The 56,292-nt window shown below is 72.0% G+C and carries 54 protein-coding genes and 1 rRNA gene (1 of these 55 cut by a window edge); 31 read left to right on the top strand and 24 right to left on the bottom strand.

Features of this window, described 5'->3' with window-relative positions:
* Nucleotides 1-88 (top strand): 5S ribosomal RNA (gene rrf, locus ABH920_RS34685); the annotation flags it as partial.
* Between the two features lie 1,390 nt (nt 89-1,478).
* On the opposite strand, the gene ABH920_RS34680 is transcribed toward rrf, so the two are convergent.
* Nucleotides 1,479-1,955: a hypothetical protein gene (locus tag ABH920_RS34680; protein ID WP_370353474.1), complete on the bottom strand. Its 477-nt coding sequence runs from the start codon at nt 1,953-1,955 to the stop codon at nt 1,479-1,481.
* Between ABH920_RS34680 and ABH920_RS34675 the strand changes: the two genes are divergently transcribed.
* The gene (locus tag ABH920_RS34675) at nt 1,938-2,828 is read left to right on the top strand and encodes a hypothetical protein (protein ID WP_370353473.1); all 891 of its coding nucleotides are present in this window, start codon (nt 1,938-1,940) and stop codon (nt 2,826-2,828) included. The genes ABH920_RS34680 and ABH920_RS34675 overlap by 18 nt on opposite strands.
* 280 nt (nt 2,829-3,108) lie before the next feature.
* Entirely contained in the window at nt 3,109-4,641 is a 1,533-nt protein-coding gene (locus ABH920_RS34670) for an aldehyde dehydrogenase family protein (protein ID WP_370353472.1), read from the top strand.
* A 101-nt stretch (nt 4,642-4,742) separates the two neighbouring features.
* On the opposite strand, the gene ABH920_RS34665 is transcribed toward ABH920_RS34670, so the two are convergent.
* The 3 genes from ABH920_RS34665 to ABH920_RS34655 form a co-directional block, all read right to left on the bottom strand.
* Nucleotides 4,743-5,123, bottom strand: a complete 381-nt coding sequence (locus ABH920_RS34665; RefSeq protein WP_370353471.1) for an RNA-binding S4 domain-containing protein — start codon at nt 5,121-5,123, stop codon at nt 4,743-4,745.
* Nucleotides 5,124-5,147: 24 nt separating this feature from the next.
* Entirely contained in the window at nt 5,148-5,588 is a 441-nt protein-coding gene (locus tag ABH920_RS34660; RefSeq protein WP_370353470.1) for a VOC family protein, read from the bottom strand.
* Between the two features lie 81 nt (nt 5,589-5,669).
* Nucleotides 5,670-6,311: a pyridoxamine 5'-phosphate oxidase family protein gene (locus ABH920_RS34655; protein WP_370353480.1), complete on the bottom strand. Its 642-nt coding sequence runs from the start codon at nt 6,309-6,311 to the stop codon at nt 5,670-5,672.
* A 148-nt stretch (nt 6,312-6,459) separates the two neighbouring features.
* Here ABH920_RS34655 and ABH920_RS34650 point away from each other — a divergent pair, with 148 nt between their 5' ends.
* Nucleotides 6,460-7,104, top strand: a complete 645-nt coding sequence (locus ABH920_RS34650; RefSeq protein WP_370353469.1) for an HAD family hydrolase — start codon at nt 6,460-6,462, stop codon at nt 7,102-7,104.
* 37 nt (nt 7,105-7,141) lie between these two features.
* Here the strand turns inward: ABH920_RS34650 and ABH920_RS34645 are convergent, their stop codons facing one another.
* The 5 genes from ABH920_RS34645 to ABH920_RS34625 form a co-directional block, all read right to left on the bottom strand.
* Nucleotides 7,142-8,110, bottom strand: a complete 969-nt coding sequence (locus ABH920_RS34645) for an MBL fold metallo-hydrolase (RefSeq protein WP_370353468.1) — start codon at nt 8,108-8,110, stop codon at nt 7,142-7,144.
* Nucleotides 8,111-8,344: 234 nt separating this feature from the next.
* Nucleotides 8,345-9,364 (bottom strand): peptidoglycan-binding protein, encoded by a 1,020-nt coding sequence (locus ABH920_RS34640; RefSeq protein WP_370353467.1) that lies wholly within the window; start codon nt 9,362-9,364, stop codon nt 8,345-8,347.
* Nucleotides 9,365-9,552: 188 nt separating this feature from the next.
* Nucleotides 9,553-11,001 (bottom strand): SGNH/GDSL hydrolase family protein, encoded by a 1,449-nt coding sequence (locus tag ABH920_RS34635; RefSeq protein WP_370353466.1) that lies wholly within the window; start codon nt 10,999-11,001, stop codon nt 9,553-9,555.
* Between the two features lie 66 nt (nt 11,002-11,067).
* Entirely contained in the window at nt 11,068-12,006 is a 939-nt protein-coding gene (locus ABH920_RS34630; protein WP_370353465.1) for an NADP-dependent oxidoreductase, read from the bottom strand.
* Between the two features lie 36 nt (nt 12,007-12,042).
* Nucleotides 12,043-12,711, bottom strand: a complete 669-nt coding sequence (locus ABH920_RS34625; protein ID WP_370353464.1) for a TetR family transcriptional regulator — start codon at nt 12,709-12,711, stop codon at nt 12,043-12,045.
* Nucleotides 12,712-12,785: 74 nt separating this feature from the next.
* Between ABH920_RS34625 and ABH920_RS34620 the strand changes: the two genes are divergently transcribed.
* The 5 genes from ABH920_RS34620 (at nt 12,786) to ABH920_RS34600 (ending at nt 18,063) form a co-directional block, all read left to right on the top strand.
* Nucleotides 12,786-13,187 carry a PPOX class F420-dependent oxidoreductase gene (locus tag ABH920_RS34620; protein ID WP_370353463.1) on the top strand — a complete coding sequence of 134 codons (402 nt, stop codon included), beginning with the start codon at nt 12,786-12,788 and terminating at the stop codon, nt 13,185-13,187.
* An 89-nt stretch (nt 13,188-13,276) separates the two neighbouring features.
* Nucleotides 13,277-13,729: an SPW repeat protein gene (locus ABH920_RS34615; protein ID WP_370353462.1), complete on the top strand. Its 453-nt coding sequence runs from the start codon at nt 13,277-13,279 to the stop codon at nt 13,727-13,729.
* Between the two features lie 266 nt (nt 13,730-13,995).
* Nucleotides 13,996-16,410, top strand: coding sequence for a glycoside hydrolase family 3 N-terminal domain-containing protein (locus ABH920_RS34610; RefSeq protein ID WP_370353461.1), 2,415 nt, complete (start codon nt 13,996-13,998; stop codon nt 16,408-16,410).
* Nucleotides 16,411-16,527: 117 nt separating this feature from the next.
* On the top strand, nt 16,528-16,932 hold the full coding sequence (locus ABH920_RS34605) for a VOC family protein (protein WP_370353460.1): 405 nt from the start codon (nt 16,528-16,530) through the stop codon (nt 16,930-16,932).
* A gap of 99 nt (nt 16,933-17,031) precedes the next feature.
* Nucleotides 17,032-18,063 carry a LacI family DNA-binding transcriptional regulator gene (locus tag ABH920_RS34600; protein ID WP_370353459.1) on the top strand — a complete coding sequence of 344 codons (1,032 nt, stop codon included), beginning with the start codon at nt 17,032-17,034 and terminating at the stop codon, nt 18,061-18,063.
* 95 nt (nt 18,064-18,158) lie between these two features.
* On the opposite strand, the gene ABH920_RS34595 is transcribed toward ABH920_RS34600, so the two are convergent.
* Both ABH920_RS34595 and ABH920_RS34590 read right to left on the bottom strand, forming a co-directional pair.
* Entirely contained in the window at nt 18,159-19,445 is a 1,287-nt protein-coding gene (locus ABH920_RS34595; RefSeq protein ID WP_370353458.1) for a hypothetical protein, read from the bottom strand.
* 43 nt (nt 19,446-19,488) lie between these two features.
* Nucleotides 19,489-20,718, bottom strand: a complete 1,230-nt coding sequence (locus ABH920_RS34590) for a Gfo/Idh/MocA family protein (RefSeq protein WP_370353457.1) — start codon at nt 20,716-20,718, stop codon at nt 19,489-19,491.
* Between the two features lie 78 nt (nt 20,719-20,796).
* Here ABH920_RS34590 and ABH920_RS34585 point away from each other — a divergent pair, with 78 nt between their 5' ends.
* Nucleotides 20,797-21,720: a PmoA family protein gene (locus tag ABH920_RS34585; RefSeq protein WP_370353456.1), complete on the top strand. Its 924-nt coding sequence runs from the start codon at nt 20,797-20,799 to the stop codon at nt 21,718-21,720.
* A 546-nt stretch (nt 21,721-22,266) separates the two neighbouring features.
* Here the strand turns inward: ABH920_RS34585 and ABH920_RS34580 are convergent.
* A complete protein-coding gene (locus ABH920_RS34580; protein ID WP_370353455.1) occupies nt 22,267-23,601 on the bottom strand; it encodes a DUF1015 family protein in 1,335 nt (444 codons plus the stop codon).
* Nucleotides 23,602-23,721: 120 nt separating this feature from the next.
* Between ABH920_RS34580 and ABH920_RS34575 the strand changes: the two genes are divergently transcribed.
* Nucleotides 23,722-24,168: a tetratricopeptide repeat protein gene (locus ABH920_RS34575; RefSeq protein WP_194917315.1), complete on the top strand. Its 447-nt coding sequence runs from the start codon at nt 23,722-23,724 to the stop codon at nt 24,166-24,168.
* Nucleotides 24,169-24,195: 27 nt separating this feature from the next.
* The gene (locus ABH920_RS34570; protein WP_370353454.1) at nt 24,196-25,230 is read left to right on the top strand and encodes an HAD-IIA family hydrolase; all 1,035 of its coding nucleotides are present in this window, start codon (nt 24,196-24,198) and stop codon (nt 25,228-25,230) included.
* A 121-nt stretch (nt 25,231-25,351) separates the two neighbouring features.
* Here the strand turns inward: ABH920_RS34570 and ABH920_RS34565 are convergent, their stop codons facing one another.
* Together ABH920_RS34565 and ABH920_RS34560 are read right to left on the bottom strand one after the other, a co-directional pair.
* Nucleotides 25,352-26,221: a hypothetical protein gene (locus ABH920_RS34565; protein WP_370353453.1), complete on the bottom strand. Its 870-nt coding sequence runs from the start codon at nt 26,219-26,221 to the stop codon at nt 25,352-25,354.
* Nucleotides 26,222-26,265: 44 nt separating this feature from the next.
* Entirely contained in the window at nt 26,266-27,141 is an 876-nt protein-coding gene (locus ABH920_RS34560) for a MerR family transcriptional regulator (protein WP_370353452.1), read from the bottom strand.
* Nucleotides 27,142-27,278: 137 nt separating this feature from the next.
* On the opposite strand from ABH920_RS34560, the gene ABH920_RS34555 reads away from it, so the two are divergent.
* Nucleotides 27,279-27,443 (top strand): hypothetical protein, encoded by a 165-nt coding sequence (locus ABH920_RS34555; protein ID WP_370353451.1) that lies wholly within the window; start codon nt 27,279-27,281, stop codon nt 27,441-27,443.
* Nucleotides 27,444-27,472: 29 nt separating this feature from the next.
* Here the strand turns inward: ABH920_RS34555 and ABH920_RS34550 are convergent, their stop codons facing one another.
* Genes ABH920_RS34550 through ABH920_RS34535 form a run of 4 tightly spaced genes read right to left on the bottom strand, consistent with a single transcriptional unit; the run spans nt 27,473 to nt 30,984 of the window.
* A complete protein-coding gene (locus tag ABH920_RS34550; protein WP_370353450.1) occupies nt 27,473-28,612 on the bottom strand; it encodes a CaiB/BaiF CoA transferase family protein in 1,140 nt (379 codons plus the stop codon).
* A gap of 54 nt (nt 28,613-28,666) precedes the next feature.
* Nucleotides 28,667-29,281 carry a TetR/AcrR family transcriptional regulator gene (locus tag ABH920_RS34545; protein WP_370353449.1) on the bottom strand — a complete coding sequence of 205 codons (615 nt, stop codon included), beginning with the start codon at nt 29,279-29,281 and terminating at the stop codon, nt 28,667-28,669.
* 40 nt (nt 29,282-29,321) lie between these two features.
* Entirely contained in the window at nt 29,322-29,651 is a 330-nt protein-coding gene (locus ABH920_RS34540) for an alkyl sulfatase C-terminal domain-containing protein (RefSeq protein WP_370353448.1), read from the bottom strand.
* A 10-nt stretch (nt 29,652-29,661) separates the two neighbouring features.
* Nucleotides 29,662-30,984, bottom strand: a complete 1,323-nt coding sequence (locus ABH920_RS34535) for a glycosyltransferase 87 family protein (RefSeq protein ID WP_370353447.1) — start codon at nt 30,982-30,984, stop codon at nt 29,662-29,664.
* Between the two features lie 434 nt (nt 30,985-31,418).
* Here ABH920_RS34535 and ABH920_RS34530 point away from each other — a divergent pair, with 434 nt between their 5' ends.
* From ABH920_RS34530 to recN, 4 genes are all read left to right on the top strand, one after another.
* The gene (locus ABH920_RS34530) at nt 31,419-31,715 is read left to right on the top strand and encodes a hypothetical protein (protein WP_370353446.1); all 297 of its coding nucleotides are present in this window, start codon (nt 31,419-31,421) and stop codon (nt 31,713-31,715) included.
* On the top strand, nt 31,712-32,617 hold the full coding sequence (locus ABH920_RS34525; RefSeq protein WP_370353445.1) for a TlyA family RNA methyltransferase: 906 nt from the start codon (nt 31,712-31,714) through the stop codon (nt 32,615-32,617). The genes ABH920_RS34530 and ABH920_RS34525 overlap by 4 nt, the downstream gene beginning before the upstream one ends.
* Nucleotides 32,617-33,522 (top strand): NAD kinase, encoded by a 906-nt coding sequence (locus ABH920_RS34520; protein ID WP_370353444.1) that lies wholly within the window; start codon nt 32,617-32,619, stop codon nt 33,520-33,522. Before ABH920_RS34525 ends, ABH920_RS34520 begins: the two co-directional genes overlap by 1 nt.
* Nucleotides 33,523-33,656: 134 nt before the next feature.
* Nucleotides 33,657-35,405 (top strand): DNA repair protein RecN, encoded by a 1,749-nt coding sequence (recN, locus tag ABH920_RS34515; RefSeq protein WP_370353443.1) that lies wholly within the window; start codon nt 33,657-33,659, stop codon nt 35,403-35,405.
* A 109-nt stretch (nt 35,406-35,514) separates the two neighbouring features.
* Here the strand turns inward: recN and ABH920_RS34510 are convergent, their stop codons facing one another.
* From ABH920_RS34510 to ABH920_RS34500, 3 genes are all read right to left on the bottom strand, one after another.
* Nucleotides 35,515-36,141 (bottom strand): response regulator, encoded by a 627-nt coding sequence (locus tag ABH920_RS34510; RefSeq protein WP_370353442.1) that lies wholly within the window; start codon nt 36,139-36,141, stop codon nt 35,515-35,517.
* Between the two features lie 35 nt (nt 36,142-36,176).
* The gene (locus ABH920_RS34505) at nt 36,177-37,565 is read right to left on the bottom strand and encodes a sensor histidine kinase (RefSeq protein ID WP_370353441.1); all 1,389 of its coding nucleotides are present in this window, start codon (nt 37,563-37,565) and stop codon (nt 36,177-36,179) included.
* A gap of 260 nt (nt 37,566-37,825) precedes the next feature.
* Complete coding sequence (locus ABH920_RS34500; RefSeq protein WP_370353440.1) at nt 37,826-38,299, bottom strand: hypothetical protein; 474 nt, start codon at nt 38,297-38,299, stop codon at nt 37,826-37,828.
* Nucleotides 38,300-38,457: 158 nt separating this feature from the next.
* On the opposite strand from ABH920_RS34500, the gene steA reads away from it, so the two are divergent.
* From steA to ABH920_RS34465, 7 genes are all read left to right on the top strand, one after another.
* Complete coding sequence (gene steA / locus ABH920_RS34495) at nt 38,458-39,654, top strand: putative cytokinetic ring protein SteA (RefSeq protein ID WP_370353439.1); 1,197 nt, start codon at nt 38,458-38,460, stop codon at nt 39,652-39,654.
* A gap of 230 nt (nt 39,655-39,884) precedes the next feature.
* Complete coding sequence (locus ABH920_RS34490; RefSeq protein WP_370353438.1) at nt 39,885-40,880, top strand: copper transporter; 996 nt, start codon at nt 39,885-39,887, stop codon at nt 40,878-40,880.
* Nucleotides 40,881-40,916: 36 nt separating this feature from the next.
* Complete coding sequence (locus ABH920_RS34485) at nt 40,917-42,083, top strand: hypothetical protein (protein WP_370353437.1); 1,167 nt, start codon at nt 40,917-40,919, stop codon at nt 42,081-42,083.
* The gene (locus tag ABH920_RS34480) at nt 42,076-43,965 is read left to right on the top strand and encodes a lipid II flippase MurJ (RefSeq protein WP_370353436.1); all 1,890 of its coding nucleotides are present in this window, start codon (nt 42,076-42,078) and stop codon (nt 43,963-43,965) included. Before ABH920_RS34485 ends, ABH920_RS34480 begins: the two co-directional genes overlap by 8 nt.
* Nucleotides 43,962-44,969 (top strand): glycosyltransferase family 4 protein, encoded by a 1,008-nt coding sequence (locus ABH920_RS34475; protein ID WP_370353435.1) that lies wholly within the window; start codon nt 43,962-43,964, stop codon nt 44,967-44,969. The genes ABH920_RS34480 and ABH920_RS34475 overlap by 4 nt, the downstream gene beginning before the upstream one ends.
* A 209-nt stretch (nt 44,970-45,178) precedes the next feature.
* Nucleotides 45,179-46,900, top strand: a complete 1,722-nt coding sequence (locus ABH920_RS34470; RefSeq protein WP_370353434.1) for a CTP synthase — start codon at nt 45,179-45,181, stop codon at nt 46,898-46,900.
* Between the two features lie 148 nt (nt 46,901-47,048).
* Nucleotides 47,049-47,669, top strand: coding sequence for an NUDIX domain-containing protein (locus ABH920_RS34465; protein ID WP_370353433.1), 621 nt, complete (start codon nt 47,049-47,051; stop codon nt 47,667-47,669).
* A 224-nt stretch (nt 47,670-47,893) separates the two neighbouring features.
* On the opposite strand, the gene ABH920_RS34460 is transcribed toward ABH920_RS34465, so the two are convergent.
* Complete coding sequence (locus ABH920_RS34460; RefSeq protein ID WP_370353432.1) at nt 47,894-48,847, bottom strand: aldo/keto reductase; 954 nt, start codon at nt 48,845-48,847, stop codon at nt 47,894-47,896.
* A 131-nt stretch (nt 48,848-48,978) separates the two neighbouring features.
* Here ABH920_RS34460 and ABH920_RS34455 point away from each other — a divergent pair, with 131 nt between their 5' ends.
* The 3 genes from ABH920_RS34455 (at nt 48,979) to ABH920_RS34445 (ending at nt 51,586) form a co-directional block, all read left to right on the top strand.
* The gene (locus ABH920_RS34455) at nt 48,979-49,896 is read left to right on the top strand and encodes a helix-turn-helix transcriptional regulator (protein ID WP_370353431.1); all 918 of its coding nucleotides are present in this window, start codon (nt 48,979-48,981) and stop codon (nt 49,894-49,896) included.
* Between the two features lie 62 nt (nt 49,897-49,958).
* Nucleotides 49,959-50,735, top strand: coding sequence for an HAD family hydrolase (locus ABH920_RS34450; RefSeq protein WP_370353430.1), 777 nt, complete (start codon nt 49,959-49,961; stop codon nt 50,733-50,735).
* Nucleotides 50,736-50,782: 47 nt separating this feature from the next.
* Nucleotides 50,783-51,586, top strand: a complete 804-nt coding sequence (locus ABH920_RS34445; RefSeq protein WP_370353429.1) for a metallophosphoesterase — start codon at nt 50,783-50,785, stop codon at nt 51,584-51,586.
* Between the two features lie 34 nt (nt 51,587-51,620).
* On the opposite strand, the gene ABH920_RS34440 is transcribed toward ABH920_RS34445, so the two are convergent.
* Both ABH920_RS34440 and ABH920_RS34435 read right to left on the bottom strand, forming a co-directional pair.
* Entirely contained in the window at nt 51,621-52,823 is a 1,203-nt protein-coding gene (locus ABH920_RS34440; protein WP_370353479.1) for a methyltransferase, read from the bottom strand.
* A gap of 5 nt (nt 52,824-52,828) precedes the next feature.
* Entirely contained in the window at nt 52,829-53,809 is a 981-nt protein-coding gene (locus ABH920_RS34435; RefSeq protein WP_370353428.1) for a magnesium and cobalt transport protein CorA, read from the bottom strand.
* Between the two features lie 181 nt (nt 53,810-53,990).
* On the opposite strand from ABH920_RS34435, the gene ABH920_RS34430 reads away from it, so the two are divergent.
* The 4 genes from ABH920_RS34430 to ABH920_RS34415 all read left to right on the top strand — a co-directional run.
* Nucleotides 53,991-54,701 carry a histidine phosphatase family protein gene (locus tag ABH920_RS34430; RefSeq protein WP_370353427.1) on the top strand — a complete coding sequence of 237 codons (711 nt, stop codon included), beginning with the start codon at nt 53,991-53,993 and terminating at the stop codon, nt 54,699-54,701.
* Between the two features lie 65 nt (nt 54,702-54,766).
* On the top strand, nt 54,767-55,333 hold the full coding sequence (locus tag ABH920_RS34425) for a DUF3090 domain-containing protein (RefSeq protein WP_194916913.1): 567 nt from the start codon (nt 54,767-54,769) through the stop codon (nt 55,331-55,333).
* On the top strand, nt 55,330-56,193 hold the full coding sequence (locus tag ABH920_RS34420) for an SCO1664 family protein (protein WP_370353425.1): 864 nt from the start codon (nt 55,330-55,332) through the stop codon (nt 56,191-56,193). The genes ABH920_RS34425 and ABH920_RS34420 overlap by 4 nt, the downstream gene beginning before the upstream one ends.
* An 89-nt stretch (nt 56,194-56,282) precedes the next feature.
* Nucleotides 56,283-56,292 carry the 5' portion of a GNAT family N-acetyltransferase gene (locus ABH920_RS34415; protein WP_370353424.1) on the top strand. Its footprint extends 947 nt past the window's final position, so 10 of the gene's 957 nt are visible here — the first part of the coding sequence; the start codon lies at nt 56,283-56,285; its stop codon lies off the right edge, out of view.

Genomic DNA, 56,292 nt, shown 5'->3' with positions numbered 1-56,292 from the left:
CGGTCCCATTCCGAACCCGGAAGCTAAGCCCGCCAGCGCCGATGGTACTGCCAGGGGGACCTGGTGGGAGAGTAGGACGCGGCCGAACTAAATTTCACGAAGCCCCCTCCGGGATCTCCTGGAGGGGGCTTCGTCGCGTTTGGCCCTTTCTCCCGCGGTGCGGGAGGATGGACCCCGACTCATAACAGGAACAGGAGCTGGATCCAATGTCACCATCTTCGGACCGTCGCCCGGGCCGCTCCGACCGGGACCGCGACCGAGGCCAGGGCCCCCGCGGCAGCGGCGAGAACCGCCGCCCCGCCGACGACCGCTCAGGCCGTCCCGGCGCCGGCGACCGAGGCGGCCGCTCCGGCTCGGGCTATGGTGACCGCCCCGGCACCGGCGACCGCGACGCTCGCGGCGGCTCCGGGGACCGCGACTCGCGCGGCGGCTCGGGCTACGGCAACCGCGACTCCCGCGGCGACCGTCCTGGTGGCCGCGACTCCGGCGGCCGAAGGAGCTACGGCGACCGCGATTCGCGGGGTGGTTCCGGCTCCGGGAACCGTGACTCGCGTGGTAGTGGTTCGGGGTACGGCGACCGTGATTCGCGGGGTGGCTCTGGCTACGGGAACCGCGACTCGCGCGGCAGTGGTTCGGGATACGGCGACCGCGATTCGCGCGGTGGATCCGGCGGGCGTGACGACCGCTCCGGTGGCCGCGACTCCGGTAGCCGTGGTGGCTACGGCGACCGCGACTCGCGCGGTGGGTCCAGCTACGGAGGTCGGGACTCGCGCGGCGGATCTGGCGACCGTGACTCGCGGGGCGGGTTCGGTTCGCGGGATGGTCGCGGCTCTGATTCTCGCGGCGGTTTCGGCTCGCGAGATGGCCGGGGATCCGACTCGCGCGGAGGCTCCAGCTACGGCGATCGGGATTCCCGAGGCGGTCGCGGTTCTGGTTATGGGGACAGGGATTCTCGCGGCGCCGGCGATCGCGACTCGCGGGGCGGCTCCGGGTACGGTGACCGGGATTCGCGCGGTGGCTTCGGTTCGCGGGACAACCGCGGCTCCGACTCGCGCGGCGGTTTCGGCTCGCGGGACAGTCGCGGTTCTGACTCCCGTGGCGGATTTGGCGATCGGGATTCGCGGGGCGGTTTCGGCTCGCGTGAGGGCCGCAGCTCTGACTCGCGCGACAGCCGCGGGTCGGACTCTCGCAGCGGTTCCGGCTATGGCGACCGGGATTCGCGCGGTGGCTTCGGTTCGCGGGACAACCGCGGCTCCGACTCGCGGGGTGGATTCGGTTCGCGGGATAGTCGCGGGTCTGACTCCCGGGGCGGATTCGGCTCGCGCGAAGGCCGCGGTTCTGACTCCCGCGGTGGCTTCGGTTCGCGGGACAGCCGCGGCTCCGACTCGCGTAGCGGTTCCGGCTATGGCGACCGCGATTCCCGAGGCGGCTTCGGCTCGCGGGACAGTCGCGGGTCTGACTCCCGCGGTGGTTTCGGCTCACGGGACAACCGCGGGTCCGACTCCCGTGGCGGCTATGGCGACCGTGATTCCCGAGGCGGCTCCGGCTCCGGCCCGCGGTCGTTCGGTGGCGATCGTGACTCGCGCGGCGGGTATGGCGATCGTGCCGGTTCGCGGGGTGGCTACTCCGCCGGCCGCGATGGCGAGCGCACCAGCTACGGCTCCCGGGATCGTGCCGACTCCCGCGACGACCGTCGGGACAGCGAGTTCGGTTCCCCGCGCGGGTTCGGCGACGACGCTGCCCGGGTCGGGTTCGGCGACGAGGATGCTCGTGGCGGTTTCGACGAGCGCGAGGGCGGTGTCAGCGTCGGGTTCGGCGGTGTCGTCGACCGGGACGCGCCCGAGGAGGACGTTCTGGAGATCGCGCCGGACGCCACCATCGACAAGCTCGACAAGGACATCCAGGACGAGCTCGCTCAGCTGCTCAGGTCCAAGGCCATGCTGGTCGCGGGGCACCTGGTGATGGCCGGGCAGAACCTCGACGAGGACCCCGAGCTCGCCTACCGGCACGCCCGGACCGCGATGAAGCTCGCGCCGCGCCTGGCCTCGACGCGGGAGGCCGCCGGGCTGGCCGCGTACCTGACGGGCCGGTATTCCGAGGCGCTGGCGGACCTGCGGACCGTGCGGCGGATCACCGGGACCAACGACCACTGGGCCGTCATGGCCGACTGTGAGCGGGGTCTGGGGCGTCCGGAGCGGGCTCTGGCGATGGCCGCCGCGCCGGAGGCCAAGACGCTCGACAAGGAGACGCAGATCGAGCTGCGGATGGTCGCGGCCGGTGCGCGGATCGACATGGAGCAGCCCGAGGCCGCCGTCGTGCAGCTGCAGGGTGCCGACCTGACGCCGGCCAAGATCCAGCCCTGGACCGCGCGGCTGCGCTACGCCTACGCCGAGGCGCTGCTCGCCGCCGAGCGCGAGGACGAGGCACGCGAGTGGTTCATGCGCGCCGCCGACGCCGACCCCGAGGGGCTCACCGACGCCGCCGAGCGGGTCGACGAGATGGACGGCATCGCCTTCGACGAGTTCGAGGACGAGCTCGATGGTGAAGCCGGCGTCGACGCTGGCGAAGATGACGAGGACGACGAGGCCGAGGCCGAAGCCGAACCCGAGGACATCGCGGACGATGCCGAGGACTTCGAAGACGACGAAGACGAAGAGTTCGACGACGAAGACGATGACGAAGACGAAGAGGACGAGGACGGTGAAGACGACGACGCCGACCACGAGGCCGACGCGAAGTCCGAACCCGCCGGCCCCCGCTCCGACTCCGACCTCGACGCCGACCACGACCTCGACGCGGACTCCGACTCCGACTCTGACAAGCGCTAAGCACTGACAACCCAGCGCTGACAACCCAGCACGACCCCGTACAACCAAGCACCACCCCGCACCACCACCGACCGGCGGCTACCCCTCAGGGGCAGCCGCCGGTCGCGCGTTTCCACCCCGCCTGATCCACCACACGTCCCAACTCCCTATTGCCCCGGGCCGCTTCGAGGTGAAGGATCGGAACCATCGACGTTACCCGGCGGTAGCGATCGACCGGACACCCTCCGGAACCATCCGTCCCCAACCCACCCTCACCTCCGCATGGAAGAGGCAGTCAGCCATGAGCGATCAGGGTTCAGCTAACGGCGCGGCTGTCGGCGTCCTGGAACCGGGCGCCCCCAGTTTCGTCTCCTACGACCCCGCCGACGGCGGTGAGGTCGCCACCTTCCCCGCCATGACCGCCGAGCAGGTGCGCGCGGTCGTGGCCGAGGCACGCCGGGCCGCCGCCTGGTGGTCCGCGCTGACCTGGGCCGAGCGCGAGCGGCGGCTGCGCAAGTGGGCCGGCGTCATCACCCGCGGGCTCGACGAGCTCGGCGAGCTCATGCACCGGGAGAACGGCAAGCCGCGCGGCGACGCCTTCCTGGAGGCCTTCCTCGCCATCGAGCACATCGGCTGGGCCGCCGGGCACGCGCGCAAGGTGCTGCACCCGCGCCGGGTCGGCACCGGCCTGCTGATGTCCAACCACGCCGCGACGCTGGAGTACCAGCCGCTGGGCGTGGTCGGCGTCATCGGCCCGTGGAACTACCCCGTGTTCACCCCGATGGGCTCGATCGCCTACGCGCTGGCCGCCGGCAACGCCGTGGTGTTCAAGCCTTCGGAGTACACCACCGCGATCGGCAAGTGGATCGTCGACGCGTTCGACAAGGCCAACCCGGACGCGCCGCACAAGGTGCTGCGGCTGATCACCGGGACCGGGCCGACCGGGGCCGCGTTGTGCGAGTCGGGCGTGGACAAGATCGCGTTCACCGGCAGCGCCCGGACCGGCCGCAAGGTGATGGCCGCGTGCGCGCCGTCGCTGACGCCGGTGCTGATGGAGTGCGGCGGCAAGGACGCGATGATCGTGGCCGCCGACGCGGACCTGTCCAAGGCCGCCGACGCCGCGCTGTGGGGCGCGATGTCCAACGCCGGGCAGACCTGCGTGGGCATCGAGCGGGTCTACGTCGTGGACTCGGTGAAGGACAAGTTCGTCGCCGAGCTGACCTCGCAGATCCAGAAGCTGGCGCTGACCCCCGGCGAGGGGCCGGACGCCGCCTACGGCCCGATGACCATGCCCTCGCAGATCGACGTGGTGCGCCGGCACATCGACGACGCCATCGCCAAGGGCGCCACGGTCCTGGTCGGCGGCAGCGGCGCGGTGCAGGCCCCGTACGTCGAGCCGACCGTGCTCCTGGACACGCCCGAGGACTCCAGCGCGGTGCGCGAGGAGACCTTCGGCCCGACCATCACGGTCAAGGGCGTGCGCGACGTCGAGGAGGCCGTCGAGCTCGCCAACGCCACCGACTACGGCCTCGGTGCCTCGGTCTTCGCCCGCCGGGGCGGCACGGCCATCGCCCGGCGCCTGCGCAGCGGCATGACCTCGGTCAACGCGGTCATCGCCTTCGCCGGGATCCCGGGCCTGCCGTTCGGCGGCGTCGGGGAGTCCGGCTTCGGCCGCATCCACGGCGCGGACGGGCTGCGCGAGTTCACCCGCCCGAAGGCGATCACGCGGCGCCGCTACTCGACGCCGTTCGAGCCCGCGACGTTCGCGCGCAACCCGAAGACCTTCGCGATCATGAAGAAGTACGCCGAGACGCGGTACGGCCGCAAGAAGTAGGCACGAGTGTGACGCCGCGGCGCCGGATACCCTGAGTCCGGTTCCGCGGCGTCCTGCTGTTGTGAGCGGCGGCCGGACGTGGCAGGACGCTGCAGGACTGCCTAGAAAGGCCGCCCGCGCAGCCGGTCCATGTCCCGCCGCTCGCGCTTCGTCGGCCGCCCGGCGCCGCGGTCGCGCACCGCGACCGCGACGAACAGCTCCCGGGGCGGGGGCGGCGGGCTGTTGTCGACGTAGCACTCGGCGGCGGCCGGGGCGCTGACCCGCTTCGTGATCAGCTTGCTCACCACCACGACCCGCTCGCGCTGGTCCTGCCGCACCCGCACCTCGTCGCCGACGCGCAGCAGGTGCGAGGGCTTCACGCTCTCGTTGTTCACCTTCACGTGCCCGCCGCGGCAGGCGTCGGCGGCCATCGACCGGGACTTGGTCAGCCGCACCGACCAGATCCAGCTGTCCACGCGGACGGCGGTGGCATCGGACGTCATGAACGCGACTTTAACGGCTGCCGCTCACGAGTGCAGACACAATTCATTGCCCTCGGGGTCGGCGATGGTGACCCAGCGCGACGGTCCCTGCTGGCCCCGGTGCAGCACCTTGGCTCCACGCGCGGCCAGCCGCGCCAGCTCGCTCTCCAGGTTCCCCTCGCCGACCTTGATGTCCAGGTGCACGCGGTTCTTCACGGTCTTGGGCTCGGGCACCACCTGGAACAGGATGCGCGAGCCGGGCCCGGCGTCCTTGCCGTCGGGGTGCACGATCGCCTGGCCGAGGGCCCAGACCAGGACGCCGTTGTGGGTCTTGGTGTCGGCCTCGGTGGCGTGGCCGGCGGCGACCATCGAGCGGATGAAGTCCTCGTTCGAGGGCTCCAGGTCCCACCCGATCGCCTCGGCCCACCAGTCGGCCAGAGCGTGCGGGTCGGCGGAGTCGACGACGACTTGATAGGTGAACGCCATGTTCCGACGTTACCGGCCGCCGCCGACAACCGCAGGGGCACCGACAACCGCAGGGGCTGCTCCGCGACTGGTCGTCCGCGCCTACTTCTTCGTGACGTAGATGCTCTTCTCGTAGCTCGCGCCGTAGTACTCGGTCAGCTCCTCCAGCGACTCGCGCGTCGGCTGCACCGACTTCACGATGACGGCGTGCGGCGGCAGCTGGTCCGGGTCCCACGTCGGCGGCTTCCACAGCGAGGAGCGCAGGAACGCCTTCGGGCAGTGGAAGAAGATCTGCTCGATCTCGACTTCCAGCGCCATGATCGGCCGGTGCCCCTTGACGATCATGTCGTCGAAGTACGGCGCGTCGCGCACCAGCCGCGCCCGGCCGTTGACCCGCAGCGTCTCGGTGCGGCCCGGCACCACGAAGATCATGCCGACGTGCGGGTTGCGCAGGATGTTGTGATACCCGTCGGCCCGCCGGTTGCCGGGGCGCTCGGGCACGGCCAGGCGGGTGTCGTCGAGGACCTTCACGAAGCCGGCCGGGTCGCCCTTCGGCGAGACGTCGCAGTTGCCCAGCTCGTCGCTGGTGGCCAGGAAGCACAGCGGCGAGGCGGCCAGCCAGCGGCGGTCGATCGGCTTGAGTCGGACGCGTTCCTTGGTGACGGCGCGCTCCATCGGCTCGCCGAGCAGGGCGCGGAGTTCGGCCTCGGAGGTGATGGCGGCCTCGGGCGGGGCCGGGGCGATGACGGGCTCGGTGCTCTCGGCGGTGCTGGTCTCGGCGGTGCTGGTCTCGACGACGGCTTCGGTCACTGCGGCAGCCCTTCCGGAGTGGTAGCGGCCCGCCAGCTCTGCGGTCCTTACCTCCAGAGTAGCGGTCGGTACGATCATCTCCATGGGCCTCTTGGCGTTGTTCGACCTGGACGACACACTCATCGAGCTGGCTCCGGCCTTCCGACGCTTCGCGCAGGACTTCGCACGCGGCTTCGCACTGTCGGCGGAGGCGGAGGAGTGGCTGGTCGAGGCGTGGGACCCGCGCCAGAAGAGGGACGCCTTCTTCGCGCGGGTGCGGGAACGCTACGGCCTCGCGGAGCCTGTGGAGGATCTGTGGCGGCTGTATCGCAGCCGTATGCCGGAGTACGTCGAGCTGCGTGACGAAGTCCGCGACGGCCTGGTCGCCATGCGGCGCGCCGGATGGCGGCTGGGCATCGTGACCAACGGCGAGGCGGACAACCAGCTGGGGAAGGTCGAGCGCACCGGGCTCGGCCGGCTCGTGGACTCGGTGGTGGTGTCCGGGGCGCTGGGAATCCGCAAGCCCGACGCGCAGATCTTCCGGATCGCCGCCGACAGCGCGGGACGCCCGCTGACCGACGGCGGCTGGATGGTCGGCGACGATGCGCACGCTGACATCGAAGGCGGGGCGGCGGTGGGGCTGCGGACGGTGTGGATCGGCGCGGACGGTGCAGCCGCACCTCGGGCGGCGACGGCGACGGTGAAGGATGTTGTCGAGGCTTTCCCGCTTCTGCTGACTTGTCGATAAACCGATTGGTGGATCTGACGACAGTCGCGGCCTCAGCTCACCCCGCGCTGGCCGCGTCCGCCATCGGGTGCTCCCACCCGTCGGTCTTGTTCAGGTACATGTTGATCCCGACGATGTTCGACGCGTACGAAGACAGCTCCTCGAACTTCGTCTGCGTCTCCTCGTTCGCCTGCTCCACCGGATAGCGCGCCGCGGTCTTCTCCCGCACCATCTCGATGGCGTGGTCCAGGTCCAGCCGGCTGGTCCGGGCGTCGCGCACCAGCTCCACCCACAGCCGCACCTCCTCCTCGGCGCGTGCGAGCGTGTCGGTGACGTCGCTGACCGGGCCGTAGTGGCTGAACAGCAGCCGTGTCGGCTGGAGCGTGCGGAACTTCTCCAGCGAGTTCAGCGCCAGCGGCAGGTCGAAGTCCGGCGGGGGTGTGCCGGGGCGGACGTCGCCGGGCTGGTCGGGGTCCTCGGCGGGGATGTAGAGGCCGGCCGCGTCGCCGACGTACAGGTCGCCGGTGACGTTGTCGATCAGGCCGACGTGGTGCCGCGCGTGTCCGGGGGTGTGGTGCGTCTCCAGGCGGCGGCCGCCGCCGAGGTCGATGAAGCCGATGTCCTCCACGGCCCGGACCCGCCGTGCCTCGGTCGGCAGCAGCGGCCCGAACACGTCGTCCATCAGCGAGCCGAACACGCGGCGGGCGCTGGACATCAGCCGCTCGGGATCCACCAGGTGCCGCGCGCCGGAGGCGTGCACGACGACCTCGGCGTTCGGGAACATCGCCGCCAGGTCCCCGACGCCGCCGGCGTGGTCCAGGTGGATGTGCGTGACCACGATCGTGCGCAGGTCCTCCGGTCCGACGCCGAGGGCCGCGAGCTCGTCGCGGACCACCGGTGCCGACTTCGCGGTGCCGGTCTCGATCAGCGCCGGGTGGTCGCCGAGGATGGCGTAGCCGGCGGTGATGCCGGTGTGGCCGGACATGAGGGTGTCGATGACGTACGTGTCAGAGCCCAGATATGTCATCGAACCGCCAGGTCGGAGAAGGTCTCATCGGGTTTACGCCATGAGAACTTACCAAGTTTCGCCCGGTTCGGCCCGGCGGGGCCGGTCCCGGGGGCGCGCCGAGGCCCCGGCTCGGAACGTCCGAGCCGGGGCCGGCGGATCAGTGGCCGATCGAGGGCGGTGGCAGCCGACCGGCGACTGCCGATGCGTCCCCGATCAGCCTCCGATCAGATGGTGCCGATCAGCAGGGTTCGATCAGTCCCCGACGAGCGTCTCCCACGTCTGCGGGCCGATCTGCCCGTCGACGCCCAGACCGTGCGCCGACTGGAACGCGCGGGCCGCGCTGTCGGTGGCCGGCCCGAACGAGCCGTCGACCGACAGGCCGTAGCCGTACTTGTTCAGCTCCAGCTGCGCGGCCTTGACCGCGTCGCCGGAGGAGCCGGACTGGACCTGGACGATCAGCGAGCCCCAGGTCTGCGGGCCGATCTGGCCGTCGACGCCCAGACCGTGCGAGGACTGGTAGGACCGCGTCGCGTTGTAGGTGTTCGTGCCGAACTGGCTGTCCGTCGCGATGGACGCCCCGTGGTCGTCCAGCAGGTACTGCGCGGCCTCGACGTTGGTGCCGGTGTTGCCCTCCACGAGGTTCGGCCACGGCGGGATGCCGCCACCGCCGCCGGGGGAGCCGGTCTCCTTGTTGTACCGGTACGGCTGGTACAGCGACGGCGAGGGGCCGCTGGTGTTCGGCCAGTAGGGGTAGGGGATCACCCCGTGGTGCACGCCCTGGTCGCCGGAGTCCTCCCAGGCGTTGTACTGCGTGTGGCCGCTGTCCGCCCACCCGTCGAAGATCAGCACGTGCCCGGCGTTGCCGCCGGTGCCCGGGCCGAGCACGCCGAGGATGTCGCCGGGCTGCAGGTCGGCCTTGCTGATCGAGTGCACGTACGACGGCAGGTCGATCGTGGACGGGCTGCTGGACAGGTGGAAGGCCATCGACACGTAGCCGGAGCAGTCGGTGCGGTAGGACACGTCGCCGCCGGGCCCGGCCTTGTACACGCCGGTGCTGTACGGGGTCCCGTTCCACGACGCGGCCCGGGACAGGATCTCCGAGGCCGAGATGCTGCCGTTGATCGAGGAGTTCGGTGTGACCGCCGCCGCCGACGACGCCGACGCCACGGCCCGGTGCGGCGCGGCGTTGGCGGCGATCGGGGCCACGGCGACCATCGCCATGGCACTGGTGACGACTGCGGCGGTCGCCGCAACCTTGGGGGTGAACCTCATAAATGTCCCCTTCTTGTCAAGATCCGGTGAACAGTGGCTCAGTTGTGCGCTCTGCGGACAACAGTGCACCGGCCGACGGGACGGTGGCAGAGGATTGATGGTTCACCAATTGGCAGCGCAAGAACTGGAAGGGAGACAAAGGCTCCCTTATCGCGAAGAAGAGGCAGCCTGCCGACCAAAAGCGGTGGCTACCGCGACGAAGAAGACGTAGCCGCCCCCGGGCTCCGAGCCACCGACAAAGCCTGCTGATCAGCCAGCGCGATCGCCAACTCCCCGGCCGCCGTCGGGTGCAGCGGCGCCTTGTCCTTCGGTCCCTGCACGAACGGCTCCGCGCTGCACAGCGCGTGGCCGGCGAACGACGGTTGCACCGAGGTGAACCCCGCCGCGTCCGCGCCCTGGCGCAGCGCCGTGTTCAGCTGGTCCAGGCGGTTCTGCAGGGTCTTGGCCTTGGCCGCGTCCACGCCCTCGGCGGCCAGGCAGGAGGTGTCCGGTCCGAACGGGTCGTAGTACTGGTTCACGATCACCGTCGGGTTGCCGGGCAGCGCCGCCAGCTGGGTCAGCAGGTCGCGGTAGTCCATCACGAAGGCGACCGTCTGCTGCTGGAAGTACGCGTCCGTGGCCCGGTCGTCGCAGCTCGGGCTGGCCGCGCAGAAGCGGGTCAGGTCGGCCCAGTGCAGGTCGTCGGCGCCGATGCTGACGATGATCACGTGGGCCTTCGGCGCGCGCTGGAGCTGCGCGATCTGCGGCGGGGCGCTGAGCGGCCCGGCCGGCTGCGGGCCGAGCAGGCCGGTGCGCACGGTCGCGCCGGAGCAGGCCAGGTTCAGCACGTTCCAGTCGTTCACCGCCGCCAGCTGCTCGGCGAACGCGTCGGCGCTGCGGCCGCAGGCCTTGTCCAGCGCGTCCGGCTGCGGCAGCGGCCGGTTGCCGATGCCGGCGGCCGTGGAGTCGCCGATCACCACGGCCTGCACCGCGCCCAGCGCCGGTCCGTCGGCCGGCGCCACCGGGTAGCCGGTCCCGCCGCTGCCGACGAGGTCGGACAGCGAGTGCACGTGCCGCAGCGCCGCCGGCGTGCCGGAGGCGAGCAGCCCGAAGCCCACGACGTTGACGGCGCTCATCGACGCCGCCCCGGCGAGCAGCACGACCGCCGTCCGGCGCATCGAGTAGCGGCGCAGGCCGGTCACCGCCGAGAGGACCACGACGACGATGCCCGCCGACACCGCGCCCTCCCACAGTCCGTACCGCAGCCAGCCCTCGGACAGCTGGCGGCCCAGCAGGCCCGCGCTGTTGTGGTCGCCGGAGCCCAGCAGCTGCTGCAGTTCGGCGTTCGCGGTGATGTGCGTGAGCCGCAGCCGCGGCCGCACCGGCCCCGGGAAGTCCGGCTGGGTGGAGATCGTCTGCCCGAACAGGTCCAACTCGGCCGGCCCGGACGGCCCGAAGTCCGGCGAGGCCGCGCCGACCTCGACCGTCTGTCCGGCCGCGGTCACCGCCTGCAGCGGCGTGATCCGCACCGCCAGCCACAGCGAAGCCAGCAACAGGAACACCCCCGCCACCGGAACCGCGGCTCGCACAGCCCATTTGCGCCACGACGGGGTCGTCGTGGTCGGGTCGGCGACGGGCGTTATCCGGACGGAGGACATAGCAGAGGCTTACCCGCCTATTCGTAGCCCTCACTGTGACGTTCCCGGCCGGGGGTCCCAGTGTGCTCAGGACATGAGGAACACCAGTTTCCCACGCACGTGGCCACCGTCCAGTTCCTTATACGCTTCGCGCGCCTGCTCCAGACCGAACGCGCGCTGCACGAACACCCGCAGTTTTCCGGCCTCCGCCAGCTCGACGAGCTCCCGCAACTGCCCGGCCGACCGACGCGTACTCATCCGCCGGATCCCGTACCGTTCGACGTCCGCCCCGGCGGCGACCGTGCCGATCCGGGTCACGTCCGTGACGAGTTCCACTGAGGCGGCCAAGGCGTCGTCGGTCCCGGCGGTGTCGAAAGCCGCGTCGACGCGTGCCCCCGCGACCCCCGCGAGCTCCACAGCCTCGCGCACCCGCTCGGCGAGCCCGGGTCCGTACCGCACCGGAACCGCGCCGATGTCGCGCAGGAACTGGTGATTACGCTCCGACGCCGTACCGACGACACGCGCGCCCTGAGCGACGGCGATCTGCACCGCCATGCTCCCGACGCCTCCGGCGGCCCCGTGAATCAGCACCGTGTCGCCCTCCTCGACGCCGAGGTCGTACAGACACGTCGCCGCCGTCTGCCCCGACGCGGACAGCGCGCCGGCCTCGCTCCACGCCAGGCCCGAGGGTTTGGTCACGAGCTGAGTCGCGTCGGCCAGCGCGTGATCGGCGTGCGCGCCGGGCGCTGCGGCCGGGCCCAGCACCTCCTGCCCGATCTGGAACTCGGCCACGCCCGGCCCCACCGCGTCGACGACACCGGCCAGCTCGTTGCCGAGCCGCTGCGGAAAACGAGCCGGCATGAAAGCGCGGAATCTGCCGCTGCGCAAAAGGGAATCGGCCGGCTGGAGCCCGGCGGCGCGCACCCGGACCCGTACCTGGCCCTCGGCCGGCGCCGGCGGCTCGGCCGCGACGAGGCGCAGGACCTCGGGGCCGCCGTACTCGGTGAAAACGATCGCGGAACTCATGGGTTCGGCCTTTCGCGAGGAGTCAAGAGTCAGGAGTCAGGAGTCGCGGGGAGTCAGGAGTTTGACGATCTCGGCGGCACACCGCTCGCGGTACTCCGCCGACAGCGGATCGAGGCCGGTGATGTCGCGCACGAAGTGGGGGAGGGCGATCGGCGCGAACGTCAGCGCGTAGCAGAGCAGCAGCGCGAACGCCGGGTCGAGGTCGGCGTCGACCTCGCCGTCGGCCTGGCGCGCCCGCATGCGCTCGACGGCTCCGCGCAGGCGCTCGGACTGCTCGTCCGGCGGGCTGTCCGCGGCATCGCCGAGCGCGCGCCAGACCACCAGCCGCGACCAGTCCGGCTGGTCGAGGGTCAGGTCGAGGTAGCCGCGCACGGACTCGGCCAGCGTCGCGGCCGGTCCGGCGGCACTCTGCGCGGCCGCCCAGCGGGCCCGGAGTTCGTCGAGCAGGCCCTGCTTGCCGCCGAAGTGGTAGGCGATGAGCTGCTGGTTCACCCCGGCCCGGGCGGCGATCTCGGCGGTCCGGGCGCCGGCGAAGCCCTTCGCGCCGAACTCGGCGACGGCGGCGTCCAGGATCTTCTCGCGGGTCTGGGCCGACGTGCCGCGTGCGGCTCGCGGCGGCGCGGCCCGGCGCGGTGACGGCGTTGCCGACGGTGACAGCGATGGTGGCGGCGACGGTTCAGGCGTGGGTTCGGCTGCGGTGGACATGCCGCCAGGCTATTATTCAATTGGATGAATGACAAACCGTCGACCGTCCGTCCCGAGCCCCGCGGAGCCGCATCATGATCTTCACCGAAGCCGAACTGGCCTACCTCGACCAGCAGCGCCTGGGCCGCCTGGCCACCCAGCACCCGGACGGGACGCTGCAGGTCAGCCCGGTCGGATTCGGCGTGAACACCGAGCTGGGCACCATCGACATCGGCGGCCGCGACCTCGCCGCGAGCCGCAAGTACCGCAACGTCGCGGCGAACGGCGCCGCCGCTTTCGTCGTCGACGACATCGCCTCCGTGCAGCCCTGGGTCGTGCGCTGCCTGGAGATCCGGGGCCGGGCCGAGGTGATCGAGAACCCGGCGGACTCCCACGCGAACGCCCCCGGCCCGATCATCCGGCTGCACCCCCAGCGGATCATCAGCTTCGGTGTCGACCCCGGCAATCCGGCCGCCGGCAAGCGGAATGTCGGCTGATCGCCGTACCCCCTTCAATAACGAGGGACAAAAGCGGATACTTGGTGGCGAAAGGCTCGATTCCAAGATCGGGAAGGGAAGTGAGAGCCATGTCCGAAACCGCACCACGGCATGCTTCGGACATCACCACGCACCCGGATTCCAAGGAGATGCGGGAGCGCTTCGCCAAGATCATCGACGGGCCCAGCGGTTCCACGCTGGACGGCCTGATCGTGCTGCTCGGGCTGTACATGGCCGTGTCGCCGTGGGCGGTCCACTTCCAGGCCGCCAACCCCGACGTGCGCGTGAACAACCTGGTGATCGGCCTGACGATGGCCGCGTTCGGCTTCGGCCTGGCCCTCCAGCCCGAGCGGCTGTACCGGCTCGGCTGGATCGGCGTGCCGGTCGGCATCTGGATGATCATCTCTCCGTGGGTCGTGACCGCCGGCCACAGCGCCCCGAAGGCCGTCATCTGGAACAACGTGGTCATCGGGGCCGTGGCGGTGCTGCTCGGCCTGGCCACTCAGGGCATGACGATGGCCTCCGCCAGATCCCGGCGCTGATCCGTCCGCCAACCCACCCGGCCGCCGTGGCGGCTCCCCGACTTTCGAGGGAGCGGCCACGGCGGCCGGTGTTTCGGTTGTGTCGCCGAGCCTTGACGCCCTTCCGTTCCCGCAGTTGACTGACTCCCCATCAGCAAGATTGTTTGCGGCCGCACCAAAACCCCACTCATCAAAGCTCGAAACAGCTGGGAGTGTCCTTGATGCGTGCTCGAACACCCTGGTCACGGCCGCTCAGGAGCCGTGAACGCGCGAGCTCGACGCGGCGCGTGGCGCAGATCGCGCTGGCCGCCGCCCTCACTCTGGCCACGGTCGACGCCGCCACCGGCGCCTCGGCCGACTCCGCGCAGCCCAAGTACCTGGACAAGACCGCGTCCGTCTCGGCGCGGGTCAACGACCTGCTCCGGCGCATGACGCTGCCGGAGAAGGCCGGCCAGATGGACCAGCAGCTCGTCGACAACGCCACCGCCGCCTCCGGCGGGGCCTGCGGGGCGGCCGGGTTCAACCTGCCGACCACCGCGTGCATGCAGTCGGCGATCCTGGACCAGAACGTCGGGTCGATCCTGGCCGGCGGGTCCGACAACCCCGCCGACACCACCGGCAGCGGCACCAGTGGGAACACCGCGCAGGACTGGGCCAACGACTACAACACCATCCAGCAGTACGCGATCGCCCACTCGCGGCTGCACATCCCGCTCAGCTTCGGCGTGGACGCCGTCCACGGCTTCGGCCACCCCTGGCAGGCGCCGCTGTTCCCGCAGTCCATCGGCATGGGCGCGACCTGGGATCCCTCGGCCGCGCAGGCCGGCGGCGCGATGACCGCCACGGCGCTGCGCTCCACCGGCTGGACGTGGGCCTTCGCCCCGGTGCAGGACCTGGCGCGGGACAACCGCTGGGGCCGCACCTACGAGACGTGGGCCGAGGAGCCGGCGCTGTCCGCGGCGATGGGCGCCGCAAACGTTACCGGCCTGCAGACCCCGGCACCGGCCGGCGGGCTCAACGTCAGCGCGACGGTCAAGCACTTCGCAGGGTACTCACAGTCGGTCAACGGCCATGACCGCAACGAGGCCCTGCTGCCGATGAGTTACCTGCAGAGCACGATCCTGCCGTCCTACGCCGGGGCGATCAACGCCGGCGCCGACTCCGTGATGGTCGACTCAGGGTCCATCAACGGTGTGCCGGCCACGTCCTCGCACTACCTGCTGACCGACATCCTGCGCGGCCAGATGGGCTTCAAGGGCGTCATCATCAGCGACTACCAGGACGTGCAGGCGCTGCAGACGACCTACCACATCGCCGCCAGCCTGCCGGACGCGGTCGCCGAGGCCGTCAACGCCGGCCTGGACATGAGCATGGAGGTCAACGGCCCGGACCAGTGGCAGGCCGCGATCATCGCCGACGTCGGCGACGGCAAGATCAAGATGTCCACGATCAACGACGCGGTGCGCCGCATCCTCACCATGAAGTTCCAGCTCGGTCTGTTCGACCAGCCCTGCGTGGCCGATCCGAGCAAGCCCTGCCTGAACGCCTCGGCCGCCGACGCCGTGGTCACCTCCGGCCGCGACCAGACGCTGAAGGCCGCGCAGGAGTCGGTCACGCTGCTGCGCAACCAGAACAACGTGCTGCCGCTGGCCGCCGGCAGCCGGGTGGTCGTCACCGGCCCGAGCGCCGACTCGATGACCAACCAGCTCGGCGGCTGGAGCGTGAGCTGGCAGGGCGTGGCCGGCGCCGGGCACGTGTGCTGCATGGGCGCCCCGGACCAGATCCCGCCGGGCACCACCGCGCTGACCGGCATCGTGGGCGCCGACGCGCAGGCCAAGTCCATCCCCGACCAGGCCGCCGCGGTCGCCGCGGCGCCGAACACCGACGCGTACGTCGCGGTGGTCGGCGAGAAGGCCTACGCCGAAGGGCTCGGCGACAACCCGGCCCCGGCCCTGCCGCCGGACCAGCAGGCGCTGATCTCGGCGCTGGAGGCGACCGGCAAGCCGGTGGTGGTCGTGGTCGAGGCGGGCCGTCCGGTGGGGCTGGGCTCGGCCGAGAAGGCGAACGCCGTGCTGATGGCCTACCAGGGCAGCACCGAGGCCGGGCAGGCCGTGGCCGACGTGCTGTTCGGCAAGGTCGACCCGAGCGGGCACCTGTCGATCAGCTGGCCCTCGGACGCCCCGGCGGTCGGCGGGGACTTCAACGGCGGCGCGCCGTCCCCGCTGGGCGACGAGCCCAAGTTCTTCGACCAGCTCCCGAGCACCGGCTCCGGCCCGGGCCACTCCTACAACCCGCTCTACCCCTTCGGATACGGGCTCTCCTACACGACCTTCAGCCACTCGGCGCTGTCGGTGACGCCGTACGCGTCATCGCACGGCAAGCTCACCGCGACGCTGACCGTCACCAACACCGGCACCCGGGACGGCACCGACATCGTGCCGCTGTACGTGGCGCAGCCGGTCAGCGCGGCCGCCGAGCCGCCGCAGCGGCTGGTCGGGTTCACCCGCGTGACGCTGGCCGCCGGGGCGTCGCAGACCGTGAAGATCACCTTCCCGGCCACCGCGCTGGCCCGCAGCCAGGGCGACATCGACGCCTCGGGGCCGCCGACCGTGGAGCCCGGCGGCTACGTGCTGCAGGTCGACAAGGAGGCGGACACCACGCCGTACGACGTGGATCTGTCGGCGCCGTTCACGCTCAGCTGAGCTGATCGATCCTGCGCTGATCCACCATGCGACCGGCGCGGGCGACCTCTACAGGGGTCGCTCGCGCCGGTCATGGCGTAGCTTGAGGCTGTGAAGCCGAACCGTTCGATCCCGTCCGTGACAGTCATCCCGGTGCTGGTCTATCCGGACGTGCGTGCCGCTGTGGAGTGGCTGACGGACGTCTTCGGGTTCGCCGAGCGCATCCGGATCGGTGACGACCACCGCTCGCAGATGCGCATCGGCGAGGACGGCGCCGTGATCGTCGCGGACGTCCGGGGGCAGCGCACGGCGCCGACGCACGGCGTCGAGACCCACTTGCTGAAGGTGCGGGTCGAGGACGTGCGCGCGCAGTACGAGCGGGTCACGGCCCACGGCGCGACCATCGTCGCCGATCTGGCCGAGCAGCCTTTCGGCGAGCTCCAGTTCACGGTCGACGACCTGGCCGGGCACCGCTGGGAGTTCTGCGAGAGCGTGCGCGATGTGCACCCCGGGGAGTGGGGCGGGACGGTCGTCGGGGACTGAGGTCCGGTGCCTGGTAGTGGCTGGTAGTAGTCGGTAGTAGCTGGTAGAGCGCTGCCGCGCCCGGTGTGAACGGTCACGTGCGCTAGCGTGAACGGTGACATGAAATCCACGGGACAGATCACCATGCGGCACGTGGCCGACCGGGCCGGCGTGTCCTACCAGACGGTCTCGCGGGTCATCAACGACGCCGCCGGCGTCGCTCCGGAGACCCGCGACCGGGTGCTGGCCGCCATGCGAGACCTCAACTACCGGCCCAGCGTCGCCGCGCGCTCGCTGGCCCGCGCCCGCACCGACACCATCGGCCTGGTGCTGCCGTTCCCGGTCGACGTGACCTTCGCGAACGCGCACTTCCTGCAGACCATCGGCGGGGTGGACCGGGTCGTCGCCGAGAACGACTACAGCCTGCTGGTCTCCAGCCCCAACGACGAGGACCCGGCGCTGTCGGCGCACCGCCGCATGGTGCGCCGGCGCGCCGTGGACGGCGTCATCGTCGAGGCCGGGATGGGCGACGAGGGCATCGAGCTGCTGGTCGAGGCCGGCTACCCGGTGGTCGCCATCGGGCACGTGGCCCTCGCCGTGCCCTCGGTCCAGCCCGACGACGAGAGCGGCGCGTACGGCGCGATGCAGCACCTGCTGGCCCTGGGCCACCGGCGCGTCGCCCTGATCGCCGGCGACGCGCCATCGAACCTGGCGCAGCAGGCCCGCTTGCGCGGCTGCCAGCGCGCCTGCGCCGACGCCGGCCTGCCGCTGGACGAGGACCTGGTGGCCACCGGCGAGTTCTCGCTGGAGTCCGGCCACGCCGCCGCCGCGCGGCTGTTCGACCGCGCCGAGCCGCCGACCGCCGTGCTGGCGTTCAACGACGCCATGGCCATCGGCGCGATGCGGCTGCTGCGCGAGCGCGGGATCGACGTGCCGCACGAGGTGTCGGTGGTCGGGTTCGACGACACGCCGACCGCCTCGCTCCTGACGCCCGCGCTGACCACGGTGCGGATCTTCAGCTCCGAGCTCGGCCAGCGCGCGGCCCGGACGCTGATCGGCATGCTGCGCGGGACGAAGGTGCCGCCGGTGCCGGCGTTGCTGCCCAGCCAGCTGGTGGTGCGGCAGTCGACGGCGCCGGCGCGGCGGGGGTAGGGCTCCGGGGTCGCCGGGGGTGCCGGGGGTGCCGGGGGTGCCGGGGGTGCCGGGACCACTCGGGAGCGCTGGCGAACCCGCCGCGTCCGGGCGTGTCAGCTCTCTGAAGCCTGCGCCATGGTTCCCGGGTCGGCCTTCGAGGCCTTCGAAGCCTTCGAGGCCTCCGTCCTCGCCTCCGCGGTGAGCTTCGTCATGCGTTCCATGACGTCCTCGTCGGGCCAGCCGCCGACGACGTAGCGCACCGGGTGGTAGCCCTCGGCCGGGGTCAGCCCGGCCTCTTGGACGACCACGGACCACGGCACCATCAGCATCTCCTCGTTCCGCCCCGGGAACATGACGAGGTCGGCCTCGGGAAGCAGCGAGGTGTCGTCGTCGGCCCAGGAGGCGCCGGTGACCTCCGCGCCCTCCGGGCTGCGGAAGCCCTTCAGCGCGGCGGGGAACGGGTCGCGGGAGCCCGCGACGCCGCGCAGGTACTCGGTCTGCGGGCCGTAGGCGTCCATCGCGAGCAGGATCTGCGCGTGCCGGACCGCGGCGTACGCGGGGTGGTCCTTCGGCGGGTCGTAGAGCACCACCTCGCCGTCGTCGTCCACCGTCATCGGCGCCGGGCTGATCGGGCGGGAGGCCTCGCGCCACTCGCGCTCGGCGACGTCGAAGGCCTCGGTCAGGGCGGCGGCGTCTTGGGTCTCGTAGGCCAGCAGCAGGGTGTTGTTGCTGACCGGGAAGGCCAGCGGCCGGGCGCCGGCGATGCGCTGGATGGTCGCCAGCCAGCCCTGGACCAGGGGCAGGGAGGTCAGGTAGGCGTCGCCGTTGTCGGTGAGGCGGATCGATTCCGCAGACGTCGTGCCGCTCGGGGTGGCGGCGCGCCGGCGGGCCTCGTCCAGCGAGGTGGTGACGGTGCGCGCCATGTTCCGGTGTGCGGCCGCGAACGCCTCGTCGGCGCTCACACCCCAGCGCTCCAGGTCGGCCTTCCCGGCGTACCGCATCGCCGAGGGCGTGTCGAGGACCAGCATCTCCGCCAGGTAGCGCACGGCCGGCCGGCTGACGATGTCGAACTTCGGGTCCGCCGGCACCGGACGCAGCACGGGCCGCAGATCGGCCTGCACCTCGGCCCAGTTCCGCGGGGTCGGCGGCAGCGCGGCGATGTCGGCCAGCCGGCCGATCGCCTCGCGGCGGGCCGCGGCCGACCGGCCGCGGGTCTCGCGGAAGACGGTCTCCAGGTTGATGACGGCCGGCTCAGTGCCCTGAGCCCCGTGGTAGACGACCTGGAACTTCTCCGGGTCGTACTCGGCGCTCGCCACGGCGTCCACTGCCCGCACCCGCGCCGCGACCTCTTTTCCGAACCGGTCGCGGGCGGACCCGAACAGTTTTTCGGCTATTCCCATGGCTTGGGACGGTAATAGAGGTCCCCGACCGCAAGGTGTCCGTTCAGTGATCGACAGGTGCCCACGGGGCACCGGCTTCGGAGAACAGTTTCTGATCCCGCGCGCAGGACTGGACGAGGTCGACGATGCCTTTTACTGTCGTCGCCCGGCCGACGGCGAAGTCCTGCACGTACACGTATTCGGCGGGGATCGCGCGGGGTTCGGGGGCGTCCCGGACCGCCTGCAACACGGACGTGAAGCCGATGGTGTCCTCCAGCGGGACCATCAGCGGGACCTCGTCGGGGCGCTCGCGGTGGTCCAGCAGGTTCGCCAGGAGGTCGGCTTCGGGGTAGGTCTCGCTCAGTTCCTCGACGCCGGACGCGTTCTGGTCGCCGGTTAGTTCGCCGGTTTGGTTGCCGGTCTGCTTGCCGGTCACTGTCAGCCGGCCGGCGGTGTAGGCGAACACCGCCTCGCCCTTGGTGCCCTGGACCCGGACCCACGGATCGATCTCGACGGGCTTCGGCGCGCAGACCGACACCGCGACCAGGATCGGCGGCGCGTCGGGCACCTCGATGCGGACCGCGGAGGTGTCGTCGGCCTCGACCCGGTTCGCGTGGCACAGCTCCAGGCTGATGCGGTCCGGGACCTGCGCCATCGCGTCTTTGCCGAGGACGGCCAGGGCGGTGACGATCGCGTGCGCGAACGGGTTCGTCAGCGCGCCGTCGAGCGCCGGGACCCCGTTCAGCCAGCGCTTGCCGGCCCAGGGCGCGCGGCGCCAGTACGTCTCCGGGCGGCACCAGGCTCCGGCCGCTCCGATGCCGGTGATCTCGCCGATCGCGCCGTCGGCGAGCAGGACGCGCAGGCGTGGCAGTGCGGCGGAGCCGAGGGACTGGAAGCCGACCTGGACCACGCGGCCGGTTTCGGCGGCGGTTTTGCGCAGCGCTTCCAGCTCGGCCAGGCCGGTGACCGGCGGCTTCTCCAGCAGCACGTCCGAGCCGGCGCGCAGGGCGGCTTCGGCGAGGGCGAAGTGGGTGGGGGTGGGGGTGGCGATGAGCGTTACGTCGGGTGGCGGGCCGGCGGCGAGGAGGTCGTCGAGGGAGTCGTAGCGGGCGATGGGGGCTCGGTTTTGTGCGCTTTCGGGCAGCGTGCCGGGCTCGGGCGGGCGCGGGTCGGCGACCGCCGTCAGCCGCAGCCGACCTGCTTGTTCGAGTGCTGCGATGCGGTTCAGGTGCCACCGGCCGTGCCCGTGGACGCCGACGAGCGCGACGGTCGGGGGTATCGGGGGTTGACGCACGTGACCACCTCCGTGAAGATCTGTCCCGGATCGTTCTCGTGAACGGTCACAGGAAGCCTAGCAAAGCGGGGAGGGCATGTGACCGCTTCGGATGCCGCGCTGAAAGCCACACCAGCCGTGAGCGTAAACGGCGATCTGGTCAGCGTGTGCGTGGGGGAGGTGGAAGTGCTCAGGGCCCGCTTCGCCGACGATGGGATACCGGTGCGGGAGTGTCGGGCGCCGTACTTGCACCCGCTGCGGACGTTGTCCGGAGGCGTCGTGACCGGCCATCGTCCGCACGACCACCGCTGGCACAAGGGGCTGGCCATGGCGGTCCCGAGCCTGGGCCGCGTCGGCGAGCCGGCGCCCGCCACGAACTTCTGGGGCGGCCCGAGCTACGTCCCCGGCCGCGGCTACGTCGACCTCGACGACGCCGGCCGCATCGACACCACGTCCTTCGACGTCCTCCCCGACGGCACGATCACCGCGGACCTGGCCTGGGTCGCCGCCGACGGCGTCCCGATGGTGGGGGAGCACCGCACGTTCGCCGTCCGCGACGTGGACCCCGATGCCGGATGCTGGACCCTGGAGTTCCGTAGCGAACTGCGAGTCCTGGGCCCGGACCCGGTGGAGTTCAAAAGCCCGACAGTCCTCGGCCGCGAGCAGGCAGGTTACTGCGGCTTCTTCTGGCGCGGCCCACGAGAGTTCACCGGCGGCCGCGTCCAGTCCTCAACCGCCGCACAAAGCGCGGAGGCACTGATGGGACGGCGCGCGGAGTGGCTGGCGTACACCGGCGAGTTCGACGACCGCGACGGCTTCGCGACGCTGGCGTTCATTGCCGAAGGCGAGAGCCCGGAGTGGTTCGTCCGCGACGACGAATACCCGGGCGTCAACCCGTCGCTCGCCTTCCGGCAGTCGCGCGTGCTGGCGCCTGGGGAGCGGCTGGAGCTGGGGTACCGGGTGGTGATCGCGGACGGGGCTTGGTCGCGGGAGCGAATCGCGCGGTACTTGGGGGCCGGGTGACGGGCGCGTTTTTGGGCGCTGCTGGCCTGTGTGCGGGTGCTGGTGGCGGGTGTGGTTTGTTTGTGGGTTGGCAGTCAAGGGCGTTGGGTGGCGCAGTTCGGTGGTGTGCCTGGCGTCGCGTTGGCGGCCGACGGTGGTGCTGGGCACGACCGCGCGCGGGTCCGAGTCACTGCGCACACGTCAGGTGGGCGGCAATCGTTGGGCGTGGTGGGTACCAACAGTTAAAAGCAGGCCTCCGGCGGCGCCTGCGCGGCGAGCGGCCTCGCTCCGGGGAGTGGGGGCCGCGTAGTCTGCCGGCGGTCGTTGCTTGTGGTCGCCTTGTCCCGGGTTCCCCGTCGCGTCGTCGCCTGACAGTGATGATGGTTCTCGGTGATGCTGTGGGGCGGGTTTGACTCACCGCCTGACTGACGCCTTTGGGTTGTCCTGGTTCCGATTTGTCGGCTTGTCTTGCGCCGTCACCAGGTGCACGGCCGGACGGGTGGGATGTGACTCGGACCGGTGCGCGGTTGTCCCACATCGTCAACCGCCAAAAGAAGTACCCGCATATCAGAACCGCTCGATCGGACCAGCCCCATCCTCCGCCAGCAGCCGCATCACCAACCCCGTCGCCGGCTTCGGTCCGAACGCTGTCGACTTCCGCGGCATCAGCACCCCGGCGCCGGCCAGCTGCCGTACCACGTCCTCGGTCGTGGGCCGCAGTAGGACCGCGGTGCCGCCGATGCGGGCGGCCTCGGCGACGGCGTGGAGCGGGTCGTGGTCGAAGCGGACTTCCTCGGGGGTGTCCGGGAGCTGCCATACCGCCTCGACCAGGACGTGGTGCAGGACTGTGGCGTCCAGGGCGCGCCAGGCCTCGGGGCGGTCGGTGGGGATGGTTTCGGCCAGGACTGCCGGGTCGGGGGCGGTGAGGAGGTAGTGCGTCGTGCCGTCGGACAGGACGAAGGCGTGTTCGCCGGTTGGGATCTCGTCCAGGGCGTGGTGCGGGTCGGGGGTCTGGCGGACCGCGAAGACCTTGCCTGCCTGGACGACGGCTGTCTCCAGCGGGACGTGTGGCAGGACGCGGTGGATCGCGTGCAGGCTCAGCGGGTAGCGCGTGGAGTCCACGAGCAGGGCCAGGCCGTAGTCGGCCGGGCCGCCGCGCTCGGCGCGCAGGCGGCGGTAGGCGGCGTGGCGGTGGTGGCCGTCGGCAATCAGGGCCCGGTGCCAGAGCAGATCGGCGGCGATGCGGCCGGTGGCGGCCGGGTCGGTGAGCGCCCAGAGCCGGTGTTGGGTGCCGTCCGGGGTGGTGGCCGAGGTCAGCGGTTCGGCCAGGTCGGCGACGCGGTCCAGCAGGTCCGAGACCGTGCGGTCGCCCTCGTACGTGAGCAGGATCGGCTCGATGTGCGCCTCGGTGGCGCGCATCTGGGCCAGCCGGTCGGTGACGACGGAGGTGGTCACGGCTTCGTGCGGGAGGATCGCGCGGCTCGCCGGGGACGGCTCGGCCGCCGAGCCGCCGTCCGCGCCGCCAGCGCCGTCCGCATCGTCCAACTTCACCAGCGCGATCAACCCGCGCTGCCGGACCCCGCGCCCGGTCTGCTCGTACACGTAGAACGCCGGTTCGGCGTCCTGCCGCAGCACCCCGTCGTCGATCCACTCCCGTAACGACGTCGCCGCACGGTGATAGCGCGCCGGCGCCCCGGGCCCGGCGTCCACTTCCTCCGGCGCGGCCAGGATCAGGCGCACGACGTTGTGTTCCTCAGTGTCGGCCAATCGCCTGGCCTCGTCCGGTCCGATCATGTCGTACGGTGGCGAAGTGACTGCCGACGGGTCCGAGACCCGATCCGGAGCGAACCGGAGTCCCCGAAAGGGGAGTACGCGCAACGCCTGCGGATCGGTGTTTGCCATGAGGGCATCTTAAGGAAAACAGGCAGTGGCATGACGTGGTGGGAGGGTGGAAAGGAAGAACGCAACAAGGTGTGACGGATGGGGAGCCGGTAGCGGGAGCCGAGTACGACGGAGGATCTGATGTCTGAGCGATATGGCGAGTACGACGCCGAAGACGGTGCAGGCGAGCCCACCGGAGAGGCCGCCGACTGGTACCGGCAGGGCGTTCAGCTGCTGGAGGCCGGCGACCCGGCAGCCGCCGCGCAGCTGCTCACCAAGGTCGCCCAGAAGACCCCCGACTCCGCGCCGGTGCTGGAGGCGCTGGCCCGGGCCCATTTCGACGGCGGACTCTACGAGCAGGCCGTGGAAAGCTTCGCGCAACTGGCACATGTGAGCCCGGACGACGATTACGCACAATTCGGCTGGGGCCTGGCCGCGGCGAAACTCGGCCAGATGGATGTCGCCGTCGAACACCTTTCCGCCGCCGCCGCGATGCGTCCGGAAATCCGTCATTATGCCAACGCTCTGCGTGCCGCCCGGTCCACTCTTCGGGAGCAGACCGGAAAGAAGGGGCTGGCCGACACCTGAGATCGGTGGATGTGATCAGATGGTGGTGTGACCGCTGAGACCATCGAGGGCGACGGCAAGACCGCGCCCCTGCCGTTCCTGACGTCCCAGAAGCCGCTCGCCGAGGCGTACGACACGGCCCTGCTGGACCTCGACGGCGTGGTGTACCGCGGCGCCGACGCGGTGCCGCACGCCGCCGAGGCGCTGCGGGCCGCGCAGAACCTCGGCATGCGCCGCGCCTACGTCACGAACAACGCCTCGCGCACGCCGGAGACCGTCGCCGAGCACCTGAACGAGCTCGGCGTCCCGGCCGTGCCGTCCGAGGTCGTGACCTCGGCGCAGGCCGCGGCCCGGATGGCGCACGCCTGTGTCGGCGACGGCGGCCGGGTCCTGGTGATCGGGGGCGAGGGGCTGATGGCCGCGGTGCGCGAGCTGAACCTGAAGCCGGTGGCCTCCGCCGACGACCTGCCGGACATCGTGGTGCAGGGCTACTCGCCGGACCTGGGCTGGAAGGACCTGGCCGAGGCCACCTACGCGGTGCGCCGCGGCCTGCCGTGGATCGCCACCAACACCGACACCACGGTCCCCACCTCCCGCGGCATCGCCCCCGGCAACGGCACGCTGGTCGCCGCGGTCCAGGCCGCCTCCGGCAAGATCCCGCAGGTCGCGGGCAAGCCGGAGCTGCCGCTGCACCGCGAGTCGATCCTGCGCTCGGGCGCCACCCGGCCGCTGATCGTCGGCGACCGGCTCGACACCGACATCGAGGGCGCGGTCCGCGGCGACACCGACAGCCTGCTGGTCTTCACCGGCGTGACCACGGCGCGCGACCTGCTCGCCGCCCCCGCCGACCGCCGCCCGAGCTACATCGCCGAGGACCTGCGCGGCCTGCTCACCTCGCACGTCGCGCCGACGCGCGACGGCGTGAACTTCGTCTCGGCGCGCTGGACCGCCGCGGTGGTGTCCGAGCAGGTGGTGCTGCACGGGCACGGCGACAAGATGGACGCGCTGCGGGTGATGTGCGCCGCGGTGTGGGAGTACGGCGGGAAGGTCGACGTGGAGGACGCGCTGGCGCAGCTGGCGTAGCTGGTGGAGGTAGGGCTCGGGCCCGGAAGGTGCTCGGGTCTGGAGGGCCCGGATCGGATCAGGCAGCCGCGCTGAACTAGGGATCGCGGATCAGGCAGCAGCGCTGAACCAGGGACCGCAGTCAGGCGGTAGTACCGAACCAGGGACCCCGGTCCAGTCGGTCCTGCACGGCCTCGCGCGCGCCGGGGTCGGCGATGCGGTCGGTGAGGTGCTGGGCGCGGGTTTTGAGGTCGGCGGCGTCCGGCGATCCGGTGGCGGCGGCGGTGCGGGCCAGGATCTCGGTGGCGAAGGCGCGGTCCCAGTCGGTGAAGTCCTCGGGGGATTCGGCGATCAGTTCCGCGTAGCGCGGGGCGTGGAGAGCGGCGATGTGGGGTCGTCCGATCGCGAGCGCGGTCTGGGCGATGGTGTATTCGCCGCGGCCGTGGTGCGCCGGTGTGCCGGCTTCCAGCCAGTGGTAGCACGCCGCGTAGGCCTGGTAGAGCGCGCGGTCCTGCTCCGGGCGCGGTGTGTCGGGAGTGAGGTCGAACAGTAGGTCCCCGAGCTCGTTGTTGAGTTCGACGGCGAACCAGCGGTGGAGATCACGCTCGCGCGGTTGCCGACTGCCGAACGCCGAGACCGCGTCCGGCCAGCGGGCGTAGCCGTGTTCGCGGGCGACGACGTGCTGCGCGTCGCGGATGGAGAACCGGTCGAGGTCTGTCACGCCGGCCTCGGCCGCGCGCTCGGCGGCGCCGGGCTCGCCGCGCCGGACGGCCAGGCGCAGGTCCTTGGCCTGGTTGCGCAGCTGAGCCAGGTCGGCCTCCGAGGGAGGAGCGGGCACGGTGTCGGTCTCGGCAACGGTGTCAGTCATGGCGGCGGCGTCGGTCTTAGCAACGGTGTCAGTCATGGCGGCAGTGTCGGTCTTGGCAACGGTGTCAGTCATGGCGGCGGCGTCGGTCATGGCGGCGGCGTCGGTCTTCGCAACGGTGTCGGTCTTAGCAACGGTGTCGGTCATGGCGGCAGCGTCGGTCTTAGCAACGGTGTCAGTCATGGCAGCCGTCACCAGAACCGAGGTTGCCCGGGAATGGCTTCCAGATCGCTCAGGACCAGCTCGCGCTCCTCGTCCTCGGCGATGTCCTCCGCGGCGGCCAGAGCCTGCTCGGTCCAGGCCCGGGCCTGCTCCTTGTCGCCGGCCACCGCGTGAGCACGGGCCAGCGACTCGTACGCGAACGCCAGGTCCCAGTCCGCGGTGCCGTGCTCCTGGCAGATCTCCAGGCCCCGCCTGGCGTGGTACAGAGCGGGCTCTGCCCGTCCGAGTACGGAGTAGACCCGTGACACCTGCCACTCGCCGCGGCTGCGGTTCACAGCAGTGCCGATCTGGCCCCAGTGGTAGCGCGAGGCGTGCGCCATGTGCAGCATCCGGTCGTCGTCCTCGACGCTGCGCTCCTCCTGCTCCAGCAGCCGCCACACCCCGTTGAAGAGGCCGGCGGCCAGGCGCCGCTCGTCGCCCGCCGGGCCGGAGGTGTCCTGCTTGTCGTTCTCGTTCTCGTTCTCGTTCTTGTTCTGATCGGTCATCGCCGTGGTGACTCCGTCCTCGATGAGATGGTCGGTGCGGTGCAGGTCGCCGCGGACCCGGTCCAGACGGGCCTGGAGCCGGCGCCGGTGCCGGTGCAGAACCTGCTGGATCGCGGCCTCGTCGTCCGGCCGGGCCAGGCACTCGCGCACCTGGTCCAGCGGCACGTCGACGGAGCGCAGGAGTCGTACCAGCCGCGCGGGCCCGACCTGCTCGGCGCTGTAGAGCCGGTAGCCGGTGCCGGCGTCGACCACGGCCGGCGCCAGCAGTCCGACCCGGTCGTAGTGCCTCAGGGCCTTCGCGGTCAGTCCGACGCGACGCGCCAGCTGCCCGACCGTGATCAGCTCGGGTTCATCCGCCATGCCCCGAACCTAGAACCTTGCCCCGGGGAAACCTCAAACGCGGCGCCGAGCGTGCCGAGGGTCCCGGTCCGCGGCCGCGTCCCCTACCTGGACCTCTCACGCTCGCCCCGCGACCGCCGGCGCCCGAGGCTGGCGGCATGAAGGATCTCGACTGGCGCCCGGCCATCCGCATCGTCCTCGTCGGCGACGGCGACTACCCCGTCAATTCCGTGGCTTTCGCCGCAGGTTGGGTCTTCGCCAAGAACGAGCACGGGACCGTGGCGTTCCCGGCCTCGCAGGTCGTGAAGGTCAGCCTGGGCTGACTGAGCCGTCAGCCGTCAGCCGTCACCCCTCAGCCCTCGGCCTGCACCACGACCCCCGCCGCCACCAGCGCCTCCACATCCCCGAACCCCCAAGCCGCCAGCGCCTCCCGCGTGTGCGCCCCGGCCCCGCACGGCGGCAGCCCCAGCTCCGCCGACGTCCGCGAGAACCGCGGCGCCGGCGCCGGCTGCGTCAGCCCGTCCCGCTCCACCAGCGTCCCGCGCGCCGCCAGGTGCGGGTGCGCCGCCGCCTCCTTCGCCGACAGCACCGGCGCCACGCACGCGTCGCTGCCGTCGAACACCTCGGTCCACTCCGCGCGCGTCCGCGTCCGGAACACCTCCGCGAGCAGCGCCCGCAGCTCCGGCCAGCGCTCGCGGTCGTTCTGCTCCGGGGCGCGCTCGGCGATCCCCAGCCGCCGCACCAGCTCGGCGAAGAACTGCGGTTCGATCGCGCCGACCGCCATGTACTCCCCGTCGGCCGTCTCGTACACGTCGTAGTACGGCGCCCCGGTGTCCAGCAGGTTCGTCCCGCGCCGGTCGCGCCACAGGCCCAGGCTGACGAAGCCGTGCAGGATCGCCGACAGGTGCGCGGTGCCGTCGACGATCGCCGCGTCCACGACCTGCCCGCGCCCCGAGCGCGCCGTCTCCCACAGTGCCGCCAGGATCCCGGTGACCAGGTACATCGACCCGCCGCCGAAGTCCCCGACCAGGTTCAGCGGGACCTGCGGCGGGCCGCCGGCCCGGCCGATGGCGTGCAGGGTGCCGGTGACCGCGATGTAGCCGATGTCGTGGCCCGCGGTCGGGGCCAGCGGCCCGTCCTGGCCCCAGCCGGTCATCCGGCCGTAGACCAGCTTCGGGTTGCGGGCCAGGCACGCCTCCGGCCCGATGCCCAGGCGCTCGGCCACGCCCGGCCGGTAGCCCTCGATCAGCACGTCCGCCTGCTCGGCCAGCCGCAGCACCACCTCGGCGCCCCCGGGGTGCTTCAGGTCCACCGCGACCGAGCGCCGGCCCCGGTTGAGCACGTCCCTGTCGCCGAGCGACAGCCCGCCGCCGCCGGGCCGGTCCACCCGGACCACCTCGGCGCCGAGGTCGGCGAGCAGCATCGCGGCGAACGGCCCGGGCCCGATGCCCGCGATCTCCACGACCTTCAGTCCCTGCAGCGGCCCTGTCATGCACCCTCCCGGAGTGTCGGCGGTACCGTTTCTGACGGTGTATCAGATGGGGCTTCAGGGCGCCTGTTCGAACAACGGCCGCAGCAGCGCCTTCGACCTCTGCCAGCGCTCATCGAGCCGCGCCGAGGGATGGGGATGCAGGAACGAGACCATCCGCAGCCCCCTGATCGCCTCCAGCGCGGTCAGCAGCCGCAGCTGGAAGTCCGGCAGCGCGGTCACCGCCGGTCCGAACAGCACCACCGAGACCTCCGCGAACCGCGCGGTCAGCGCCCGCTCGAACGCGGTCGTCGCCTCCCGCAGCTCCGGATCGGTCCGCGCGGCCACCCACAGCTCGATCGCGGCGTCGAACGTCGGGCCCTGATGGGCCTTCCACAGCAGCTCCAGCGCGTCCCCGACGGGGTCGGCGGAGCCCGCCAGCAGGTCCGGCCGGGCCAGCACGTCCGTGGCCTGCTGCTCGGCCAGATGCCGCACCGCCGCCACGACCAGCTCGTCCTTGGTCGCGAAGTGGTGCACCTGGGCCCCGCGCGAGACCCCGGCCAGCTCCGAGACCCGCGTGGTCGTGGTGCCGGCGTAGCCGTGCTTCACCAGGCACTCGACGGTCGCGTCGAGCAGCAGGCGGCGGGTCGCGGCGGAGCGTTCCTCCTGGGTGCGGCGTGCGGGTGCGGTCACGCGCACCAACTTACATGCAGCGCTGCCGGTTTGTTTACCGTCAGACCAGCTTCCGAAGCCGCAGCAGGTCCGAGAACGAAGCCTCCAGCTTCACCCGCCCCCGAGCCCACGCCGAAGCGAAGTTCAGATCCCCGGCGACCAGCGCGAGCAGATCGTCACTGTTGATCGTCAGCCGGATCTGCGCCCGGTCGCTCGGCTCGGTGGTGACGTCCTCCAACGTCCCCTCGCGCAGCGTCCCGTGAAAGGTCACGTCCAGATCCGGGACCCGCAGGCTCACGGTCCGTACGAGCTTCTTGTTCGACTCGTCCATCTCGCCGAGCTTCCCGGCGAATTCCTTCAGTGCTTCCCGGCATTCCTCGATGGTGGCCACGCGCGTGACCTTAACGCACCTCGGCCGGTGTACGCGTGCTGCTCGCGGCCGGCACGCGCGGCGCCGGGAGCGGCGCGGCCCGCCCGGCCGGCTTGTTCTTGCGCGAGACCGCCGCCCAGACCACGAACGACAGCGTGATGAGCAGGTACGCGTCGCCGATCACGTTCTCCCACCAGCCCCAGTGCATCTCCAGGCCGTTGTTGGTCGGGAACAGCAGCAGCGGGCCGATCAGGAACACCACGGTGAGCAGCGCCAGGCCGGCCATCTTCAGGCGGTCGCGGCCGCGCACGATCTGGATCGCGAACGGCAGCAGCATCGGCGCGATCCACACCCAGTGGTGCGACCAGGAGACCGGGGAGATGAGCAGCTGGCAGGCGGCGACCACGGCCAGCGCGCACACCGGGTCCTCGCGCCGGATCGCACGCCGGGCGCCCAGGTAGGCCAGGCCGATGACGACCATCGACAGCGCGAACCAGAGGTGCTCCTCGGTCTTCACCGACATCGCCATGCCGGGCAGGCCGCCGAGCCGGTGCAGGCCGCCGCGCAGCGACTGGTTGGCGGCGTATCCGAGGTCGCCGATGCGGGTCGGGTCGAAGACCGTCGCGGTCCAGTACGCCTTGCTGTCGCGGGGCGCCAGGATGAAGCTGAGCGACGTCGCTCCGACGAAGGACGCCGCCATGTTGGAGGCGGTCTTCCACTGCCGGCGCGCCACGAAGTAGAGCAGGAACACCGCCGGGGTCAGCTTGATCGCCGCGGCGATGCCGGCCAGCACGCCGCGCGGGATCCGGGTCTTGGGGCCCAGGGCGTCGGTGACGACCAGCCCCATCAGCAGCAGGTTGATCTGCCCGTGCAGGAACGTGCTGCTGATCGGCTCCATCACCAGGCTGGCCAGGGTCAGCGTGACCAGCACCCGGGGCGTGGGCTCGGGCAGGAAGCGGGCCCCGGCGCGGTTGTGCAGCACCAGGTAGATGGTCCAGGTCAGGGCACTGAACCCGATCGCCACCATGAGCACCGCGGCCAGGTAGTACCCGACGAAGCCCAGCACGCTGAACACCACGGCCGCGAACGGCGGGTAGGTGAACGGCAGGTCCGGGCCCTTGAGCGGATGCGGGAAGCGTGCCGTGTACAGCGGCAGGTCCTTCATGAAGGAGATCCCGCCGTCCCGGTAGACCTTCAGGTCTATCAGCGGGTTCCCGCCCTTGCCGGCTATCAGCCCGACTCCGAAGACCAGAACGGCCGCGGCCATCCACCAGGCGGCCGCCCGGCGGCGGCTCCACGGCTTGTAGGAGGTTGTCAAACGGTCGATCCAGGCACCGTCGTCCACCATCGCCATGCCAGCGCAGCTCCTCACGAATTCGACGCCGGCGACCGGCAGACCCACGTTTCCCATCCCGCCACGGCGATGGGAATCACCCCGACAGCCGCTGATGTTAGCGGATGTGGGCACCCTTTGAATGTCACTCGAAAGAGTCTTGAGTTAACGGCGGATGCCATTCAGGCGACGCTCTGACCAGGTTTTCATCGGTGCCTGAAGGAAATCTGATGCCGGAGCTGCGCATTATCGGACGGCAATTGCGAATTCGTGGCCGACCATCCGCGTCGGTCCGGTTCTGCTACAGCTTGTCGTAGTTCGTCGGCGGAGTCAACGCCGCGGCGCCCGCGGCCCCGACGCCCGGCCGCCCCAGAGCGGCCGCACCGGCGCCCACCGCTGTGCACGCGATAGCGTTCATAGTGAACAACCGGCAACCGAAGGCGAGCGGCGCGACCATGGACGAGTTCACGACGGACGGCCCCGAGGGCGGCGTCCTGGCCGGCCTGTTGGGCGACCCCCGGGAGGCGGCGCGCGCCGAGGAGCCCGTCGTCCCGTTCCATGAGACCTCCGAAACCGTCGACTTCCAAGTGGATTACGAGCACTCCGGCGACCGCCGCGTCGACGACGCCCTGGACCGTCTGGCCGGGCTGCCCGGCACGCCGCTGGCCGGCCACGCCGACGTGTACGACGCCGTCCACACCGAGCTGCGCGCGGTCCTGTCCGAGCAGCCCGCGGCCCAGGGCCCCCGGTGACCGCCCGGCGCCGCCTGGACGCCGAGCTGGTGCGCCGCAACCTCGCCCGCTCCCGCGAGCAGGCCCGGGAGCTGATCGAGGCCGGTCGGGTGAAGGTCGGCGGCCAGACCGCGGGCAAGCCCGCGACGCAGGTGGAGACCTCCGCGGCGATCGTGGTGGCCGAGGCCGGCACCGGCCCGGACTACGTCTCGCGCGGCGGGCACAAGCTGGCCGGCGCGCTGGCCGCGTTCGCCGCCGACGGCCTGAGCTTCGCCGGCCGCCGCGCGCTGGACGCCGGCGCCTCCACCGGCGGTTTCACCGACGTGCTGCTGCGCAACGGCGCCGCGCACGTGGTCGCCGTCGACGTCGGCTACGGCCAGCTCGCCTGGTCGCTGCGCACCGACGAGCGGGTCACCGTCCTGGACCGCACCAACGTGCGCGACCTGGCGCCGGAGATGATCGGCGGTCCGGTGGAACTCGTGGTGGGTGATCTGTCGTTCATCTCACTGCGGCTGGTGCTGCCGGCGCTGGCCGCCTGCGCGACCGAGGAGGCGGATCTGACCCTGATGGTCAAGCCGCAGTTCGAGGTCGGCCGGGAGCGGTTGGGCTCCGGCGGCGTGGTGCGCGACGTCGGCCTGCACGCCGAGGCGGTGCGGGACGTGGCCGCCGCGGCGGGCCGGGCCGGGCTCGGGGTGCGCGGCGTGGCCGCCAGCCCGCTGCCGGGACCGGCGGGCAACGTCGAGTACTTCCTGTGGCTGCGGGCCGACGCGCCGCCGCTGCGCGAGGAGGACCTGGCGCGCGCCATCAAGGAGGGCCCGGCCGGGGACGGCCGGTTCGACACGGACTCCGCGCCGGAGCCCGCTCCGGACGACATCAGTCGAGCGGGATCGATCGCGAACGAGGGGTCAGGGGAAGCGAGCTGATGGGACACGGCGAGCGCAACGTGCTGTTGGTCGTCCATACCGGCCGGCGGGTGGCGCTGGACGCCGCGCGCGACACGGTCGCGCGGCTGTCGGCCAGCGGGGTCGGGGTGCGCGTGCTGGCCGGGGAGGCCGGGGAGCTGGAGACCGACGCTCCGGTCTGCGCGGCCGGCACCGAGGCGCTGGAGGAGATCGAGCTGGTGGTGGTGCTCGGCGGCGACGGCACGATGCTGCGCGGCGCCGAGGTGGCGCGCTCGGCCGGGGTCCCGCTGCTGGGCGTCAACCTGGGCCGGGTCGGGTTCCTGGCCGAGGCCGAGTACGAGGACCTGGCCTTCGTCGTGGACCGCATCGTGGCCCGGGACTACACGGTCGAGGAGCGGATGACCCTCGACGTCGAGGTCAGCCTCGACGGGCGGGTCGTGGACCGTTCCTGGGCGCTGAACGAGGCCAGCGTGGAGAAGGCCTCGCGCGAGCGGATGCTGGAGGTGCTGGTCTCCATCGACCGCCGGCCGCTGTCGAAGTGGGGCTGCGACGGCGTCATCTTCGCCACCCCGACCGGTTCCACCGCCTACAACTTCTCCGCCGGGGGCCCGATCGTCTGGCCGGACCTGGATGCCCTGCTGCTGGTGCCGATCAGCGCGCACGCGCTGTTCGCGCGGCCGCTGGTGGTCTCCCCGCACTCGCTGCTGGCGCTGGAGCTCCAGCCCAACGGGGACGAGACCGGGAGCAAGGGCGCTGTGATGTGGTGCGACGGCCGCCGGGTGCTCGACCTGCCGGCCGGCGCGCGGGTCGAGGTGCGGCACGGCGCGCTGCCGGTGCGGTTCGCGCGGCTGCACAAGGCGCCGTTCACCGACCGGCTGGTCGCGAAGTTCGCGCTGCCGGTGGACGGCTGGCGCGCGGAGAAGTAGCGGCCGAGCTGAGGTCGTTCCTCACACTGACACCGTGTCAGGGCTGTGAACTTCGCCCCCTAAAGGGACGAATCCGGCGCGCAGGTACCGCTTCCGGCCCGCGAAGACCTAGTGTCGTACCTGTGCTGGAGCAGATGAGGATTCGCGGCCTCGGCGTCATCGAGGACGCGGTATTGGAGCTGTCGCCCGGATTCACGGCCGTCACCGGCGAGACCGGAGCCGGCAAGACGATGGTGGTCACCGGCCTCGGCCTGCTGTTCGGAGGCCGTTCGGACTCCGCCCTGGTCCGGCCCGGCGCCGAGCGGGCCTCGGTCGAGGGCCGCCTGGTCGTGGACCCCAAGGGCGCCGCCGGCCTGGCCGCCGCCGAAGCCGGCGCCGAGCTCGAGCCCGTCGGAAAGGACAAGGCAGAACTCATCATCGCCCGGTCGGTGTCCTCCGAGGGGCGCTCCCGGGCCAGCCTGGGCGGCGCCGCGGTCCCGATCGGCGTCCTCGGCGGCCTGGCCGACGACCTGGTGGCGATGCACGGCCAGTCCGCGCAGCAGTCCCTGTTGCAGCCGGCGCGCCAGCGCCAGGCCCTGGACCGCTACGCCGGCCCGGCCGTCGCCGAGCCCCTGGCCGAGTACAAGGCCTGCTTCGACCGCCTGAAGAAGATCGACTCCACCCTCGACGAGCTGACCACGCGGGCCCGCGAGCGGGCCCAGGAGGCCGACCTGCTGCGCTTCGGCCTGGCCGAGGTCGAGCGCCTGGAGCCGGTCGAGGGCGAGGACGCCGAACTCGACGCCGAGTCCGAGCGCCTCGGCCACGCCGACACGCTGCGCACCGCCTCCGGCGGCGCGCACATGGCGCTGGCCGGCAGCCCCGACGACCCGGCGTCGATCAACGCGCTGTCCCTGGTGTCGGAGGCGACCCGCGCGCTGGAGGCGGCCCGCGGCCACGACCCGGCGCTGGCCGAGCTCGCGCAGCGCCTGGACGAGGCGTCGTTCCTGCTGGCGGACGTCTCCACGGAGCTGGCGGCGTACGCCGACTCGATCGAGGCCGACCCGCGCCGCCTGGCCGACGTCCAGCAGCGCATCAGCGACCTCAACAGCCTGATGCGCAAGTACGGCCCGAAGCTCTCCGACGTCATCGCCTGGGCCTCCGACGGCGCGCTGCGCCTGTCCGAGCTTGAGGGCGACGACGACCGCATCGCCTCCCTGACCGAGGAGCGCACCGCGGCGCGCTCGGAGCTGGCCGGGCACGCCGCGCGGGTGTCGGCGGCGCGCTCGCAGGCCGCGGACAAGTTCGCGGCGGCGGTGACCACGGAGCTGGCCGAGCTGGCGATGCCGCACGCGCGCGTCGAGGTCCCGGTGGCCCAGAAGGACTCCGCCGACGGCCTGGAGCTGGAGCCGGGCGGCCGGACGGTGGCCTTCGGCCCCACCGGCGTCGACGACGTCGAGATCCGCCTGGCCCCGCACCCGGGCGCGCCGTTCCTGCCGATCGCCAAGGGCGCGTCCGGCGGCGAGCTGTCGCGCGTGATGCTGGCGGTCGAGGTGGTCTTCGCCGGCTCGGACCCGGTGCCGACGTTCGTCTTCGACGAGGTCGACGCGGGCGTCGGCGGCAAGGCCGCGGTCGAGGTGGGGCGGCGGCTGGCGCGGCTGGCGCGGTCCGCGCAGGTCGTGGTGGTGACGCACCTGCCGCAGGTGGCGGCGTTCGCCGACCGGCAGCTGGTGGTGAAGAAGGCCAACGACGGGCTGGTGACGCGCTCGGGCGTGGTGGTGCTCGACGACGCGGCGCGGCGGCGGGAGCTGGCGCGGATGCTCGCCGGGCTGGAGGAGTCGGAGCTCGGGCAGGCGCATGCCGACGAGTTGTTGCAGGCGGCTGCGGCGGATCGGCAGCGGGCTTAGGTTTTTGCTTTTTGCTGGGGCCGACCCTGGTTCGGGTCGGCTCTGGTTCGGCTTTGGTTCGGCTCCGGGTCGTCCTCGGCCGGCGGGACCCGGCGTGACCCGGCGCGACTCAGTCGAGCCCGTGCCGCAACGCGTACCGCACGGCCTGAGCCCGGTCGCGAACGCCGATCTTCGCGAACAGATTGTTGATGTGCGTCTTCACCGTCGCGGCGGAGACGAACAATTCCTCGGCGATCTCGGTGTTCGACTTCCCGCGCGCGATGAGCGTCAGCACCTCGGCCTCGCGCGGGGTCAGGTCGACCGAGGGCGGGACGTCGACGGCGGCGGCGAGCAGTATGGCGGTGACCCCGTCGTCCAGCACCGACTGTCCCGACGCGGCGGCTTCGATGGCCCGCGCGATCTCAGCGCGCCCGGACTCCTTGGTGAGGTAGCCGGTGGCGCCGGCTCGCAGAGCTTTGAGGATCGAGGCGTCATCGGCGTGCGTGGTGAGCACCACGACCCGCACATCCGGCGCACTCTCCCCGATCAGCCGAGTCGCCTCGACCCCGTCGACGCCGGGCATCCGCAGATCCATGAGCACGACATCCGGCCGCAGCGTCTCCGCCGCCGCCACCGCCGCCGCACCATCGGCGGCCTCCCCGACCACCTCGACGCCGGGGGTCACGGACAGGAGGGCGACCAGGCCGTCGCGTACTGCTGCTTGGTCATCGGCGACTACTACTCGGATTGCTGCCACGGCAGCATTCTCACAGTGTTCGGGGTGCTGCTGCTTCAGGCGGGGGTGCCACCGAACTCAACCGGCACCACCGCCGCCACCCGGAACCCCCCGCCCTCCGTGCCCCCCGCCTCCACCGACCCGCCGACCAGCCCGACCCGCTCCCGCAGCCCGACCAGTCCCCAGCCGCCGCCGGAGTCCGACAGCGGTGTTGAAGGTCTTGTCGAGGCCTCGTTCTCGACCGTCAGTGTGACCGTGTCCGCTCCCACCGCCAGCCGTACCGCGACCGCCGCGCCGGGTGCGTGCTTGCGCGCGTTCGTCAGTGCTTCCTGCGCCACGCGCTGGAGGGTCTGCGCCGTCTCCACGGCCAGCTCTGGCACCGGTCCGTCGACCACCTCGAACGTCGCCGGCCAGCCGGTGACCTCCGCGTAGTCCGCCGCCAGTACCGCCAGCGTCTCCTCCGGCGGCTTCACGTCCTCGCGCAGCGCCGCCACCGCGCGGCGGACCTCCGACAGGCCGTCGCGGGCCAGACGGCGGGCGCGGATCACCATCGTGTGGGCGCGCTCCAGGTCTGCGCCGTCGGTCATCAGGGCGTCGGCGGCTTCCAGTTGGATCGCCAGGCCCGACAGCGAGTGCGCCAGCACGTCGTGCACGTCCCGGGCGATCCGTCCGCGCTCGGCCAGTGCCGCCGCGTGCGCCTGCTCGGTGTTGGCTCGGCGCGTCATCACCAGCAGGTCCTGCGCACGTTCCAGCGCCAGGCGGCGGGAGCGGCGCGCGTCGCCGAACAGGTAGCCGCTGACCGTCACCGCGACGACCCAGGGGAACTGGCTTCCGTCGTTCGCGGCGACCGCGCTGACCGCGCCGACCACGACGGCCGCGATGCCGACGTACAGCGCGGTCGCCCGCGCTTCGGTCATGGCCTGCAGGTACATCACGCTCATGAAGACGTACGTCAGCCCCGACGGCTCGGCCAGCCCCGGACCGGCCAGCACCGCGCCGCACAGCGCTATCACCGCGACGGCCGGCACCAGCACCGGTATCCGCCGCACCGCCGAGACCGACCACACGACGCCGGCCAGCGCCGCCATCGCGCCGAAGACCCAGGCCGCCGGCCGGTGGCTGTGCGCGACGGTGAACGACACGCCGCCGATGGCCACCAGCCGCAGCACCACGGCGACCGCGGGCCAGCGCTCGGTCCACCGCCGCAGGTCGGGGAACTCCTCGGTGCCGCTGCTCATGATGAGGCCAGTGTGCCCGGCCGACGGGGCGCCAAGCACGTCGGCCACGTCGGCCGCGGCGAGGCGGCTCAGGGCCTCGCCCCAGCTCCGGACCTGGCCGGCGGCCCGGGCTGTGGCTTGGGCGGTGGCTCGGACGGCGCGGGCGGCGCGCGCGGAACGGGTGGCGCGGGTGGCCGGCCCGGCGCTCGTGCTCGTGCCTGTACTCACGCTGGTGCTAACTCCGGTACGAACTCCGGTGCTGGCCCCGGTGCTAACTCCGGTACGAACTCCGGTGCTGGCCCCGGTGCTAACTCCCGTACGAACTCCGGCGCTGGCCCCGGTGCTAACTCCCGTACGAACTCCGGTACTGGCCCCGGTGCTAACTCCCGTACGAACTCCGGTACTGGCCCCGGTGCTAACTCCCGTACGAACTCCGGTGCTGACCCCGGTACCAACTCCCGCACTAACTCCGGTACTCGCGTCGGCACTCACGACCGCGCCAGCACCGGGATCCCGCTGGCGTGCGCCCGCGGCACCACGATCAGCGACTCAGCGGCCAGCGACAGTCCGAACATGAGCATCGTCGAGGAGCTCATCGCCGACTTTCCGGCGCCTGCGCCGACCGCGGCCAGCTCCAGGCCGAAGCGCAGGGCGAAGGAGCCGAGCCAGAGCAGGATCGTGATCGGCCGGTAGCGGGCCCACAGCACGCCGTTGCGCTCGTACAGGTGGATCGAGCTGCCTCGGATCAGGCCGATCGCGACCGACACGCCCGCCTGGATTCCCAGCCACACCTGGTCGGTGTGCGTGAGGGTGCCGCTCTTCTGCAGGATGACGAGGCCGTAGACGGCCAGCACGCCCGGCATGACGATCGAGCGCCGGGTGTCGACCGGACGTCCGGTCAGGCGCTTGCCGATGACCAGCGCGGCGACCGCGACGATGAGGACGATCTGCAGGATGTTCATGTCTTCGACGGTAGGGATTCTGCGGTCTGCGCAGATCGGAGCCGGGGTGGAGACCGGGGTGGAGATTCAGCGCCTCTCCCTTCCCATCCGCCCCGCGTCCCGCACCGGCCAATCCCTTACCGCCGCCGCAGCCGGACGTGCGACGATGAGCGCCAGTGATGACGCACTCTCCGCACCGTCCCCGACGCCGAGCCCAGGCCCGCCAGCCAGATTTGCCGGGTCTTTCCGGCGTTGCCCGCGTGGACCGCCGCACCAAGGACCTGACCAAGCGCCTGCGGGCCGGCGAGATCGCTCTCATTGACCACGTCGACCTGGACGGCCCGGCCGCCGAGGCGCTGTTGGCCTGCAAGCCCGCGGCCGTGGTGAACGCTGCCAAGTCGTTGTCCGGCCGCTACCCGGCGATGGGCCTGGAGATCCTGCTCTTGGCCGGCATCCCGGTGGTCGACGAGGTCGGGTCGGCCGTGCTGGAGCGGATCTGCGAGGGCGACATGGTGCGCCTGGACGGCAACGTCATCCTGCGCGGCAGCACCCCGGTCGCGGTCGGCAAGGCCGTGGATCTGGACGAGGTCGTCGAGGCGCTGGCCGAGGCCCGCTCGACGGTCTCGGAGCAGATCGAGGCGTTCACCGCGAACACCATGGAGTACCTGCGCGCCGAGCGCGACCTGCTGTTCGACGGTGTCGGCGTCCCGGACATCACCACCGAGCTGGACGGCCGCCACGTCCTGATGGTGGTTCGCGGCACGCACCACAAGGACGACCTGGCGGTGCTGCGTCCCTACATCCGCGAGTACCGGCCGGTGTGCATAGGGGTCGACGGCGGCGCCGACGCGCTGCTGGAGGGCGGCCACAAGCCGGACATCATCGTCGGCGACATGGACTCGGTCTCCGACGAGGCGCTGGGCTGCGGCGCGGAGCTGATCGTGCACGCCTACCCGGACGGAACCGCCCCGGGCCTGGACCGCGTCACCAACCTGGGGCTGCCGTGCGTGCTGTTCCCGGCGGCCGGCACGAGCGAGGACGTGGCGATGCTGCTGGCCGACGACAAGGGCGCGACCCTGATCGTCGCCGTCGGCGGCCACACCAACCTGGTGGAGTTCCTGGAGAAGGGGCGCGGCGGGATGGCCTCGACGTTCCTGACCCGGCTGCGCGTGGGCGGCAAGCTGGTGGACGCCAAGGGCGTCTCGCGGCTGTACCGCAGCCGCATCTCCAACGCGTCCCTGGCCGCGCTGGTGCTCGCCGCGCTCACCACGATCATCGCCACGCTGCTGGTCTCGCCGGCCGGGAAGGGGTACCTGACCGTGCTGGGTTCGCTGTGGGACGACTTCGTGTTCTGGCTGCGGAGTTCGTTCTCGTAGGCCACCACGAGGTGAGCGCGTAGGCTTCACCTGACTTGCCTGACTTGACCTGTCGTTGAATCGAGACCGATTCGTCTGTGAGCTGGGAGACACGTGCGGCGACGACGGCCCGAAGGGCGCTCGTGGAGTGATCCACTGCCGATGGCGGCCCCCGCGCGCCCGGCAGGTATCGGGGCTGTTCTCAGTGGGGAACGAGGCGGTTCCCCCTTGCGGCTGCGGGGACTGTTCACTTGATCGACTTCCGCTACCACGTCGTCTCCATCGTCGCCGTCTTCCTCGCCCTCACCGTCGGCCTGGTCATCGGGTCCTCCTACCTGAGCAAGGTCGCCTACGACGAGCTGAACAACCAGCTCTCCTCCCTGCGCGGCCAGAACCAGGCGCTGCACAGCACCCAGAACGAGCTCGACAACCAGGTCCGCGACCGGGACAGCCTGATCGCCGCGCTGGGCCCGGACGCCGTCGCCGGCAAGCTCGCCGGCCACTCCGTCGCTGTGGTGATGCTCCCCGGTGCCGACGGCTCCAGCGGCGACGCTCTGGCCGCGCTGCTCGGGAAGGCCGGAGCGCAGGTCACCGGCGAGGTGACGCTGAAGTCCGCGCTGCTGGACCCGGGCCAGGCCACGAAGCTGGCCGCCACCGGCGCGAAGCTCCCGGCCGCCGAGCGCGGGGGAGAGCAGCTGCCGACCCCGTCGGCCTCCGCGACGTCCGGCACGCCGGCCCCGGTGGTCGCCATGGCCGACATCGCCGGCGCGGTGGTACACCGCATACCGGCGAACTCCTCCGGCATCGGCGAGCAGAAGATCACGGACCAGGCGTCCCAGGACGTGCTGACCGCCTACAGCGACGCGGGGTTCGTCGACGTGAAGGCGGCCAGCGCGACCTCGGCGGACCTGGTGGTGGTGCTGGCCCCGCCGGCCCCGTCCTCGGGCTCCGCGGGCAACGACGCCGCCGACGCGCTGTACCTCGGCTTCCTGAAGGACCTGACCGGCGGCGGCCGCTCGCTGGGCGCGGTCCTGGCCGGCCCGGCGTCCTCGGCGGCGAGCCCGGGGCTGCTGGCCGCGGCGCTGAAGGACGGCTGGGTGTCGAAGAACGTGTCGACCGCGGACACCGCCGACCAGCCCTCGGGCCGCATCATCACGGTGTTCGCCCTCGCCGAGGCCGCCGGCGGCAAGACCGGGCACTACGGACTCACCGGGACGGCCGACGGGCCGCTGCCGGACCTGCACTGAGGCCGGTGGCGGGCCGGTATGCGGAGGGGATTTCGGGTGAGTGGGAATCGGGCGGCAGGGGCATCGGACGGCGGGCCGGGGGACCGGCTGGCGAAGCTGATCAGCGGCGCGAACACGCCGACTGCGGCCGCGGACCGGTTGAGAGCGGCGATCACCGTCCTGGAACTCCGCCCTCGGCGAGGATCCTCCGACGCGAGTCGTTCGGCGATCGGCGCGAACACGCCGGCTGCGGCCGCGGACCGGTTGAGAGCGGCGATCACGGTCCTGGAACTCCGCCCTCGGCAAGGATCCTCCGACGCGAGTCGTTCGGCGATCCGCCTCCGCGCACGAGGTAGCGTCGAGCAGGTGGTTGGTGTCGGCGGTGTCGTGGCGGCCGCCGCGGTCGGCGGGGGCGTGGCGCGCGGTGCCTATCGCCTGCTGAACGCACGGCCTCCCGGTGGCCGGGAGCGCTGGGTCCGCAAGAACAACCGCGGCCGCGAAGTCACCCTGCTCGAAGGCCCCGCCGTCGCTCTCGGCATCGCCGCGGCGTCCCTCCTCGTCCCCGGTGTGCCCGCCTCGGTGCGGCTCGCCGGCTGCGGTGCGGCACTCGGTGCCGGCGCCGTCGGGCTCTACGACGACCTCAACGAACGCGGCGCGGCCAAGGGCTTCCGCGGCCATCTCAGCGCGCTGGCGCACGGCGAGGTCACCACCGGCGCCGTCAAGATCCTCGGCATCGGCGCCACCGGTCTGGCCGCCGGCGCCGTCGTCCGCCGCGATCCGCTCGACCGTGTGCTGGCCGGCCTCGTCGTCGCGGGGGCGGCCAACGTCGTGAACCTCTTCGACCTGCGCCCCGGACGCGCCACCAAAGCCGCGGTCATCGGCGCGGGCGGCGGCCTCCTGCGCGAGGTCTTCACAGGTAGATCGAGCTCTGGGCTCCTCACGGCGGCGGCACTCGGTGCCGCCGCAGCGCTTCTCCCTGAAGACCTCGGCGAGCAGGCCATGCTCGGCGACTGCGGGGCCAACGCACTCGGTGCCGCACTCGGTGTCGCGGCGGCCGCACGCGCCTCGCGTCCCGGCCTCGTCGTCCTGGCCGCCGGCCTCGTCGCGCTCACCGCGGCCAGCGAGAAGGTCAGCTTCACCAAGGTCATCGCCGCGACGCCGCCCCTGCGCGCGCTCGACGAGTGGGGCCGGATCCCGAAGCGGAGCGAGACCGCGGATGGCTGACGTCCAGATCGATCACGACCAGGCCGAGGTGGTCGCGCCGAAAGCCGCCGCCGAGTCCTCGGTGCCGCAGCAGCACGCGGACCCGAGCCCCGCGAGCCTTCAGAACCCCGCGAGCTCTCAGAACCCCGCGAGCTCTCGGAACGCCGCGAGCCCCCCGAGCCCTCAGAACACCCCGGATCCTCAAAGCCCCCCAAGCCCGCGCGCCGTCCGCCTCCCGCGCCGAGCGAACACCCTCCTCGGTGCCGCCGTCCTCATCGCCATAGCGACCGTCGCCTCCCGCGTCGTCGGCTTCGGCCGCTGGCTCGTCTTCTCCCACACCGTCGGCGCCGGCTCCCTGGCCGACGCCTACAACTCCGCGAACCAGCTCCCCAACATCGTCTTCGAGATCACCGCCGGCGGCGCCCTGGCCGGCGTCGCCGTCCCGCTCCTGGCCGGCCCGCTCACCGGCGGCGACGGCCCGGCCGACCGGGCCCGCGCCTCCCGCATCGTCTCGGCCCTGCTGACCTGGACGCTGGCCATCCTCATCCCGCTGTCGGCGACCGGCGTCGCGCTGGCCGGTCCGATGGGCCACATCCTCGGCAGCGGCCACGGCCCCTACTACACGGACCAGATCAGCCGCTTCCTGATCTTCTTCCTCCCGCAGATCCCGCTCTACGGCGCCGCGGTCGTCCTCGGCGCGACCCTGCAGGCCGACCGCCGCTTCCTGGCCCCGGCCCTGGCCCCGCTGCTGTCCAGCCTGGTCGTCATCGCCTCCTACACGGTCTTCGCCTTCCTGGACCGCGGACGCGGCGCGCACCTGCGCGACCTGCGCCGCCTCCCCGAGCTCGTCCTGGCGCTCGGCACGTCCGCGGGCGTCCTGATCCTGGTCCTGTCGCTGCTGCCAGCCGTGCGCCGCGCGAAGTTGAACCTGCGCCCGACGTTCCGCTTCCCCGAAGGCGTCGCCCGCAAGGCCCGCTCCCTGGGCGTCGCCGGCGTCGCGACCCTGATCGCGCAGCAGCTCGCGGTCCTGACCATCGTCCTGCTCTCCAACGCCGGCCACGCCTCCACCGGCACCCTCACCGTCTTCAACCTGGTCTGGGCCGTCTACTCGCTCCCGTACGCGGTCCTCGCGGTCCCGGTCGCGACCAGCGCCTTCACGGACCTGTCCGCCAAGTGGGCGGCCGGGGACCGCCGCGGCTACGCGCACGGCGTCGCCGCCACCACCCAGGCCGTCGTGATCTTCTCCGCGGCCGGCGCCTCGGTCCTGGCCGCCGCCGCGTGGCCCACGGCCCGGCTGTTCCTCACCGCGCGCCACGGCACCGGCGGCAGCGTCACCGTCGAGATGATGGGCCAGGGCCTGACCGCCTTCGCCCCCGGCCTGATCGGCTACGGCCTGCTGGCCCACCTCAGCCGCGCGCTCTACGCCTGCGGCCGGGGCCGCGCCGCCGCCACCGCGGTCTGCGCCGGCTGGTTCACCGTGCTGGCCGCCGACCTGACGCTGGTCGAACTGATGCCCGGCGAGGACGCGGTCATCGCGCTGGGCCTGGGCAACATCCTGGGCATGACCGTGGCCGGCGCCGCGCTGCTCGCCGCCGTCCGCCGCGGCGTCGGGCGCGACGCGCTGGCCGGCGTCGGGCGTGCCGGGCTGGTCGCGGCGTTGGCCGCGGCCGTCGCCGCACCGATCGGGATGCTGCTCGCCGCGCTGCCCGGCGCCACCGGCCCGCTGCGGGCGATGCTGATCGGCGCGACGACCGCGCTGCTGACCATCGCGCTGTTCGTCGGCGTCGCCGTCGTCGCGGCCAAGCGGCTGCTGCCCGACACCGAGTGCGGCAAGTGGCTGCGCGCACCCATCGAGTACGGGTACCGATACCGGAACCGGCGCGGCCGGAGGTCCCCGCAATGAGCACGCACGCCCTGCGGATCCTGCTGGTCCGCCCCGAGAGCACCGGCGGCATCGGCGTCCACGTCGACAGCCTCACCCGGGCCCTGCGCGAGGTCGGCCACGACGTCCGCACCCTGGTCGCCACCGGCACCGGCGCGATACCCGCGATCCGGCACGCGGCCCGCCAGGCGCAGGCCGACGTGGTCCACGCGCACGGCCTGCGCGCCGGCGCCGCGGCGTGTCTGGCGACCCGCAAGCGCACCGTGGTGACCCTGCACAACGCGCCTTCCAACCGCGCCGGGGAGATGCTGCTGCGGCTGATCGCGCAACGCGCCGACGCCGTCCTGGCCGCCTCGCACGACCTGGTCGCCACCGCGACCAGGGACGGCGCGAAGAACGCCTCCTTCGGCCCGGTCGTGGCCCCCGCCCTGCCCGCGCCGACGCTGCCCACGCCGGAGGTGCGCGGCGCGCTCCGCCGCGAACTCGGCCTGGCCGCCGACGACGAGCGCCGCCTGGTCCTGGCCGTCGGCCGGCTGGCCCCGCAGAAGGACTATGACACCCTTCTCAAAGCATTGATAATAATCCGGGAGCGATTCGGCGCCGCGGGCGTACCGCCGGTCGCCATCGCGGGCGAGGGGCGGCAGCGCTCCGTGCTCCAGTCCATCATCGACGCGCACGAGCTCCCGGTCGCGCTGCTCGGCCACCGCGCCGATATCGCCGATTTGTTGCGGGCCGCCGACATGTTCGTGATGTGCAGCACCTGGGAGGCCCGGCCGCTGGCGTTGCAGGAGGCGCTGCGGGCCGGCGTGCCGAGGGTGATCGCGACCGACGTCGGCGGCGTCGCGGAGGTCACCGCGGGTTTTCTGCCGCTGATCCGGCCCGGGGACCCCGAGGCGCTGTCCCGGGCCCTCCTGGACACCTCCGCGTCCCCGGCGCCGCCCAAGCCCGACTGGGACGCGCTGTGGCCGAGCCCTGAGGAAGAACTGTCCGCGGTGCTCGCCGCGTATGCGGCAAACCGATCATGAACGGGATGTTGCCGACACCTGTCCGACATGATCGACCCGTGAGCCCCGGGCCCCGCAACTGCTGATATCCTGGTCTCCCGTGGATGACAGGTGCAGGCTACGCCGCCCCGACACGGACGACGCCCCCTCCGGCACCGCATCGCCCACCGCTCTCCTCATCGAGCAGCGCCCTCTTTAAGTTTTCACCAGCGATCCGCGGGAGCCCCCCTTTGGCACATCAGACGAAACACCTGTTCGTAACCGGGGGCGTCGCCTCCTCCCTCGGCAAGGGCCTGACCGCCTCCTCGCTGGGCGCCCTGCTCAAGGCCCGGGGTCTGCGGGTCACCATGCAGAAGCTGGACCCCTACCTGAACGTCGACCCGGGCACGATGAACCCGTTCCAGCACGGCGAGGTGTTCGTCACCGACGACGGCGCCGAGACCGACCTGGACGTCGGCCACTACGAGCGCTTCCTGGACACCGACCTGCACGGTTCGGCCAACGTCACCACCGGCCAGGTGTACTCCGCGGTGATCGCCAAGGAGCGGCGCGGGGAGTACCTGGGCGACACCGTCCAGGTGATCCCGCACATCACCAACGAGATCAAGTCCCGGATCCGGCGCATGGGCGGCGACGAGGTCGACATCGTGATCACCGAGGTCGGCGGGACCGTCGGCGACATCGAGTCGCTGCCGTTCCTGGAGGCCGCGCGCCAGCTCCGGCACGAGGTCGGCCGGGAGAACGTGTTCTTCCTGCACGTCTCGCTGGTGCCCTACATCGGCCCGTCGGGGGAGATGAAGACCAAGCCGACCCAGCACTCGGTGGCCTCGCTGCGCAGCATCGGCATCCAGCCGGACGCCATCGTGTGCCGCGCCGACCGGCCGATCAGCCAGGCCATCAAGCGCAAGATCTCGCTGATGTGCGACGTGGACGAGGAGGCCGTGGCCGCGGCCGTGGACGCGCCGTCGATCTACGACATCCCCAAGGTCCTGCACACCGAGGGCCTGGACGCCTACGTGGTGCGCCGGCTGAACCTGCCGTTCCGCGACGTGGACTGGACGCAGTGGGACGACCTGCTGCGCCGGGTGCACGAGCCGGACCACGACCTGACCGTCGCCCTGGTCGGCAAGTACATCGACCTGCCGGACGCCTACCTGTCGGTGAGCGAGGCGCTGCGGGCCGGCGGCTTCGCCAACTCCGCGCGGGTGAACATCCGATGGGTCCCCTCCGACGAGTGCGCCACCGACGAGGGCGCGGCCAAGCACCTGACCGGCGTGGACGCGATCTGCGTGCCCGGCGGCTTCGGCGTGCGCGGCATCGAGGGCAAGGTGAACACGGTCAAGTACGCCCGCGAGAACCTGATCCCGCTGCTGGGCCTGTGCCTGGGCCTGCAGTGCATCGTGATCGAGGGCGCCCGCAACCTGGCCGGCATCCCCGCGGCCAACTCCGCGGAGTTCGACGAGGCCACCCCGGACCCGGTCATCTCCACCATGGCCGACCAGCGCGACATCGTGGCCGGCCAGGGCGACCTGGGCGGCACCATGCGCCTGGGCCTGTACCCGGCCAAGCTCGGCGAGGGCACGATCGTGCGCGACCTGTACGCCGGCGCCCCCTACATCGAGGAGCGCCACCGCCACCGCTACGAGGTGAACAACGCCTACCGCCCGCGTCTGGAGGAGGCCGGCCTGGTCTTCTCCGGCACCTCTCCGGACGGCCGCCTGGTGGAGTTCGTCGAGCTCCCGCGCGAGACGCACCCCTTCCTGGTCGGCACGCAGGCGCACCCCGAGCTGCGCTCGCGCCCGACCCGGCCGCACCCGCTGTTCGCCGGCCTGATCGCGGCCGCGGTCGAGCGCTCGAAGGGCGTGGCGACCGCCGCGGCCGCGAGCGCCGCCGCGACCGCTGCGGCGACCGCGGCCGGTGAGGCGCTGGCCGAGACGGCTGCCGGCGCCTGAGGCGCGGGCAGGGAGCACGACACCGCGCCCCGGCGTTCGCGCCGGGGCGTTCGTCGTCCCCGCCGCCCCCGAACGGGCCGTCGCGATAGGCTGGCGATCATCGATGTCCACTCATCGAATCCGCGACACACACAGCCCCAGGAGCGTGATGGAGATCCGCGACGAACCGGAGAAGTGGCCGGTCCTGGCCTCCGAGGAGAAGTTCCGGGGGCATGTGATCTCCATCCGGACCGACACCGTGGAGATGGTGGACGGCAAGGTCGCCGAGCGCGACTACGTCGTGCACCCCGGCGCGGTCGGCGTCGTGGCGCTGGACGAGGCGGACCGCGTGCTGCTGGTGCGCCAGTACCGGCACCCGGTCGGCTGGCGGCTGTGGGAGCTGCCCGCCGGGCTGCTGGACCACCCCGGCGAGAACCCGCTGGAGGCGGCGCAGCGCGAGCTGTACGAGGAGACGCACCAGCAGGCCGAGGACTGGCGCGTGCTGGTCGACCTGTTCACCACCCCCGGCGGCTCGGACGAGGCGATCCGCGTCTACCTGGCGCGCGGCGTGCGCGAGGCCGACGGCGAGCAGTTCGCGCGCGAGCACGAGGAGGCCGACATGGCCGTCGTGTGGGCCGACCGCTCCGAGGTGACCAAGCTGATCCTGGCCGGGGAGCTGCACAACCCGCTTACTGTGGCCGGCGTGCTGGCGCTGACCACCGCGATCACCACGAACGCCCTGGACGACCTGCGGCCGGCCGACGCGCCCTGGCCGCAGCGGCCTTTCTAGGCGCCGGCTCGGCGGGAGCGCGGCGCGGGCCCAGCGCCCAGCGCCAGCTTGGCGCACGCTCGCCGGGGCCCAGCGCCGGCCCAGCACGGGCCCAGCGCCAGCTTCGCGCACGCTCGCCGGGGCCCAGCACGGGCTCGCCGCGCGCTTGCTACGGGCCGGTGCAGCGCCGCGGTAGCCGGTCCGCCGACGGCTACTGCTTGACGGCTGCTGCTAGACGGCTGCCGCTACATGTCGTGCTCCCAACTCCCGCGCGTGTCGACGTCAGTGGCGTCCGCCAGCGCCTCCAACTCCGCGATCTCCTCGGCGGCGAGCGCGAGGCCCTGAGCACGGACCAGCCCGTCGAGGTGATCCGCCTTCGTGACCCCGATGATCGGGGTGCTCCCCTTGGCGATGGCCCAGGCGGTGGCGACGTCGGCGGCGGACGCGCCCCGACCTTCGCCGATCGCTCCCATCCGGTCCGTCAGGGCCTGGAGCTGGGGCAGGATGCCGTTGTACACGGCCGCCCGGCTGCTGCCCTCCGGCAGCGGACGGGACGCGCTGTACCTGCCGGTCAGCGCCCCTTGTTCGAGGACCATGTAGGCAAAGAACCACACGTCGTGCTCGCGGCAGTGCTCAAGAATGCCCGCACGCTCGGAGCTCCGGTACAGAAGGCTGAAGTGGTTCTGGACCGCCTCGACACGGAAGCCGGCCTCGCCGAGGATCTGATCGGCGAGAGCGATCTCCTTCAGGTTGTGGTTCGAGACGCCGACATGCCTGATCCTGCCGCTGCGCAGCAACGGAATCAGCAGCGGTGTCCACCGTGCCACATCGGCGGGGTTGTGGATCCAGTACAGATCCACGTAGTCCGTGCCCAGCCGGTCCAGGCTCTGCTCCAGCATGTCCGCGACCGGATCGTCGCCGTCCCCGGCGATCTGCGGGGTGAACTTCGTCGACAGCTGGTACTCGCTGCGGTCGTAGCCCTTCAGCGCCTGAGCCAGGACCGTCTCCGAGTGCCCCATGCCGTAGACGGCCGCGGTGTCCCACAGGGTGAACCCGTTCGATTGCGCCTTGTCGACGACCTCGCGCAGGCCGGACGCGGTCAGCCGGCTGCCGAAGTAGCCGTCGCCCGCCTCGCCGCTGTCTCCCCAGGCCCAGGTGCCCAGCGCCGCGGCCGGCGCGGTCAGCGTCTTGCTCGTCATGTCTCCTACCTCCATTGGTTCTACGTTCGATCTCCAGCAGACCCTGATCGCCGCCACCGGAGAAGGTCGCCTTTATAGGGGGTACGAGCTCAACCCCCCTCGCGCCGTGACCAGCGGCTACCGTGAATGCCATGGACCAGCAGCCAGGAAACCGCGGCGAGATCCGGGACTTCCTCGCCAGCCGGCGCGCCAAGATCACCCCGGCGCAGGCCGGGCTGCCGGCCGGCACCCGGCGCCGGGTCGCCGGGCTGCGGCGCGAGGAGGTCGCCGTCCTGGCCGGAGTGAGCACGGAGTGGTACACGCGGCTGGAGAAGGGGCACATCGGCGGCGTGTCCGAAGACGTCCTGGACGCGGTCGCGCGCGCCCTGCGGCTGGACGACGACGAACGCACCCACCTGTTCGACCTGGCCCGGTCGTCGCGGCCGAAGCGCCGCACGCCGTCGCGCCGCCGCGACGTCGAGGTCCCGCCCCGCGTCCAGTGGCTGCTCGACGCCATGACGATGTCCTCGGCGTTCGTCCGCAACGGCCGCACGGACGTCGTCGCCGGCAACCCCCTGGCCGGAGCCCTGCACGCGCCGATGTACGACAGCGCCACCGTCGACCGTCGCGGCCGCCCCAACATCGCCCGCTTCATCTTCCTCGACCCCGGCGCGCGCGACTTCTTCGTCGACTGGGACGCCGCCGGCGACGCCACCGCCGCCCTGCTGCGCGCCGAGGCCGGGCGCGAGCCGCACGACCGGGCGCTGCGCGAACTCGTCGGTGAGCTGTGCACCCTCAGCCCCGAGTTCCGCGGCCTGTGGGCCGCGCACGACGTCCTGATCCGGCACGACGGCGTCAAGCAGCTCCAGCACCCCGACGTCGGCCACCTGGAACTGACCTTCCAGTCCCTGGACCTGCCGCTGTCGCTGTCCCGCCAGGCCGTGCACACCCTGATCACCTACACCGCCGAACCCGGCAGCGCGTCCGAAGACCGGCTCAAACTGCTCGCCAGCTGGGCCGCGACGCGATCGCCGGCGGCAGAGCCCACCGGCCACGCCACCGCTTCTTAGCCCGGGTCGTTCTGCTCCGGCCTCCCGCGCCAGGCCTCCTGCGCCGGGCCTAGATTGTGGTGATGGAGACAAAGCCTGCGGCGATGGAGCCCACCTCGCCACCCCCTTTCGCCGCGGTCGTCATCGACTTCTTCGGCACGCTCACCCACAGCGCCTCCGACGAGGTTTGGTTCCAGGCCGCGGCGGCCAGCGCCGCACCGCTCGGGCTCCCCGTGGAGCAGTGGCGCGAGACGCTGTCCGACTCCTTCGTCGAACGCGCCACCGGAGCTCTCGGCGACCTGTCGGAGACCTTCCGCGCCCTGGCCCGGCGCTGCGGGATCGAGCCGTCCGACAGCGCTCTCGCCGAGGCGTGCGAGGCCCGGGTGAGGGCCCAGAACGGGCTGTTCGTCTTCCGTGACGACGCGCCCGAGGCCCTGCGCGTCCTCAAGACCCGCGGCTACCGCCTCGGCCTGCTCAGCGACTGCACCCCGGAGCTGCCGGTCGCGTGGCCGCGCCTGGCCGTCGCCGGCTACTTCGACACCGCCGTGTTCTCCTGCGACGAGGGCCTGAAGAAGCCGAACCCGGCCTTCTTCCACCTGGTCTGCGACCGCCTCGGCGTGGCTCCCGCCGACTGCCTCTACGTCGGTGACGGCGGCTCGCGCGAGCTCACCGGCGCCGCCGCCGTCGGCATGACGCCGGTGATGCTGCGGGCCGCGGACTGGCACGGCAACAGCGCGCACGACCGCGAGGACGACTGGCCGGGCCCGGAGATCGCCTCCTTCACCGAGCTGATCAGCGTGATCGACGCCCCCGGTCTCAGTGCTCGGTCACTTCTCGCCCACCATCAGGACCGCGATTAGGCTTGAATCCCGGAAACAGCCGATTCGCCGTCCCGGGGAGGACCAAGATGTCCCTCGAGTTCTACGGTCCCGCGTCGTGGGAGGGCCAGGCCAAGCGGTACGGGCCGGTGGAGCGGGTGGCGGTGCTGTCCGACGTGCACGCCAACCTCCCCGCGCTGCGCGCGGTGCTCGCCGAGCCCGATGTCGCCGCCGCCGATCTGGTGGTCTTCAACGGCGACCTGACCTGGGGCGTCGACCCCGACGGCGCGGTCGCGATCGTCAAGAGCCTGGGCCGCCGGGCGGTCTGCGTGCGCGGCAACAGCGAGCGCTACGTCCGGCAGATCGCCACCGGCGCCTACACCCCGGCCAACCCGCGCCAGGAGTGGGTCCCGGCCCGGCACGGCACCGGATCGCTGGCGTTCGTCGGCTCGTTCCCGTTCAGCGTGGTCGTGGATGTCCGCGGCCTGGGCCCGGTGCGCTTCTGCCACGGTTCCCCGCGCAGCGACAACGAGGCCGTGACCCCCGGCACCCCGGCCGAGCGCTTCGCCGAGATGACCGCCGGCATCGAGGAGGACGTGCTGGTCACCGGGCACACCCACCTGCAGTTCGACCGCTTCGTCGGCACCCGCCGCAGCATCAACCCCGGCAGCGTCGGCCTGCCGTACCACCGCGACGAGCCGGGCCTGGCCTACTGGGCGCTCCTCGGCCCCGACGTGCAGCTGCGCACCACCCGCTACGACGTGCGCGAGTCGGTGGCCGCGATCGAGGCGGCCGGCGACCCGGGGCAGGCGCGGATCGCGGAGCTGCTGCTCAAGCCGCCGACGCCGGAGGAGATCATCGCCGAGGCCGAGCAGGCGGTGTTGGTGGATTGAGTGTTGGTGGACTGAGGTCGACTGGGGAGCCTGCTCACCGACGCACGGCCCGCAGCACCACGAACTTCGGATTGCTCCCCACGACCTCGCAGTTCCCGAACAACCGCTTCAGTTTCAGGTGGTAGCCCAGGTGCCGGTTGCCCACCACCCACAGCTCCCCGCCGCGCCGCAGCGCCGCCCGCGATCCGGTGAACATCCGCCACGCGGTCGCATCGGTCGTGGCCTGGTGGCTGTGGAACGGCGGGTTGTTCAGCACCAGATCCACGCTGTCCGGCTCGAAGCCGTCCATCCCGTCGCCGGCCCGGAACTCCGCCTCGTGCGTGCCCGGCGGGAACGATGCCTCGAACGTGGCGCGCGCCGAAGCCAACGCCTGGTACGACTCGTCGACGAACGTCACGCTCGCTTTCGGGCTCGCCAGCGCCGCCGCCAATCCCACGACCCCGTTGCCACACCCCAGATCCACGATCCGCGCCGCATCGGACCGGCCTGCATCGGACCGGTTCGGCAGATGCTGGAGGAACAACCGTGTCCCGATGTCCAGATGGTCGGCCGAGAACGTCCCCGGGTAGTTCACCACGGAACGCCCGCTCGCGACCCCGATGCCATCAGGAAGCTGATACGTCAGCGGCCAAGGGTTCTCTCCGCGCGGCAACGCCGGATCCGGCTCGCAGAAGATCAGCCGCGCCTTGCGCACCGCCAAAGACGTTCGCGTCGGCCCCAGAATCCGTTCAAAAGCCTGAAGCGTCGACGTATGGATCTCGGCGACCATCCCGGTGCCCACGATCCGCGTCCCCGGCCCGACGAACGGCCGCAACCGCCACAGCTGGTCCTCCAGCAGCGCCAACGACTTCGGCACCCGCACCAGCAGCACGTCGATCGGCGCCGGGACCTCCGCGCCGTCCCCCGCGCCGAACTCCGCGCCGAAATCCTCCGCGCTCGAAGCCAGCACCACCTCCGGCAGCGAATGCCCGTTGCGCGCCAGGTTCGCGGCCGTGGCCTGCTGCCCGAGGAACGAATCAGAGATCTGCGTCACGTGCGCCCCGGTCAGCGCCAGCGACGTGGTGAGCGCGCCCCACCGGTCGCCGAGCACCACGACCCGGCCGAGCAGGCCCGCGCGCTCCGATCCGTCGTCGAGGTGCCGCAGCAGGTACTCGTCCGCCGCGTCCCAAGCCCGCAGCCGCTCCCGCGCGTCCTCCGGGAACCGCGTCAGCTCCAGCTCGCCGGGCGGCACCGGCACCTCGCTCACAGCCACTTCGCCCGCTTCAACAGCACGTACAGCACCACGCACGCCGTGGCCATGATCCCCAGCACCACGTAGTACGAGTAGTGGTAGTGCAGCTCCGGCATGTCGTCGAAGTTCATCCCGTAGATCCCGGCGATCGCCGTCGGCACCGCCAGAATCGCCGCCCACGCGGAGATCCGCCGCATGTCGTCGTTCTGCTGCACCGACACCCGCGACCGGTCCGCCTCCAGCATGTGGTCCAGCAGCTCGTTCCACTCCCGCGCGCCGTCCGTGGCGCGCAGCACGTGGTCGGCGACGTCCCGGAAGTACGGCTGGGTCTCCTTCGCGATCCAGTCCTCCTCCCCGGCGACCAGCGCCTTCGTCGGCATCACCAGCGGCAGCACGGCGCGCGCGAACACGATCGCGTTGCGCTTGAGCGCGTAGATCGGGCCGCCGTAGTCGCCGCGGACGGGGGAGAAGACCTCGGTCTCCAGCTCGTCGATCGAGTCCTGCATCAGCTGCGCGTAGCCGCTGTAGGAGTCGACGATCAGGTCCGCGACCGCGTACAGCACCGCGCTGGGCCCGAGCTGCAGCAGCTCCGGCTCGGCCTCGACCCGGTGCCGCACCCCCGACAGCGGGTTGGCCGCGCCGTGCCGGACGGTGACGATGAAGTTCTCGCCGAGGAACACCGAGATCTCGCCGAGCTGCAGCGGATGGTGCGGATCGGACTCCAGCAGCGTCTTGAACACCAGGAACGTCGAGCCCTTGTAGTGCTCCAGCTTGGGCCGCTGGTGCGCGCTGACCGCGTCCTCCACGGCCAGCGGATGCAGTCCGAACTCGCGCGCCACCAGGTCGAACTCGTCCGGCTCCGGCTCGAACAGCCCCAGCCACAGGAACGCCCCGGGATCCCCGCAGCTCCTGGCCTGTTCCAGCGCGTCCGAGAGGTCCTCGGGCGCGGCCACGCGGCGGCCGTTCTGGTAGGTGGCACAGTCGACGATCATGCGGGCGATTATCCCGCAGGCCGGGCGGCGCGGCGGAATCCGCTCCGGCGGCCAGGCGGAATCCGGTCCGGCGGTCGGCGGTCGGCGCGATCCCGTCCGGCCGCGTGGCGCCGATCCGGTCCGGCCTCACGGCGCGAATCCGATCCGCCGCCGAGGCGGCTCAGGTCGTAGGGTGAGCCCTGTGACCCTGGTACTCCTGATCCGCCACGGCCGCACCACGGCCAACAGCTCCGGCGTCCTCGCCGGCTGGACCAAGGGTGTGCGCCTGGACGAGCGCGGCGAACAGCAAGCCGGCGAGCTGGCCAAGCGGCTGGCCGAGGTGCCGCTGTCGGCCGTGGTGAGCTCCCCGCTCGAGCGCTGCCGGCAGACCTCCGACATCGTGCTGGCCGGCCGCGAGAGCGTGCCGGTGCACCTGGACGAGCGGATCGGCGAGTGCCGCTACGGCGACTGGACCGGCCGGCCGCTGGCCGAGTTGGCCAAGGAACCGCTGTGGAAGGTCGTGCAGGGGCATCCTTCCGCCGCGCGCTTCCCCGGGCCCGAGGGCGAGTCGATGGCCGACATGTCCGCGCGTGCGGCGGCCGCGGTGCGGGAATGGAACACCCTGATAGCGGCCGAACACGGACCGGAGGCGGTGTGGGCGGTGTTCTCGCACGGCGACGTCATCAAGGCCTTGGCCGCCGACGCCCTGGGCCTGCACCTGGACCAGTTCCAGCGCATCACCTGCGATCCGTGCTCGGTCACCGCCGTGCGCTACACCGAGATGCGGCCGTTCGTCGTGCGCCTGAACGACGTCGGCGGCGACCCGGCGCCCTACAAGCCGGCCCCCGAGCGTTCGCCTACAGCGGACGCGGACGCCGCAGTGGGGGGCGGCGCGGGCGCCGACAACGCATGAACGCATAGGCTTGATTGCGGGGCCCACGAGAGGGCCTGAGCGCGAAGCTTGTAGGAGGAAACACGGTGTCACGGGAACTCTTCGTCTACGACCCCCCGGAACGGTTCGTCGCCGGCACCGTCGGACTCCCCGGGCACCGCACCTTCTACCTGCAGGCGGCCTCCGGCGGCCGGATCACCTCCGTGGCGCTGGAGAAGGAGCAGGTCGAGGCGTTGGCCGAGCGGCTGGACGACCTGCTGGACGAGGTCGTGCGCCGCTCCGGCGGGGCCGCCCCGGTCCCGGCGATCGCGCCGTTGGAGCTGGCCGACGACAAGCCCCTGGAACAGCCGGTCTTCGAGGAGTTCCGGGTCGCGGCCCTGGCGCTGGCCTGGGACGGCGAGACCCAGCGGGTGGTGATCGAGGCCATGGCGCCGATGGAGGGCGAGGGCGAGCCGCCGCTGGGCGACATGGAGGCCGACGGCCCGCCGACCATGGTGGTCCGGCTCACCGGCGCGCAGGCGCGGGCGTTCACCTCCCGCGCGAAGGCCGTGGTCTCGGCCGGCCGGCCGCCGTGCCCCTTCTGCTCGCTGCCGCTGGACCCCGAGGGTCACGTCTGTCCGCGCTCCAACGGCTACCGGCGGCGCGCGGCTTGAGCACCCCCGGAGCGGACGCCGCGGCCGAGCAGGACCTGGATCCGGCCGGGGTGCGGCAGGTCCTGACGAGCGGCGAGCTGGCCATCACCGGCCGGCTCACCAACGCCTCCAACGCCACGCTCTACGGCACGGTGGCCCTGGACGGCGTCAGCCTGACCTGCGTGCACAAGCCGGTGGCCGGCGAGCGCCCGCTGTGGGACTTCCCCAACGGCACGCTGGCCGCCCGCGAGGTCGCCGCCTACGAGCTGTCGCAGGCCACGGGCTGGCGCATCGTGCCGCCGACGGTGATGCGCGAGGGCCCCTGGGGCCCGGGCATGTGCCAGCTGTGGATCGACACCCCGGACGAGGACGAGCACGACCTGCTCGCGCTGCTGCCGGAGGACTTCGACGTCGACCCGGCCGACGAGGCCGCGGCCCAGTGGCGCCCGGTGTTGTCGGTGGAGCTCGGCGACGGCCGCCCGGCGGTGCTGGCGCACAAGGCCGACGAGCGCCTGCGCCGCATCGCGGCCTTCGACGCGGTGGTGAACAACGCCGACCGCAAGGGCGGGCACCTGCTGGTCGGGATCGCCGAGCCGGAGCACGTGTACGGCATCGACCACGGGCTGACCTTCAACGTCGACGACAAACTGCGCACCCTGCTGTGGGGCTTCAGCAGCGAGCCGCTGGGCGAGGAGGTCCGCGAGGTGCTGGTGAAGCTGGACCGGGACGTCGAGTCCGGCGGCCTCGGCGGCCGGCTGGCCGGGCTGCTGGACGCCGAGGAGGTCGCCGCGACCCGGGGGCGCATCAGGGAACTGCTGGAGACCGACCGGATACCGGGGCCCGAGGGGCGTCGGCGCCCGGTGCCCTGGCCGCCTTTCTGACCGCTGCTTCTGTGCCGCTGCTTCCGAATCGCTGCTTCCGAACCGAGCGGGCCGCTAGTGTGTCTGGCGGCTTGGGAGGGAGGAGTTTGGTGGAGCAGA

The organism is Catenulispora sp. EB89, from assembly GCF_041261445.1.
Classification (GTDB): Bacteria; Actinomycetota; Actinomycetes; order Streptomycetales; family Catenulisporaceae; genus Catenulispora.
This window is presented reverse-complemented; position numbering and strand designations above follow the sequence as displayed.

What these genes read in the sequence shown, in the direction of transcription:
- ABH920_RS34675 (WP_370353473.1), top strand. Translation starts at nt 1,938, where the DNA reads ATGCTGGTCGCGGGGCACCTGGTGATGGCCGGGCAGAACCTCGACGAG.
- ABH920_RS34670 (WP_370353472.1), top strand. Translation starts at nt 3,109, where the DNA reads ATGAGCGATCAGGGTTCAGCTAACGGCGCGGCTGTCGGCGTCCTGGAA.
- ABH920_RS34665 (WP_370353471.1), bottom strand. Translation starts at nt 5,123, where the DNA reads ATGACGTCCGATGCCACCGCCGTCCGCGTGGACAGCTGGATCTGGTCG.
- ABH920_RS34660 (WP_370353470.1), bottom strand. Translation starts at nt 5,588, where the DNA reads ATGGCGTTCACCTATCAAGTCGTCGTCGACTCCGCCGACCCGCACGCT.
- ABH920_RS34650 (WP_370353469.1), top strand. Translation starts at nt 6,460, where the DNA reads ATGGGCCTCTTGGCGTTGTTCGACCTGGACGACACACTCATCGAGCTG.
- ABH920_RS34645 (WP_370353468.1), bottom strand. Translation starts at nt 8,110, where the DNA reads ATGACATATCTGGGCTCTGACACGTACGTCATCGACACCCTCATGTCC.
- ABH920_RS34640 (WP_370353467.1), bottom strand. Translation starts at nt 9,364, where the DNA reads ATGAGGTTCACCCCCAAGGTTGCGGCGACCGCCGCAGTCGTCACCAGT.
- ABH920_RS34635 (WP_370353466.1), bottom strand. Translation starts at nt 11,001, where the DNA reads ATGTCCTCCGTCCGGATAACGCCCGTCGCCGACCCGACCACGACGACC.
- ABH920_RS34630 (WP_370353465.1), bottom strand. Translation starts at nt 12,006, where the DNA reads ATGAGTTCCGCGATCGTTTTCACCGAGTACGGCGGCCCCGAGGTCCTG.
- ABH920_RS34625 (WP_370353464.1), bottom strand. Translation starts at nt 12,711, where the DNA reads ATGTCCACCGCAGCCGAACCCACGCCTGAACCGTCGCCGCCACCATCG.
- ABH920_RS34620 (WP_370353463.1), top strand. Translation starts at nt 12,786, where the DNA reads ATGATCTTCACCGAAGCCGAACTGGCCTACCTCGACCAGCAGCGCCTG.
- ABH920_RS34615 (WP_370353462.1), top strand. Translation starts at nt 13,277, where the DNA reads ATGTCCGAAACCGCACCACGGCATGCTTCGGACATCACCACGCACCCG.
- ABH920_RS34600 (WP_370353459.1), top strand. Translation starts at nt 17,032, where the DNA reads ATGAAATCCACGGGACAGATCACCATGCGGCACGTGGCCGACCGGGCC.
- ABH920_RS34595 (WP_370353458.1), bottom strand. Translation starts at nt 19,445, where the DNA reads ATGGGAATAGCCGAAAAACTGTTCGGGTCCGCCCGCGACCGGTTCGGA.
- ABH920_RS34580 (WP_370353455.1), bottom strand. Translation starts at nt 23,601, where the DNA reads ATGGCAAACACCGATCCGCAGGCGTTGCGCGTACTCCCCTTTCGGGGA.
- ABH920_RS34575 (WP_194917315.1), top strand. Translation starts at nt 23,722, where the DNA reads ATGTCTGAGCGATATGGCGAGTACGACGCCGAAGACGGTGCAGGCGAG.
- ABH920_RS34565 (WP_370353453.1), bottom strand. Translation starts at nt 26,221, where the DNA reads ATGACCGACACCGTTGCTAAGACCGACACCGTTGCGAAGACCGACGCC.
- ABH920_RS34560 (WP_370353452.1), bottom strand. Translation starts at nt 27,141, where the DNA reads ATGGCGGATGAACCCGAGCTGATCACGGTCGGGCAGCTGGCGCGTCGC.
- ABH920_RS34555 (WP_370353451.1), top strand. Translation starts at nt 27,279, where the DNA reads ATGAAGGATCTCGACTGGCGCCCGGCCATCCGCATCGTCCTCGTCGGC.
- ABH920_RS34550 (WP_370353450.1), bottom strand. Translation starts at nt 28,612, where the DNA reads ATGACAGGGCCGCTGCAGGGACTGAAGGTCGTGGAGATCGCGGGCATC.
- ABH920_RS34535 (WP_370353447.1), bottom strand. Translation starts at nt 30,984, where the DNA reads ATGGCGATGGTGGACGACGGTGCCTGGATCGACCGTTTGACAACCTCC.
- ABH920_RS34530 (WP_370353446.1), top strand. Translation starts at nt 31,419, where the DNA reads ATGGACGAGTTCACGACGGACGGCCCCGAGGGCGGCGTCCTGGCCGGC.
- ABH920_RS34520 (WP_370353444.1), top strand. Translation starts at nt 32,617, where the DNA reads ATGGGACACGGCGAGCGCAACGTGCTGTTGGTCGTCCATACCGGCCGG.
- recN (WP_370353443.1), top strand. Translation starts at nt 33,657, where the DNA reads ATGAGGATTCGCGGCCTCGGCGTCATCGAGGACGCGGTATTGGAGCTG.
- ABH920_RS34500 (WP_370353440.1), bottom strand. Translation starts at nt 38,299, where the DNA reads ATGAACATCCTGCAGATCGTCCTCATCGTCGCGGTCGCCGCGCTGGTC.
- steA (WP_370353439.1), top strand. Translation starts at nt 38,458, where the DNA reads ATGACGCACTCTCCGCACCGTCCCCGACGCCGAGCCCAGGCCCGCCAG.
- ABH920_RS34480 (WP_370353436.1), top strand. Translation starts at nt 42,076, where the DNA reads ATGGCTGACGTCCAGATCGATCACGACCAGGCCGAGGTGGTCGCGCCG.
- ABH920_RS34475 (WP_370353435.1), top strand. Translation starts at nt 43,962, where the DNA reads ATGAGCACGCACGCCCTGCGGATCCTGCTGGTCCGCCCCGAGAGCACC.
- ABH920_RS34465 (WP_370353433.1), top strand. Translation starts at nt 47,049, where the DNA reads ATGGAGATCCGCGACGAACCGGAGAAGTGGCCGGTCCTGGCCTCCGAG.
- ABH920_RS34460 (WP_370353432.1), bottom strand. Translation starts at nt 48,847, where the DNA reads ATGACGAGCAAGACGCTGACCGCGCCGGCCGCGGCGCTGGGCACCTGG.
- ABH920_RS34455 (WP_370353431.1), top strand. Translation starts at nt 48,979, where the DNA reads ATGGACCAGCAGCCAGGAAACCGCGGCGAGATCCGGGACTTCCTCGCC.
- ABH920_RS34450 (WP_370353430.1), top strand. Translation starts at nt 49,959, where the DNA reads ATGGAGACAAAGCCTGCGGCGATGGAGCCCACCTCGCCACCCCCTTTC.
- ABH920_RS34445 (WP_370353429.1), top strand. Translation starts at nt 50,783, where the DNA reads ATGTCCCTCGAGTTCTACGGTCCCGCGTCGTGGGAGGGCCAGGCCAAG.
- ABH920_RS34435 (WP_370353428.1), bottom strand. Translation starts at nt 53,809, where the DNA reads ATGATCGTCGACTGTGCCACCTACCAGAACGGCCGCCGCGTGGCCGCG.